Genomic DNA, 57,671 nt, shown 5'->3' on the forward strand with positions numbered 1-57,671 from the left:
AACCACTCCCCTATAAAAAATAGTGACCAATTTTGGTCACTATCAAAGTATAAATAAATAGTCGTTAATTAACGAATTTTGTTTAAGGAAAGAGTTTTTGGAGATAGGCTTGTTTTAATTGTTGTTGGTGTTCAATTTTGGACTGCTGAAGTGCATCAATATTATTCATGCATTTGAAGAAAATGCTAATTTCTTTCTGTTCCTCTAAATTTGCAGGTAAATTCACTTTGAACTGTCCTAAAGATTTCTGACTAACACCTTTGGCGGTCCCGCCACTTGCTAAAGATGATAATTCATTAACTGTTTTTGGAGAACGTAATAACAAAGCTAAGAAATCGTCGGTAATTTTATCTGGTCTGACTCTAAAAGCTATTGTTCGCTGACTCAAAATATATTTATCATTATCAGGCACTTGAGCAACGTTTCCCATAGGTGCTTCTGTAGTAAATAATACTTGTCCCTTATACAGATCTTTTCCATCCATCCACTTATTATATAATTCTTTATTTCCATAATGTGCATCCGATGAGAAATCTATATAACCATTTTTTACGTTAAGTGCGGATAAAGCAAGGTATCCAGATTTACTCCAATCCATACCGAGCTTTTTGGGAGTCCGTCCTCGAAAATCTACTATATCTTTAATAGTATCATAAAATTTATGTTGTTCCCAATCACCATTAAACTCTCCAAATCTTAATCGAGGACTATACTGATTTTTAGCAGGAAACATTTGTTGTAAATATCCCCGTTTCAACTTCTTAAGAAGTTCGAGCCTACGCTGCTGAAGTGTTATAGTTTGATCTAGTTTAAATAATAATTCTTTAATAAAAAATTGTTCAGACAAACTTGGTAGTGATATTGGTAGAATTTTTATTAATTCTGCATTATAACTTTGTTGTTTTGTTCCCTGGGTATATCGAATACCATATTTTTCGCCAACTTTTCTATACCATTGAAATAGGAATTCAGAATCTAGTAGATTTTTATTCGGATATAAAGCCATACATGATTGATTTAAGGTAGTATCAATTGCCAAAATTGCACAATTTCCTCGAGTTCCGGCTGCTTCAAGTCCTGTAATTGATATTACAAAAGTTCCTTTTGGAACAACCCTCAAGAGTGCATCTTTCATACCTTTTTCTGTAATTTTTTCAATTGTTTTTGAAACAATACTACGATTTAGCTCACCACTTGTAAGCCAGTTAATATGACCTCCCCAATTTTCTGGATTTAAACGTGATGGAGTTTGACCATTATACATTTTTTCAATAACTTCACCAAGGTTTCGTTGTTCCCAATCGATAAAGGTAGTTAATCAAAATTATGGATGTTCTTTAGACAGATATTTATTACCGTTATTTGAACAAATGATTTCTTGTTCACAGCGATAGCAATTTTTAAAGTAAATATACTATTTCTTTGTGATTCAGCGTAGAATATAACTAGATAAAACTATGTTTTAAATAGGAGTGTTATTGCAATGACAGTTACCACTAATTATAAGAACTTAAAGCTATGCAAACACGGTTTACCAACTTGGGATGCAATGCTGCCAGTTGCATTATATATCGCTAGTAAACAGTCATCTGGGATTAGCCGAAAAGAATTTTCAGCTGCAATTGTAAATAGTTTGCAATTGCCGGATAATTTACGTCAGTTGAAGTCAGAAAAATATCCTGACGTCAATATTATTGATAGCCGAACAACATTTCCTATTTCAGAATTAACAATTGGTGGTTTAATGGAACGGCCAAAAAGGGGATTTTATTTAATTACACCGCTAGGTAAACAATTACTTGAGCAATATGGAGACGGTTTAACTTCTGAAATCATCCACAAACTACCCCAGTTTATTCAACATCAAGACGAATTAAAGCAAAAAGGAAATCTTGAAAAAACTGAAGCTAATCAGTCGGTAGATAACTTAGATTTGATTGAACCACTACAGACTGTAAATTCTATTGTAAAGAAATATAATGATTCAGTCAGCATCGAGTTGCTTGAACGGATTCGGAAAGGTTCGCCTTATTTTTTTGAGAAACTAGTCGTTGAGTTGCTTAGTAATATGGGTTATAAAGGAATAAACGGGCAAGCTTTTGTGACACAAAAGAGTAATGATAGTGGCATTGATGGTATTATTAACCAAGACGCATTAGGAACCAGTACAGTTTATATTCAAGCTAAAAGGTATCAAGTAGGAAACAACGTTGGTCGAAACGAGATGCAAGCATTCTTCGGGGCTTTGAGTGGTTATGGCTCAGATCGCGGTGTTTTTATAACGACGTCTGACTTTTCGAATGGTGCAATTGAATATGCAAGGAACCAACATATTGTATTAATTAATGGCTTGCAGTTGAGTGACCTGATGCTGCAATACCAAGTCGGTGTTAATATTAAGAAACAGTATACAACGTTTGATATTGATGAAGACTTTTTTATTGAAGATGATTGATTAACGAGATGGAACTAATTCTCAATGGTAAACGATTTCGACTATTTATTGATTACACCACATCAACTTACGATGTGGTGTTTTTTATTTGCTTTTCTATTTCTTTTCCACGCTTTTCTTGTTATAATCGATATCGGTTGCTTGTGTTATAATACAGCAAGCCAAATTGTATAACAGAGGAGAGTACAGATGGGGATTGGTGATATTTTAACGAAGACGTTTACGAACATGAATATTGTGAGTTCGATTACGTCGACGGTCTTTATTATTTTATTAGGCTTTTATTGCCGTAAACGCGGAATTTTTACCGATAAGTTTGGGAAAATTCTTTCGAAAGTCGTTTTAACGGTTGCTCTACCAGCTTTAGCATTCAACTCGTTCATGCAAGATATTAATGGGGAGACTTTAAAAGAGGGCATTAATGTCTTAATTTGGGGCTTCTTAATCTATATTATTTTAATTTTAATTTCAAAACCGTTATACTTACGTTTTAAAGGGGATCAACAAGATACATTACGCGTGTTGACGATCTTTGGTTCAACCACGTTCTTCGGGATTCCAATTGTTGGGGCCGTTTTTGGGGCTAAAGGCGTGATGTATAGTTCCATTTTCAACATTGGGTACCGGGTCTTCTTGTACTCATATGGTTACATTAAGATGAGTGGTTTGAAGATGGCATCGAAGAACTTGAAGAACATGTTTTTAAATCCAATCGTGATTGCCACTTTTGCTGGGTTAATCATCTGGTTGGTCCAAGGCGCATTACCACAAGTGGCCGTTGCTGGGCATTCAGTGGCCTTTTTACGGATTGACCAAACGGCACCATGGTTGTTTAAACCGATGACTTATTTAGCCGGTTTATGTTCACCATTGGCTTGGTTAGCCATTGGGACCACCCTTGGCGAAATCAGTTTCAAAGAAGCGGCTTCAGACAAGACATCATGGCTTTACAGTATTAACAAAGTCATTTTAGTCCCCGCTTTAAATATCGTGTTATTAGCGATCTTAACCATGACTCACATTTTACCAGTTAGCTATATTAGCTTGGCAACCATCGTCATTATGATGGCAACGCCAACGGCAACGGTCGCGGCGGCTTATGCGATTAGTTTCGATAAAGATGCGGTCTTGGCATCGAACGCGTCACTATTATCAACGGTCTTGGCGGTAATCATGACACCAATCTGGTTAGTGATTTTAGAAGTCATTAATCAAATCGGGATTTTCTAGGAAGAGGGAAATGAAATGTTTAAAATTGCTTGTTACGGGGTCCGTCCTAATGAAGTAGCGACGTTCAACAAATATAATCATTACAATTACGACTTAACGTTAATTGAAGACTTACTGACGCACGACAATATCGCAACGGCTAAAGGCCATGACGCAGTCTTATTACGTGCTAACTGTGTCGCTGATGCTCAAAACTTAGCGCAATTGAATGACTACGGCATTCGTTATGTGTTTACCCGAACAGTCGGCTACGGGCATATCGATTTGGCTGCAGCAGGTAAGTACAATATGGAAGTGGCTCGCGTACCAGCTTACTCACCAAACGCAATTGCTGAATTGGCCTTGACGTTAGGGATGTCATTGTTGCGTCACACAACATACACGACGAACCGGACTGCCCACCACGATTTTCGGGTGAGTCCTGTCATGTTCAGTAAAGAAGTTCGCAATTGTACCGTGGGGATTATTGGAACTGGTAAAATCGGGTATACCGAAGCGAAGTTATACAAAGGTTTAGGCGCCAAAGTGGTGGGGTATGATGTATATCCATCAGAACGGGCTAAAGAAGTGCTTGATTTTGTTAGCTTGGATGAATTATTAGCTCAAAGCGACATCGTCAGCCTACACATTCCATATTTTGCTGGTCAAAATGATCAATTCATCAATGCCGATTTTATCGCGAAGATGAAAAATGACGCCATTTTAGTCAATACAGCGCGGGGCCCATTGCAAGATAATCGTGCGATCATCGATGCTTTGAAAGCGAACCAACTTGGGGCATTTGCCGCAGATGTACTCCCAGCTGAAGGTGAAATCTTCTTCAAGCAATTCCCAGCAGATCAGCCGGTCCCAGATGCGACAACCCAAGAATTGATTGATTTATACCCGCGTGTCTTATTAACACCGCATGTTGGTTCGAATACCGACGAAGCCCTCAAGAACATGGTCGAAATTAGTTTTGAAAACTTCCATGAAATTTTGACGACGGGTAAGACGCAAAATAGGGTTGCCACCACTGAAAATTAAAGTGGTCATTTGTATTTTCATGAAAATTATGTTATATTGTTATCAGTAATTAGATACTTCAGAGCGAGTGAGCAGAAATGCTCACTCTTTTTATTGGAGCACGTCTAATCTGAAATATAAAATGAATTGGAGGGAATCATTTGAGTACCGTTGTGGAAACAGTTCACGATCTGATTGTGCCGATTCTTGATGAACACCATTTTGAATTAGTGGACATTGAATTTGTTAAAGAAGGTAGCAGTTGGTATCTGCGGGTCTTCATTGACAAACCAAATGGCATTGACCTTGAAGATTGCGCCTTAGTAAACGATGCGTTAAGTGAGAAACTGGATTCAATCGACCCGGATCCAATTCCGCAGGCTTATTTCTTAGATGTTTCATCGCCAGGTGCCGAGCGACCTTTAAAGAAGGAAGCCGATTTCCAAAAAGCAGTTGGCAAATACATTCATATCTCGTTATACCAAGCTGTTGATGGTGAAAAAATTTATCAAGGAACACTAAAAGCCGTTGATGATGACACTTTAACTTTAGTGATTAAAATTAAAACGCGTCAAAAAGAAGTAACGTTTAATCGTAAGGAAATTGCCAAAGCTCGCTTAGCAATTGAATTTTAGTAAAGGTAGGCTAGTTACATGAGCAAGGAAATGTTAGGTGCACTTGATGCGCTAGAACAAGAAAAAGGCGTTAAAAAAGAAATTGTCATTGAAGCCCTCGAGGCAGCACTTGTGTCGGCTTATAAACGTAATTACGGTCAAGCGCAAAACGTGGAAGTTGAATTCGATCAAAAAAAAGGCAATATCCACGTCTATGCGGTCAAAGAAGTCACTGATGAAGTGTTTGATTCACGGCTTGAAGTGAGCTACCAAGATGCTTTGGCAATTAACAAGGCATATGAAGTCGGTGATAAGATTCGCTTTGAAGTGACACCTAAAGACTTTGGTCGGATTGCAGCCCAAACGGCCAAACAAGTAATTATGCAACGGGTTCGTGAAGCTGAAAGAAGTATCATCTATAATGAATACAGCCAATACGAAAACGAAATTATGCAAGGGGTCGTTGAACGCCGCGACAATAAGTTTATTTATGTCAATTTAGGTAAGATTGAGGCTGTTTTAAGTAAGCAAGACCAAATTCCAAACGAGGAATACCAAGCACATGATCGGATTAAGGTCTATGTTTCTAAAGTGGAAAACACGACTAAGGGCCCGCAAGTCTTTGTCAGTCGGACCCACCCTGATTTAGTGAAGCGTTTATTCGAACAAGAAGTGCCAGAAATTTATGATGGGACAGTTGAAATTGTCTCCATTGCGCGTGAAGCTGGTGACCGGACGAAGATGGCTGTTCGTTCAATGGATCCGAATGTTGATCCAGTTGGTACCTGTGTCGGGCCTAAGGGACAACGGGTTCAACTCGTCGTTAATGAATTAAATGGCGAAAACATGGACATTGTGAAATGGGAAGAAGATCCTTCAGATTACATTGCCAATGCCTTGAACCCTGCCGAAGTCATCGCTGTTCAATTCAACGGTGATAACGAACATACATGTACCGTTATCGTCCCTGATTATCAATTGTCACTGGCAATCGGTAAGAAGGGGCAAAATGCCCGGTTAGCTGCGAAGTTAACGGGCTACAAGATTGATATCAAACCTGAATCGGAAGTTGAATTCGTTGATGAAGACGAACCTGAAGATGATGGCGCAGTCGTTGAAGGTTTTGAAGAAGAAACAACAGAGCCTGTTGAAGGCTTCGAAGACCAGGCAACGGATTCTGCTGTTGATTCTGAAGAACAACCACAAGAATAAGTGAGGTGTTCATGATGAAACAAAGAAAAGTACCAATGAGAAAAGACGTTATTTCGCAAGAAATGAAGCCTAAAAAAGAAATGGTGCGGATTGTTAAGACTGCCGAAGGTGAAATCAGTATTGATCCCACTGGCAAGAAGTCAGGCCGTGGCGCTTATGTTTCACTAGAACCGGACGCAATCAAGACTGCCCAAAGCAAGAAAATTTTAGAAAAGACGTTTGGAATTGACGTTGCAGAAGAATTTTATACAGAATTATTCGAATATGTTGATCATCAAAAGGCTCGTCTAGAATTATTTGGAGAACGAAAATGAGTGAACAACCAGACCGTTTATTACAACTCTTAGGAATTTGCATGAGAGCACGGCAACTGGTCAGTGGTGAAGAACAAGTCCTAAAAGCCATTCAGCAACAAAAAGCGAAATTGGTTTTTATCGGCTCAGACATTAGTCACCTGACACAGAAGAAATTGACTGACAAGAGTCATTTCTACGAAATCCCGGAAACAAAAGCGTACACCGCGGCCCAGCTAACCCAAGCAATTGGATTACATAGAGCCACAATCGCGGTTGTTGATGCCGGGTTTGCCAAAAAGATGATAACGCTACTGGGATAATAAAGGAGCGTGAAGATATGGGTAAAAAACGTATCTATGAATTAGCAAAAGAAATTAATGTTGCCAGCAAGGATCTTTTAGAAACGGCTGTTAAAAAAGGTTACGATCTAAAGAACCACATGGCAACAATCGATGACAATCAAGAAAAAGCTTTACGAGCTGCTTTCCATAAGGAAACCAAACCAGCTACTGCCACAACGGACAGCAAGCCAGCTGCCAAATCTGCTGCACCAAAGGCCAGTGGAAAAACAGATAATGGCAAGATTAAAATCAACAAAGCCGCTATCCGCCGTCGCCCTGAAGCAAGCAGCAAACCAGCACCGCGTTCAAACAATCAACGCCCACAAGGCAACCGGAATGCGCAAGCAGCAAATGGCCAAAACCGGAATAATGCCAATGGTCGGCCTAACAACAATGCCCGGCCTAATAACGGTCGCTCTAATAATGCGGCTAACCGGACTAACGGTAATTCCCGGCCAGCTGGGTCAAATCAACCATTGAGCTTGCAAGAACAAATCTCACAAGCTAATGCTCGGCGCCAAAGAACGCAAGAACGTATTCAACAACAACGGGAACAACGCGAAGCAGACGAAAAGAAACGGCGTCAAGAAAGTAACCGGCCGCGTTCAGCTGCTAAACCAACCGGTAATAGTAGTAACCGGCCAGCCGGCAACAAGCCAGCCAGTGCTCGTCCAACAACGACGCACAACCGGCCTACTAACAGTAACAATGGCCGGCCAGCTAATAACACAAATAACCGGCCCAATAATAATACAAACCAAAGCCGGCCCGTTTCAGCTCAAGAAATACAACAAAAAATGCAAGCTAATACGGTTAGTGCTGCTAAACCAGCATCAAATAACACAGCAAGCAAGCCAAAGAACTTTGGTCCAGATAAGAAACGTGGCGGTGGGTATAATAGCTACGGTAATAATCAACAACGTTTTAATAAGAAACGTAAGAAGACCCGTAAGCAACAATTAGCTGAACAAAATGCTGCTAAGAAAGAAATGCCACAACGTAAAGAACGGCCATTACCAGAAGTATTGGTTTACTCAGAAGGTATGAACGTGGCTGATATCGCTAAGAAGATTCATCGTGAACCAGCTGAAATCATCAAGAAGCTATTCATGTTAGGGATTATGGTTAATATGAACCAATCACTTGATAAAGATACAATCGAATTATTAGCGACGGATTACGGGATTGAAGCAGAACAAAAAGTGGAAGTCGATATTGCTGACATTGACTCAGTATTCGAAACAGAAGCTAAGAGTGATGCCAACCTTGTTAGCCGGCCACCAGTTGTCACAATCATGGGGCATGTCGATCATGGTAAGACAACTTTATTAGATAATTTACGTAACAGTCACGTGACTGACGGTGAAGCCGGTGGGATTACCCAACATATCGGTGCTTACCAAACGAAGTTAAATGATCGCTTAATCACGTTCTTGGATACACCAGGACATGCGGCCTTCAGTAACATGCGTGCGCGTGGGGCTGATATCACTGATATCATTATCTTAGTCGTTGCTGCTGATGACGGTGTAATGCCACAAACAATCGAAGCAATCAACCATGCGAAGGCTGCTAAAGCTCCAATCATCGTTGCGGTGAATAAGATTGATAAACCAGGTGCAAATCCGGATCACGTTATGGAACAATTGATGGGTTACGGCCTTGTTCCTGAAGACTGGGGTGGCGATACCATCTTTGTTAAGATCTCAGCTAAGACTGGTGAAAACATTGATGAATTGCTTGAAATGGTTCTTCTTGAAGCCGATGTGCTTGAATTGAAGGCTAACCCAGATCAAAAAGCAGTTGGGACAGTTATTGAAGCTCGTCTTGATAAGGGGAAAGGGCCTGTTGCCTCACTCTTAATTCAACAAGGGACATTGAAAATTGGTGATCCAATTGTTGTTGGGAATACCTTTGGGCGTGTCCGGGTCATGACCAATGATCGTGGCCGCCGTGTTAAAGAAGTCTTCCCATCAGAACCAGTTGAAATTACTGGGTTAAATGATGTGCCACAAGCAGCTGATCGTTTCGTTGTCTTTGAAGATGAAAAGACAGCGCGTGCTGCTGGTGAAGAACGTGCTAAACGGGCCCTCTTGAAGGAACGTAGCCGTTCAAATCCGGTCACATTAGATAACTTGTTCGAAACAATGAAACAAGGTGAACTAAAAGAAGTTGACGTTATTATTAAAGCCGATGTTCAAGGCTCAACAGAAGCCTTGGCTGGGAGCTTACGGAAGATTGAAGTCGAAGGCGTCCGCGTGAATATTATTCATGAAGCCGTTGGTGCGATTAACGAAAGTGATGTCACATTAGCTGCTGCAAGTAACGCCATTATCATCGGGTTCAATGTTCGGCCAACGCCACAAGCTAAGATCCAGGCTGAGGCTGAACAAGTCGATATTCGTTTACACCGAATTATCTACAACGCAATCGAAGAAATCGAAGCTGCGATGAAGGGTATGTTAGAACCAGTTTACGAAGAAAAAGTAACGGGTCAATTAACAGTTCGCGAAACATACCATGTTTCGAAAATCGGGACCATTGCCGGTTGTATCGTTGACACTGGTGTTATCAAACGTGATAGCGGCGTCCGCTTAATTCGTGACGGAATCGTGATTTATGAAGGTAAACTTTCAAGCTTGAAACGTTTCAAAGATGACGTTAAAGAAGTCAAAACCGGCTTTGAATGTGGTGTGACAATCGAAGATTACAATGATATTAAGATTGATGATCAAATTGAAGCCTACGTGATGGAAGAAGTACCTGTTAAATAATTAATTTACAGGAGGACAAGCAATGAAACATCGTGTTGGTCGGGTTGAACAAGAAATTCAACGAGAAATAAATGATATTTTATTAAAAAGAGTGCGTGATCCCCGCGTTGAAGGGGTCACAATCACTGATATTAGTCTCAGTGGTGACTTACAACATGTTAAAGTTTATTACAGCATTTTATCTGGCTTAGCAAGTGATGCTGAAAAGACTCAAGCTGGGTTAGATAAAGCTAAAGGATTGGTTCGCAGCGAACTTGGTCAACGGATTAAGTTGTACAAGATTCCAGAAATCACCTTTGAACAAGACGGTTCAGTGCGGTATGGTGAACATATCGATGAATTATTACGTAAGTTACACGAAGATGAAGCACAGCGCTAAGCTGTTAAAAAAGGATTGAGCGAAAGCTTGATCCTTTTTTGGTGGGCAAATGGATTTTTGAAAGCTAGCTTCTGTCCGTTGCACCATGGCGCAAATAATCAAAGCTCCGCCGTTTTCAAGCATACTCTATGCTATAATAGTAAAGTTAATAGTTAGAAGGAGATTATTTATGGACGGCATTGTACCTTTATATAAAGAACGTGGCATGACGAGTAACGATTGTGTCTTTAAAGTGCGTCGTATTTTACACATGAAGAAAGTCGGCCATTCTGGCACGTTGGATCCGAACGTTGATGGTGTACTACCAATCTGTATTGGCCAGGCAACCAAAGTCGTTGATCAATTGGTGCATTCTGGTAAAGTCTATACGGGTGAAATCACCCTGGGCTTATCAACAACTACTGAAGACTTAGACGGTGAAATAGTTGAAGAGGCACGTTTAACAGAGCCTTTTTCAACTGAGAAAATCAAAGCAACGCTTGCGAGTTTTCTTGGTGATTCGATTCAGATTCCACCAATGTTTTCGGCCGTGAAAGTTAACGGTCGGCGTTTATACGACTATGCGCGTGCTGGCGATCCAGTCGAACGGCCGCAACGGTCAATCACGATTACGCAGTTTGATCTGGATGGTGAACCACAATTTGACGCTGAATCCGGACGGCAAACATTTCGATTTATTGTCGGTTGCTCAAAGGGGACTTATATCCGGACCTTAGCCGTTGATTTCGGTCGTAAACTTGGTTTACCCGCAGTGATGTCCGATTTAACGCGTCTTAAGAGTGGCGGGATTCAAATCGGGAGTTGTATTTCTTTGGAACAATTGGCGCAAAAGGCTGAAGCAGGTGAACTGGCAGACGTTTTATTGCCAATTGACCATGTATTTGAAGCGTATAAGAAGGTTGCTTTAGATGATGATCAATGGGCCAAGCTTTTAAACGGGGTATTTTTGACACTACCAGAACAAACCGATGAAATTGTTGCGTTGACCTATCAAGGGCACATTAAGGCGCTCTATCAAGTTGAAAAACCAGCACAACATCTTTATCGCCCTTATAAAATGTATTTACAAAATCAAGGAACTCATTAAAAAAACTAGGTGAAAAATATGCGGGTCATTGAATTAATTCATCCATATTCCAAAGAACAAGTGCCAGTAGACCAAGTGGTTTTAGCACTTGGCTTTTTTGATGGCGTGCACCGTGGCCATCAAGCTGTGATTCAAAAGGCAAAACAAATTGCGGTTCAAAAAAGCTTACCATTAGCTGTGATGACGTTTGACATTCATCCGGCCATTGTTTACCGCAATGCTGATCGCCAAACGTTCCGTTATTTATCAACGATTGAACGCAAACAAGAATTGATGGCGGATTTAGGGGTAGATGTTTTGTACATCGTGCACTTTAATGAAGCATTTGCTAAATTAGCGCCACAAGCATTTGTCGACCAATATTTAGTCGCTTTACATGCGGAGACAGTAGTAGCTGGTTTTGATTATACGTACGGTAAGCAAGCGATTGCCAATATGACGACATTGGCAGACTATGCCAAAGGACGGTTTGATATTGTGACCGTTGCCGAACATGATTACCATGGTGCCAAAATTGGCTCAACATTAGTGCGGGCGGATTTAGATGCTGGCAAGATTGCGAAAGTAAACGAATTGCTCGGTTATATTTACCAAACAACAGGTGAAGTGGTCCATGGAGAAGCGCGCGGGCGGCAATTAGGCTTTCCCACCGCCAATATTGAAACCAAACGACCAGAACGATTGCCGGGGATTGGAATTTATGCGGTGCGCTTATTTGTGCGCGGTCAATGGTATTTAGGCATGGCATCAATCGGCCGCAATGTCACGTTCCATAGCAATAATCCAGTAACAGTGGAGATTAACTTATTAGACTTCAATGCTGATATTTATGGTGAACAGGTTAAAGTTGATTGGTATCATTATTTACGTGGCGAAGTGAAGTTTGACTCCGCAGAAGCTTTGATTAACCAATTGCACCAAGACGAAGCTGATACCCGAACTTATTTTGAGAAATTAGAGGCACAATATTAATGGCAGGCGCTTATATTCACATTCCATTTTGCGAGCATATTTGTTATTATTGCGATTTCAACAAGGTTTTCATTGAAGGCCAACCGGTCGATGAATATGTTGATAAGTTGATTTTCGAATTCCAATTAGTAATGGCAGAATACCCAGACGAAAAAATTGATACAATCTATGTCGGTGGCGGGACGCCCACGACTTTATCACCCGCACAACTGCAACGTCTTATTGACGGGATTCATCAATACTTACCGTATGAAGGCGGCGAGTTTACGTTTGAAGCTAACCCGAATGATCTGCAAGATACTGAGAAATTGCAAGTTTTAAAAGACAACGGTGTTAATCGTTTAAGTATCGGCGTGCAGTCGTTTAACGATCAGATTCTAAAACAAATTGGGCGCATTCACCGGAGCGCAGACGTTTATCGGGCCATTGCTAACGCCCGTAAGGTCGGCTTTGAAAATATGAGTATCGATTTGATTTTTCGTTTACCTCAACAAAGTGAAGCGGATTTCATGGATAGTTTGAACAAGGCAATCGAACTTGATTTGCCACACTATTCGACGTATTCGTTGATTCTCGAACGGAAAACAATTTTTTACAACTTGATGCGTCAAGGTAAGTTGCACCTACCATCGCAAGATGTTGAAGCACATATGTATCAGGCGGCAATTGATAGTTTCCACAAGGCTGGCTTAGAGCAGTACGAAATTAGTAATTTTGCTAAACCGGGCTTTCAATCTGCCCATAATTTAACTTACTGGCACAATGAAAAATATTTTGGCTTTGGGGCCGGTGCATATGGTTACTTAGGGAAGGACCGCTACCATAACTTTGGCCCAATTCAACAATATCTAGAACCTTTAAGAGCGAACAAGGTGCCAGTGATTGAACGGCATGTTCTACCATTGACCGAACAGATGGAAGAAGAACTCTTCCTCGGGTTACGGACGATGCAAGGGGTATCCATCAGTCATTTCCAAGACAAATTCAATTATCCATTACAAAATGTTTATGGCGAAACAGTTGCGACGCAAATTGCCAAAGGCTATCTCCAACAAGACGGTGACTGGCTAAGATTAACCGAAACGGGAAAGTTCTTAGGTAATGAAGTCTTCCAAGAATTTTTACTAGATAGCTATTAAGTGGGTCCAAGCCAAGAATCTGCCAATCACGAAACTACCAATAGCGCGTTACTTTTAATTCAGAAGCAACGCGCTATTATTTTGCCCTTTGGTCTGGGAGAGTTCTCCGTCTAAAGACCGATTTTCAGTAATTTCGTAAAAAAGACGGTGCGTTTCTTGACTTTATTTGACGTTCTTGCTATATTAATACTTGTAATTAGCACTCATGATATTCAAGTGCTAAAAAGAGGTGATGACATGCTGACCGAAAGACAATTAATGATTTTGAAAGAAATTATTCGTCTTTTTACAGAGAGTGGTCAGCCAGTGGGTTCTAAGAAGTTAATGGCAGAACTACCGGTACACGTTAGCTCTGCAACAATTCGTAATGACATGGCTGATTTAGAAAGTGTCGGTTTAATTGAGAAGACGCATTCGTCATCTGGACGGGTACCGTCGACGCAAGGCTATCGATACTATCTAGACCATCTCATGCAGCCAGCAACCCTCAATCCTGTTGATGTGGCAACCGTCCAAAAATCATTTGGACAACACTATCATAAGATTGATGAAATCGTCTCACAATCGGCCAATATCTTATCGAACCTAACAAACTATACCGCAATTACGTTAGGACCAGAAGTGGCTGAGATTCGGTTAACTGGTTTTCGTCTAGTACCATTGAGTAATCACCAAGTGATGGCGATTATCGTGACGAGTGCAGGGACGGTTGATAATCAGGTATTTACCATTCCACAAACGATTTCGGGTGATGAACTCGAAAAAGCGATTCGAATCATTAATGATCACCTAGTTGGCTTACCGTTAACTGTGGTTAGTCAGAAGTTAAAAACGGATGTACCGGCGTTATTAGCCCAGTACATGGCTTCGCCGACCGGCTTTTTGGACATCTTTGATGATGTTTTGAAGAAGGCGAGTCAAGAGCGCTTATTTGTTGGTGGTCAGATGAATTTGTTGAATTTTTCAGAGTTCTCTGATGTTACGCAACTTAAGTCGTTGTATGACATGATTAATCGTTCAGAGGATTTAGCTAAGTTGCTAGATCTATCCCCTGGAGGCGCCGATAGCCAAGTTCAGGTTCGCCTGGGCACCGAGATGGCCAACGATCTGTTGAAAGATTATAGTCTGATGACTGTTAATTATGACGTTGGCGAACATGGCCAGGGGGTCATTGCACTACTGGGCCCCACTAGCATGCCCTATTCGCGGATGATTGGGTTACTCGATTTATTCCGTGAGGAGTTAGCGAAGAAATTAATTGATTATTATGCGAATTTCGATGATAATCAATCTTAAAAGGAGCGTGTTTGTTTGACCAAGCAAGAAAAGGCTGAAAAACAAGAAAAGCCAGTAGCAGAATTGCCAGAAACAGAAACAACTAAAGAAGAAACACCATTTGAACCTGAATTAGAAGCAGATGAAGTGACAGCAAGTGAAGATGGTGCACCGGAAGAAGAGGCAGCAAAGCCTGATTTAGCGGCTCAACTTGCTGAACTTCAAAAGAAATATGATGATTTAGAGGATAGTTTCTTACGTTCACAAGCTGAAATTAAAAACATTCAAACCCGCCATCAAAAAGAACAAGCTAGCTTACTAAAATATGATGGTCAATCACTTGCCAAAGATGTCTTACCTGTTTTGGATAATCTTGAACGGGCCTTGGCAACTGAAGCAACTGATGAAAGTGCTGAGAGCCTTAAAAAGGGTGTTCAAATGACCTATGATCATATGAAGCATGCTTTAGAAGATCATGGCGTTAAAGAAATTGAAGCACAAGGCAAAACCTTTGATCCGACCATTCATCAGGCCGTCCAAACGGTCGCTGTTGATGGTGATCAAAAAGCGGATACTGTTGTACAAGTCTTCCAAAAAGGCTACTACTTGAAGGACCGCGTTCTAAGACCAGCAATGGTCGTCGTTGCACAATAATTAAACTAAAAATCTAAAAAAGAGGGTATTTTTTATGAGTAAAGTAATTGGGATTGATTTAGGGACAACCAACTCAGCTGTTGCCGTATTAGAAGGCGGACAACCAAAAATTATCACAAATCCAGAAGGCGCACGGACAACACCATCTGTTGTGTCATTTAAAAACGGTGAAATCCAAGTTGGGGAAGTGGCAAAACGCCAAGCAATCACTAACCCTGATACAATCGCATCAATCAAACGACACATCGGCGAAACAGGCTACAAAGTAACTGTTGGTGACAAATCATACACACCACAAGAAGTTTCAGCAATGATCTTACAATACATCAAGAAATTCGCTGAAGATTACCTTGGTGAAGAAGTTACAGAAGCTGTTATTACAGTACCTGCTTACTTCAATGACTCACAACGTCAAGCAACTAAAGATGCCGGTAAGATTGCCGGTTTAGATGTTAAACGGATTATCAACGAACCAACAGCTTCTGCATTGGCTTACGGTTTGGATAAGACAGAAACAGATGAAAAAGTCTTAGTTTACGACCTTGGTGGTGGGACTTTTGACGTTTCTGTTCTTGAATTAGGCGATGGTGTTTTCCAAGTATTGTCAACAAACGGTGATACCCATTTAGGTGGGGATGACTTTGATGAAGCCATCATGAACTGGTTAGTTGAAAACTTCACAGCCGATAACGGTATCGACTTGTCAAAAGACAAGATGGCTATGCAACGGTTAAAAGATGCTGCTGAAAAAGCTAAGAAAGATTTATCTGGTGTAACAAGTACCCAAATTAGCTTGCCATTTATCTCAGCCGGCGAAAATGGTCCTTTACATTTGGAAATGACTTTATCACGTGCTGAATTTGATAAGTTAACATCAGACTTAGTTGACCGGACAAAAGCACCTGTTATGAACGCTTTGAAAGACGCTGGTTTGGAACCAAGCGATATCAATAAAGTTATCTTAAACGGTGGTTCAACTCGAATTCCTGCTGTTCAAGAAGCCGTTAAGAACTGGACTGGCAAAGACCCTGATCACTCAATCAACCCTGACGAAGCGGTTGCACTTGGTGCTGCTGTTCAAGGTGGCGTTATCTCAGGTGACGTTAAAGACGTTGTTTTACTTGATGTTACACCATTATCATTAGGGATTGAAACAATGGGTGGGGTCTTCACGAAGTTAATCGATCGTAATACAACGATTCCAACAAGCAAGGCACAAACCTTCTCAACAGCTGCTGACAACCAACCTGCCGTAGACATCCATGTCTTACAAGGTGAACGTCCAATGGCTGCTGATAACAAGACTTTAGGACGCTTCCAATTAACAGATATTCCTGCTGCACCTCGTGGTGTGCCACAAATCGAAGTTAAATTCGATATTGATAAGAACGGGATTGTAAATGTTTCTGCTAAAGACCTTGGTACCAACAAGGAACAAAAAATCACAATCAAGAGTAACTCTGGTTTATCAGACGAAGAAATTGATCGGATGATGAAGGAAGCTCAAGAAAACGAAGAAGCCGATAAGAAACGTAAAGAAGAAGTTGATTTGAAGAACGATGTTGATCAATTAATCTTCCAAACGGATAAGACTTTGAAAGAGCTTGAAGGTAAAGTTTCTGACGAAGAATTACAAAAGGCTAAAGATGCTAAAGAAGAATTAGTGAAAGCACAACAAGAAAATAACCTTGAAGATATGAAGACAAAACGCGATGCGTTGAGTGAAATCGTTCAAGAATTAACAGTTAAGTTATATCAACAAGCTCAAGAAGCACAACAAGCTGCAAGCGGTGCTGAAGGTAATGCAACTGACGGTAAGTCTGACGATAGTACTGTTGACGGCGACTTCGAAGAAGTTAAAGACGACAAATAATCACGCGTTTAAAAAAAGCCAAAACCTAGTATGGTCTAGGGCCTTGGCTTTTTTTAATCAGTCAATTATGATATCCTTGATAAGGTAGTTTTAACGCGTAAGTATATGAATGGAGGCCCACAATGGCTGATAAAAGAGATTACTATGACGTCTTAGGGATAAGTAAAGACGCCTCAGATGATGAGATTAAAAAGGCCTATCGTAAACTTTCAAAGAAGTACCATCCAGATATTAATAAAGCGCCAGAAGCAGAAGCGAAGTTCAAGGAAGTTACAGAAGCGTATGAAGCGTTAAGTGACCCACAAAAACGGGCGGCTTACGATCAATACGGTCATGCTGGCATGAACGGTGGTTTCGGCGGCGGTGCAGGTCAAGGCTTTAGTGGTGGCTTTGGTGGCGCTGAAGGCTTTGGCGGTTTCGAAGATATCTTTAGTTCATTCTTCGGTGGCGGTGGTGCGCGGCAACAACCAAATGCCCCGCGTCAAGGTTCAGATTTACAATATCGGATGGATTTGAAGTTCGATGAAGCCATTTTCGGGAAAGAAACTAAAATTTCCTATAACCGTGAATCAGAGTGTCACACATGTCATGGCTCTGGTGCTAAACCAGGGACAAGTGCTCAAACGTGTCACAAGTGTCATGGTACAGGTCAAGTTCAAGTTGAACGCCAAACAGCATTTGGTCGCATGATGGCGCAAGAAGTCTGTGATGTCTGTGGCGGGACTGGTAAAGAAATCAAAGACAAGTGTGAAACGTGTCACGGAACCGGTCACGAAGATGAACGCCATACGGTTAAAGTTAAAGTGCCTGCTGGTGTTGAAGATGGCCAACAAATGCGGCTTCAAGGGCAAGGTGAAGCTGGGACAAACGGGGGCCCATATGGTGATTTATTCATCATTTTCCGCGTGGCACCAAGTGCTGAATTCAAACGTGATGGGGCTCAGATTTATTCAGAAGTTCCGATTAGCTTCGTCCAAGCTGCGCTCGGGGATGAGATTGAAGTTAACACAGTGCACGGTCCTGTTAAATTAAAAGTGCCCGCGGGAACTCAAACCAATACGGTCTTCCGGCTACGCGGTAAGGGTGCGCCTAAGCTCCACGGCACAGGTAACGGGGATCAAAACGTTACAGTCAACATCGTAACGCCAAAGAACCTCAATAGTAAGCAACGCGATGCCCTCAAAGCATTTGCAGTAGCAAGTGGTGATTCAGTCAACCCACAAGACAACAACTTATTCGACAAAATTCTGAATAAGAAACATAAAAAATAAAAGCACGTTAAAGGGCCGCTGATAAAAAATCAGCGGCCCTTTTTTTGATACATATTATTGTTGGCGGCTATGATGGTAGCCGTAACTGAAGTAGATTACGAGTCCGATTACCAACCAGATTAAAAAGACAAGCCAAGTGGTTAGTTGTAATTGGGTCATCAGTAACAGACAAAGGCCACATGAAAGTAATGGAATCCATGGGAACAGCGGCACTTTAAAGCCTTGTGGTAATTCATTATAAAAGGATAACTTGCGGAGAAAGATGACACCAAGAGAAACCGTCGCAAAGGCGAATAGCGTCCCAATGTTGACTAATTCAGCAATCTTATCCAGTGGGACTACCATGGCGACGATGCTTGTGATGATGGCAAAAAGCCACGTATTGGCAACTGGCACATGTGTTTTTGAACTGACTTTAGCCAAAATGGGTGGTAATAGGCCATCGCGACTAATGGCAAAGATCAGTCGTGTTCCGCCGTAGGTCATCACGAGTAAGACCGTTGTCATACCGGCTACTGCACCTAGGGCGACAATGCCAGCCACCCAATTTTGATGCATTAATTGAAGGGCGAAAGCAACGGGATCACCAACGTTTAGTTTTGTGTAGTGCACAACGCCTACTAAGACAGTCGCAACTGCGGCATATAACAATGACGCGATTAATAGTGACGCGATAATCCCAATTGGCATATCGCGTTGCGGATTGACAACTTCTTCTGAAGCGGTTGAAACAGCATCAAAACCGATGTAAGCGTAAAAGGCTAGTGCCGCTCCAGAAAGAATCCCGCCAGCACCAAATGGTAAGAATGGTTTGAAGTTGGCTGGTTTGACGTAGAAAATGGCAACACCAAGAAAAATGACAATAACGGCGACTTTCACCCCAACCATCATCGTATTGATCCGCGTTGATTCGCGTAAGCCGTTTGACAGTAAAAATCCGATAACTAACGTAATTAGCCCGGCGATTAAATTAATTCCCCCAGGGTGCCCAGGCGTCCACGCAGCTGATAAGAAGGTCGGCAAGTGTAAGCCAAAGCCAGCTATTAGATTCTGAAAGTAGGCTGACCAACTGACGGCAACCGAGGCGACTGCGAAGAGATATTCAGAAATTAGTGCCCACCCTAAAATCCACGCGATTAATTCACCAAAGACGGTGTAGACATATGTATAGGCACTACCGGCTAAGGGAATTGTAGAAGCAAATTCTGAATAACAAAGGGCAGCCATTGCACAGACAACAGCGGCAAGAAGATAAGAAAGCATCGCACCGGGGCCAGCGTACTTAGCGGCGATAATCCCGGGAGTGATAAAAATACCAGCACCGACGACTGCTCCAACCCCCATGGCGGTTAGGCCAAAGGCGGTTAAATGGCGTTCTAATGGACTGCTTTTAAATTGGTTCACGTCGATTTGTTTTTTAGCAAAGAGTGAATGGTGTGTCATTAGTAGCTCCTTTTTAAGTGATATGCCTTTCATTTTAAGCGGTCGACTTACAAGCGTCAAGCTAAACAAAGCGCCATGACAGAGATTAAGCCGTCATGGCGCGTGTTAGTCCAGTGATTAAATTAATCCCCAATGGCGCAAACCTTCAATAATTCCACCTTCAGTATTCTTAGAAGTAATGTATTTAGCCTTGGCTTTAGCTTCTGGAATCCCGTTACCCATAACAGTTGGATAATCTACAAAATCGAGCATTGGTAAGTCATTGGCACCATCGCCAAAGGCATAAGTCGGAATCCCCGTTAAGTTTTGGGAGCGAATTAATTCCTTAATACCACTTTGTTTTGAACAATCTTTTTCAACAGTATCAATTGAGTTCGGTGTATTACGGTAAAATGTTAAATCCGCACTTTGTGTTTCTGTATAAGCTTTGTCATTGTCGTTTGTCAGAATCAACATCATGTAGACGGGGTGATTCAGGTAATATTCTGGATCCACTTCGGGAACTGGGGCGTTGACAAACTTGTAGGCGGCTTTGGCTGGTTGTGTCACAGCAGTCAGCCGAATTGCTTTTTCATTATAAAAAGCGATCGCTTCACCAGCGGCTTTAGCAATTGACACCGTTTGTTCAATGACTGAGGTGGGAATCGTCCCTTGATAAACGGGTTGACCTTCATATTGAATGTAGCTCCCATTTAAACAAATGAATGAATCAATCCCAGTTTTGGCCAGTACGTCTTGAATTTCAAGTGGTGAACGACCGGTCGCAATGATTGGTAGGTAGTTGTTAGCACGCAATTGGCGAAGGGCAATCGCAACGGCTGCATCCACTTTTGAATGTTCATTGTAAAGTGTCCCGTCAAGATCGAAAAATACTAGTCCTTTATAAGTCAAAATAGGGCCTCCTAAATAATGATATCTGCTTAACATGCTATCATGCTTAGCGGTGCCATGCAAACGGTAACGCTATCTTGTTTGACTTTCATCACTTCTTCACATATTATTCATCCGTAATTGGTTTATCTACTGTATAATATAAGCATAACAATGTCAAAAGAGAAGGAATTCTAATGAAAATTTTAATGGTAGAAGATAACAAATCCGTATCAGAAATGATGAGTATGTTTTTCCAAAAAGAAGCTTGGGATGCCCATTTCGCTTACGATGGTAATGAAGCCGTGACAGTTTTTAGCAGCGATCCAGAGAGTTGGGACATTATCACACTAGATTTAAATTTGCCGGGTTTAGATGGAATGCAAGTTGCCCAGAAAATTCGTGAGTTGTCCAAGACGGTGCCGATTATTATGTTGACGGCCCGGGATTCTGAAAGTGACCAGGTCCTTGGGCTAGAACTTGGCGCTGATGACTATGTGACAAAACCCTTTAGTCCAATCACACTGATTGCGCGGATTAAAGCCTTACATCGCCGTGCTGAATTAATTGATGAACAAGTCGAAGCGGCTGAAGAAAACTTACAACAAGCGGTCGAAAACTCAGATTTTGATGTTCAAACAACGCACTTTAAGTTGAGTTCTAAAACGCGTGAAGCTTATTTATTGGATAAGCCGATTTTGGATTTAACACCGAAAGAATTCGATTTATTGAAGACGTTAGCGAAGAATCCACGGCAAGTTTTCTCACGCGAACAGTTATTAGAACTTGTGTGGGATTACCAATATTTTGGCGATGAACGAACGGTTGATGCACATATCAAGAAGTTACGGCAAAAGATTGAAAAAGTAGGGCCACAAGTGATTCAGACCGTTTGGGGTGTCGGTTACAAATTTGATGATTCAGATGCGGTGCGCAAATGAAACTGATTTATCAGTGGATGTTGGCATTTTTCGGGGTCATTATGACAACGATTATTATTGTGGGGATTGCGTTTACGCAGTATTCGACAAGGACCGCTTATGAAAGTACCTGGGATCAACTGGAAGGGTATGCGGATGTGATTGAACGTGAAGCTTTCAAACAAGGGGCTCAAGCGGCATTGTCGACCCAATTTATTATTGATAGCCAACAAATCCTATCGCAACAACATGTTGGGTTTAATTTTTTTAACGCGGAAAACGAAATGGTGTATCCTACCCCGGATCCTAAAATTTCGGTTAAGAAGCAATATTGGAAGCACTTAAAAAATGGTCAGATTCAACGGCTGAGCTTGAGTCGTGATTCGCATCAAGTCAATAACAATAAGCAAGAACAGTTAGTGGTTTTCAAGCCGGTCTTTTACAATAATAAACTGATCTATGTAATTGGGGTGGCAGCCCCCCTCCAAACCGTTAAATCAGGCTTAACAACGATGCGCAAAAATCTGTTAATTGCCTTTTTATTATCGACAATTGGCGGGATTTTGTTAAGTTATGTATTAGCACGGTATCAAATCTATCGGATTAATCGCTTGCGCAATGCGACCCACTTAGTTGCTGAAGGCGACTTTAATGTGCAGATTAAAAATCACGGTAAGGATGAATTGGATGATTTGGCAACCGACTTTAATGAGATGGTGCATTCGTTGAATGAGTCTGAAGAGGAAATCAAGCGCCAAGAGGACCGGCGGCGGCAATTCATGGCTGATGCTGCTCACGAAATGCGGACGCCACTAACGACCGTTAAGGGCCTGTTAGAAGGGTTGCAATATGATGCGATTCCAGAAGAAATGCGTGCCAAGAGTATCACACTGATGCAAAATGAAACCAACCGGCTCATTCGCTTAGTGAACGAGAACTTGGATTATGAAAAGATTCGCACTAACCAAATTAAATTGAACCCTCAAACTTTCAATGCGGTTGAAGCCATCCAGAATATTCAAGAACAACTCGAGAAAAAGGCAACTGAAGCAGGCGATACACTCGTCTTGGATGCACAAGAGAATGTCCCAATCTATGCTGACTATGACCGGTTTGTCCAAGTGATGTTTAACATCATGCAAAATGCCATTCAATTTACAGAAAATGGGCAAATTACGGTCACGGTGGAAGCTGGTTTTCACGAAACAATTCTGACTATTAGTGATACTGGTATCGGCATGACAGCCGAACAAGTCAAGAATATTTGGGAGCGGTATTACAAAGCAGATCCATCGCGTAAGAATACTAAATATGGTGAATCTGGTTTAGGGTTGGCAATTGTCCACCAACTCGTTCAGTTACACCATGGGACGATTGATGTCCAAAGTGTACCGGAACAAGGAACAACCTTTACCTTAACTTTCCCGGATGAAACGATTGTAAATAGTGAAAGCTAAAACAACTTAAAAAAGCGTCGCGACAATTCAATGCTTGTCGGGACGCTTTTTTAGGTTAAATATGCAATTGATTTTTAGCCGGTTGGGTCTCACTAATGACTTTACCAGCGTGGATTGAGAGGGTGACGGTAGCGTGCTTATTCAATGCGTCGTAGAAGTTGTCACTGTCCATAAGAATTAGATGAGCGGGTTTGCCCACTTCGATACCGTATTGGTCGAGGACGTGCATAGCACGCGCGCCATTATAAGTGATAAAGCGATAGGCATTCATAATTTCAGTATGCCCCATGATTTGGGTGGCTAGTAAGCCGCTATACAACACATCGAGCATGTTACCATTGCCCATTGGATACCAAGGATCTTGAATGTCATCCTCACCAAAAGCAACGTTTAGCCCATTTGCGGTGAGTTCTTTCACACGGGTTAACCCGCGGCGTTTCGGGTAAGTGTCAAAGCGGCCGCCGAGGAATAGGTTGACGAGGGGATTGGCGATGAAATTCAGATCAGCCATCTTTAACAGTCGCATTAATTTAGACATATAAGCATCGTTGTAACAGCCCATGGCAGTTGTATGCGAAGCCGTTACTTTGGCTTGCATGCCGGTCTCAAGGGCGAGGGTGGCGACGGTTTCTAGACTGCGTGCATTTGGATCATCAATTTCATCCGTATGTGCGTCAAATAATAAATCATATTCTTGTGCTAGTTGAAAAGCGAATTTTAACGATGCAACGGCATACTCACGATTAAATTCGAAATGTGGAATAGCACCGATGGCATCAACGCCTAATTGGGCTGCCTGGGTCATTAAGGCTTGCCCGTTAGGAAAAGAGAGAATCCCTTCTTGTGGAAAGGCTACTAGTTGCAAGGTCATCCAATCCTTGACCGCTTCACGGACTTCAAGCAACGCCTTAAGTGCGACCAAGTTTGGATCAGTGACATCGACGTGGGAGCGAACGAACTGAATGCCATGTCGGGCTTGTAATTTTAACGCTTGAATAGCGCGCCGTTTGACGTCGTCATGCGTTAGGTCCTTTTTGCGTTCGCTCCAAATTCGGATGCCGTCAAACAAAGTGCCGGACTCATTCCATTCGGGCTGCCCAGCGGTCAGGGTTGAATCAAGATGGACGTGAGGGTCAACAAATGGGGGTAAGGCTAATTGTTCATGCCCGTCGATGACATGCTCATTAGGTTGCGGTCCCAGTTGCGTCTCAATTGCTGTAATGATTCCGTTCTCAATTCTAATTGACTGCAGTGACGCTTGATTCTCAATATGGACGTTTTGAATGAGCATTTGATTCAACCTCGCTTTTTTTAGTAGTGAGTATAACAATCTTGAGTTGACTTTGGCAAGTAAGTTTAATACAATGCTTATAAATATAAATCCTTTTAAGGGCAGTCCAGTGAGGCTGACAAAGGAGCGGTTAACAAGTACATTAGTGGGCCTGCTCTGTTTAGGAGTAGGTCTTTTTTTAATGCCGTTAATCAAGTGGGGGGTAGCAAAATGACAAAGCAACAAACAATTCATGCAGTATCCAAAGAGGCACGGACCATGGGCAGTTGGGACCTGTTTGCAACTTGGATCGGCGCGAATGCCAATAACGGTACGTGGTTTATCGGTGGCATTATTGCGGCAACTGGCTTACTTCAAGGTTCAACCTTGTTGCTGGTGGTTGGCTGTTTATCGTATATTTTGCTCGCACTGGCCTCATACATGGGGTATCAAACCGGTGTGGGGGCCATGGGGTTAACGCGGGCTTCATTTGGCGTGAAGGGCTCCGTCTTGCCCTCAATCATCAACGTGATACAATTCATCGGTTGGGCGGCGGTTAATACGTATATTGCCGCAACTTCAGTCAGCTTTATCATCAAGGAAATTATGGGCTGGTCGGGCAACGATGCCGCCACTAACCGGATGAGTTTGATCGTGGGGATTCTAATAATGTCTGTCTTGCATCTAATCAGCATCTCGCTTGGGGAAAAATCCGTCCGCTGGATTGAACGAATTGGCATCATCTTGGTGATTGTTTTAGTTACTTGGGAATCAATCATCGTCTTCAAGATGGTCCCATTCAAAGAATTAGTTGCTTGGCGACCAGCTAGTAATTTACGCCTTGAATTTGGGAAGGCGATCGATATTCTAGCTGCGTTTAATCTCGCATGGGTGACAGCTGCTGCCGACTTTAGTCGGTTCTCAAAACATAAACAAGCAGCGACGGGTTACGCCTTCTTCGGTGCGAACATTGGCTTGTTCTGGTTTGCCTTTATTGGCTTGACGGCGACAATTGCCACAGCGATTACGTTAAATCATTTCGATCCTAATAATGCCGATCCAAGTACAATTGCGGCTAAGTTAGGCTTGGGCATGCTAGCTTTATTAGTGATTGTGATTACCAGTACGACAGCCAATGCGGTCAATTTAATGGCTGCCGGGTCGGCTTTAACGAATATTTTTCCGAAATTTAAACTAACACCGGCATTGTGGGTTGTGACTTTATTAGCGACGGTGCTGACGTTTATTCCGGTCTATGTTGCCTCATTTTTAACGACTTTTGAAACCTTCCTCGATAGTATCGGGATGTTCTTAGGGCCCGAAATTGCAATCTTCTTGGTGGATTATTTTATTATTAGCCGGCGGCAATACAATGTTGACGCGCTCAATGAAGTCGCTGGGCAATACTGGTATAGCAAAGGCTATCATCTGACCGCTCTGATAGCGTGGGTCATTGGCGTGGTTAGTTACTTAATCTTAAATCAATTTGCCATTATTCATGCTTATACCGGGGCAACGTTTATTGCGATGGGCCTAACAGCATTGGTTTATTGGTTAATGGCTCAAAAAGAAACGCTAATTGAAGGAAATTAAAAAAACGTCTTACTTAAGGCGTTTTTTTAATTTTTACCACAGAGTTCATATAATTTTCATACTTTAGTTTTACACTATCTTTATTAGGAGGTGGGGCATGTTCTTTATTAAATCAATTCCAGCTAATATTCGGTACTATTCACGCCAATCTTTGTTAATCTATCTTGCGGATTGCCTCTTTTTAGGCGTCATGTTAATTGCGCTGAGTTTGATCAGTTTAGAACGCCATGACCTCAACCAGTTAAAAAAGCAGTTAGCCAACTTTAACACAGCTCAGAAAGGGACTAATTCACTGACATATCTGGTTCAGAGCAAACAAGCCTTACTAGGACGGTATCAACTCATCGCAGTGGTGCTACTTGTCATCATTGCGCTAGTGATTGGTATTGTGACTTGGCAAGCGTTTAAAAAGATGCGTCAGGATGTCGATACTTTTACCAGTGCGAATTGGCCGCGGCATAAAATTGTTAATTATTATACGTTGACGGCGCTTTGCTTACTCATCATGGCCAGTGTGACGATCATCTTAAGTTGGGTATTATTTAATTCATATTATTGGCGCGGTTTAGAACTAATTAATCAACAGTGGTTACAAAAGCCGTTACGCCCACTACAAGGTCGGCGAGCGTTTCAACCATTATTTAAAAATCATCTGACGGACTTTAGTAGTCATTCGTTGTTGAACCCGGTTTTGCACGAACGGACTAAACAAAATTTAACCAATCAAGTATTAGCCCAATTATGGGGACCATTCATCAGTTTAATGGCCCCCGTCTACTTGATTGGTTGGTGCCAAGTCATTCGCTTTAGGAAAATGAGAAAGGCGTGATTGAAATGCTAAACAAACAACCTTTAGTGCTTGGACAGGTTTATTTTAGTCAACCGGAAATGATTCAGCAGAGTCTTGAATCACCTGAATTACCATACGTGATTGATTATGAGGCGCCTAAGATCCTGCCATTTATGTCCGGTTGGGATAATTTGTTGCTCCCCCAAAAACGGATTGCCCCAACGTTAAAGCGGGTAATTGAAGCGCATTTAAAACGCAGTCGCCGTTTATTGGGGACTGAATTATCGCCAGTCGATCAGTTCTGGATTCAATTGATTCGTGGATTAGCAACCCATCAGCAACTCGTAGTGGTTAAACAGTTCTTAGATAAACTGCCACCAACAGACGCACGTCAATTATTAAACGATGTTCGACAGACAGCAGCACAGTTTCAGATTATCGTAATCATGACGACGACTCAAGAATCCGTCTTTAACAGCTTTCAATCGCAGGTTATTAGCTAAAGCGCGTATGTAAAAAACGCCCGGACAATATATGTTGTCCGGGCGTTTTTGTGATTATTGTTCCGTATCACTGGTTGCTGTTGAATCAGAATCTTTTTTTAAGGCCTTTGATTTAGGCACTTCGGTGAGACTCGATTGATCATCCGCTAATTCTGGGGCGTCGGTCTTAAAGAGTCCGACGGTTGATTGATCACCATTGCGCGAGAATAAACTAGTTGAATTGGCACCTAGTTTATTTTGAATATCAACGAGTTGTTGATAGCCAGTTAGATAGTTGTAATCGGCAGGGTTCACCGGTTTGAAGCCTTGTGGCGTATAAAAACGTAACAGATTCTTTTCGTTAACCGAATCCGACAAACTCAGTTCTCGGTTCACTTGTTTCTGCCAAGCAGCGACTTGTTTTTGCAACTTAGCTGTTGGTTCAGTCACTTCCGAACCATCCTGATTATTGTAGATGGTGCCATCAAGCACTGTGTAATCGGGGGTGACGAAGTTATGGTTCCGGAAAGCAACGACTTGATCGTGTTGGGGGGATAATAAATCGGTTCCGAATTGGACATAGCTTTTATTATTAATCCCTAATAAATGAAGCAGCGTTGGTAAGGCATCGATTTCGCCACCATATTGTTTTTGGATACCGCCTTTTAGCCCATTCATGTGAATCATGTAGGGAACCCGTTGCAGTTGTGCGTTGTCGTAGTCGGTCCAAGTTTCTGGGTCGCGGCCTAGCACACTCACCAAGGCTTTGTTATCAGAATTGGAAAGGCCGTAGTGATCACCGTAGAGGACAATCATCGAATTATCATAGAGCCCAGAAGCCTTAAGATAATTGAAGAACTCTTCTACGGATTGATCGAGATAATGGGCGGTCGCAAAGTAGTTATTCACTGCCGTATTATCAGTTGTCGCGCGGGGGAAATCCCCATCTTTTTCGGGTAATGGGAATGGAAAATGGTTGGTGACGGTAATGAATTTCGTGTAGAACGGTTGTTGAAGTTGCTCGAGATACTTAATCGATTCACCGAATAACAATTTATCCTTCAAACCATACTGTAAGACGTTATCTGGATCGGTGTCAAAATAGGAAGAATCAAAGAAGTAGTTGTAACCGAAGTTCTTGTAGACGTTATTTCGATTCCAAAAGGTTCCGACATTCCCATGGAAAACGGCACTTGTATAGTCCCCATTTTGCTTGAGAATGGATGGGGCCGCTTGAAAGGTATTATCCGAACCGAGGGTTGTAAAGACTGAACCTTGTGGTAACCCGTAGACCCCCGTTTCCATCATGTTTTCGGCGTCACTAGTCTTACCTTGGCCAACCTGATGGAAGAAGTTTTCAAAGCTTAACGTATTTTGATCATGGTAAAGACTATTTAAAAATGGTGTCACTTCGCGTCCTTCGAATTTAAAGTCAATTAGAAATTGTTGGAAACTCTCTAAATGAATGACAATCACATTTTTGCCTTTCGCAACACCGGCATATTCAGCACTAGGAGCAGCGTAATGCTCTTTCGTAAAGTCGAGGACGGGGTCTAAGTCGTAACTCTCAGCTTGGGCGCGCACTTGATTATTCTGAGTTGTTTTGAAGGCATCGTAGACCGTGAAAGTGTCGATGCCGAGGTATTTAACAATGTAATTTCGATCAAATGTTCGCGAAAGAATTTGCGGCCGGCTAATTTCACTTAAGCCAAGATTAATACCAAACAATAAGACGGCCAACGAGGTGATACTAAAGGCCCACCGGCGATTAAATGCGTGGCGATCAATTTTGATCACTTTGGTTAAAAGCAACAATGCCAAAATAATAATATCAATCCAGTAAAGAGCATCATGCCAGTTCATAAGGGCCAGCGAACTTTTGCTGAGCCCGGCCGAAACTTTTGAATATCCTAAGATGGTGTTGATGGTCATGTAATCGGTGAATTGTCGATAATAGATGACATTAAAATATAAAAGAGCGGTGTTGGCGGCGTAGATAACCAAGCCTAACCAATAACTAAGCCGCGGTTGGCGAACGTAAAGAATGATACCGAATAAAAGGAGCGTCGTCGCAATCGGATTAAAGATTAAAATAGCAATTTGCAAGAAGCCACTAGCTGCGAGGTTAAAGTCGGTGAAGTACCCGAATAACGTTTTTAGCCAAAATAAAAAGACTAACAAACTCATGAAGCCTAATCTCGTGGATAGGAATGCTTTAATTTTTGTGAGTTTCAAGTAATGTGACATCCTTTCAAAAAACAGAACTAAAAGAGCGCTAATGCCTTATTTTAACCCGAGGGCGGCATTAGCGCAAACAGCAGCTCAAAGTTTAAATAGAAACTTAACGTTTGGCGGTCTGCATGATGGTCTCGTATTTGGGATTCAGTTGGTCTGGCGCCAAAACATGCTGGTAAACAGCTTGTAATTCATAACCGATTTCCGTAATGCTTTTAGATTGCGCCGTTTGGTAGCCTTCAGCTGTTAAGTCGGGAACTGTATCAGTGACCATCGCTTGGATAAGTTGACTGAATTCTGCGTTAGTATGGCCCATGTAGCAATTTTGGCGATCGGTGAGCCAGCCTTGGTAAACCGGAATATCACGCACTAAGACTTTTTGATGACTCGCAAGGGCCTCCAAGACAACAATGCCTTCAGTTTCTTCGTAGGACGGAAAGAAAAATAAATCGGCATTGGCATAGGCCCCTTCGATAATATCGCCTTTAATATAACCGGGGAAGATGACATTGTCGGGGTGATCTTGTTTGACAATCCGCCGAATATTGGCCGGAATACTGTACATTGGCACATCCCCAAACCAGATGAAGGTATATTCGGGAAGGCCTTTGGCGATTTCGACAAAATCGAGCAGTCCTTTGCGCTTAAAAAAGAGGCCGACGCAGATAATCACTTTTTGGTCGGCTTTTAAATGGAAATAGTTGCGAAAAGCGGCTTCTTTAGCTGGTGTTGCTTGATACTTAGCTAAATCAATGCCGTTTGAAATGGGGGCGATGGGGGTGGTTAGGCCATAGCTTTCCAATAATGATTTTGAATAGCGGGTGGGCGTAATCAAGTGATCGGCTTGTTGATAAAGGCTAACAAGGTAACGTTTAACCAAAGGGGCTAGTTGATTAGAACCAATAAAAGAGTTGCGAAAATCTTCTTCGGTTGAATGGGCATGATAAATGACGGGTTTTCCCATTTTGCGAGCTTTTTTGATGACACGATGGCTTTTAAGTCCGTATGTATTGATATGTAAGATATCGTAGTCGTGGTCATTGGGATTAAGGGTATAGTCGATGCCCATTGCAGTTAACGCGCGTTTTTGATGATCCAACGCCCGACCAATCCCAGATTTAGCGAGTAGTTTTTCACTTTCGAAGTATAATAAAACTTTCATAAAAGGCTCCTGTTTCAATTTATAGTGATTTCTATTATAGCATAGCACAGTAGGCGTATATCGGGCTAAAATTGAGCCGTCGTTGGCGAATAGTTTAAGATTCACTTTAGTCGCATCATGAAACATTATTTATTGCAAAGAAACAGCTATAATGGACTTAATTCCAGATTGCATAATGAACAGCTAGGTGAAATTAGTCGGATAAGTGAGGTTGGTTTTTTGGTATTTCTTGGGCACGTTTATGAACAATGGATTCTTCCTTGGGGAGAACAGTATAATCATTTACCACTCATTAAATTGACGGTGGAGAGTTTAGATAAGACAATTTTATATTGTTTCGTTTTTATTGTGTGCCGATTGGGGTACTTATTAATAAAACGACGTAAAATACAGTTTTTCCCAGAACTAAAACGGTTGTTATTTGTGTTTTATATTGCCTTATTAGTCTCGTTAACGGTTTTACGGCATATTTATTACCCATGGCAGATCCAACTTCACTTCCAACGCCCATTAAGCCAAATTAATCTGACGCCCTTTGTTGAGACATTTAAGTTACGGCAAGCACCCGCCCAGCTTGACTATTGGTATAACTTCTATGGCAATATTGCATGGTTCATCCCGTTTGGGTTATTGCACCGGTCGTTGACACAGCGCAAAGGGGCTTGGTTGCTTACAATTATTGAAGGGGCCTTATTGTCCTTGTGCATTGAATCCGCTCAGTTTATTTTAGGGACGGGGATGGCTGACATTGATGATTTCATGTTTAATACATTCGGGACGGTGATTGGCGTCCTTTTATACCAAGTACTACAATATGCAAAGCGCAAACATAAAAAAATTCAACGGTAAGCAAACGCTTATCGTTTTTTTACTAAAAAAATACTTTTTTACGTAAAATTTACGTAAGCGCAAACATCCTTGTGACAGTTGCTTACATAATGATAGCAAAGAAGGATAATGATCGAATGACGCCGTTTTCCTACTAGCCAGCAGTTATAAAACTATGTATAATTGTTTCTTGTACTTTAGAGAAGAAGAGGAATTTACAAATGGCTATTTTAATTGCATTAATCCCAGCACTAGCATGGGGAAGTATCGGGTTAGTTAGTGGCAAACTTGGCGGGAATGCCTATCAACAAACCTTAGGAATGACATTTGGGGCGCTGGTTTTTGGAATCGGTACCTTTTTAGTATTACAGCCCGCTTTAAACTTACGGATTATGGTAATCGGTATCATTTCCGGTTTATTCTGGAGCATTGGTCAAGGACAACAATTCCAATCAATGCAAGCCATCGGTGTTTCTAAGACGGTCCCATTATCAACCGGGATGCAGTTGATTGTAAACACTTTAGCCGGCGCTTTGTTATTCCACGAATGGCAGACAGCGCACGATTACATCTTTGGGATTACCGCATTAGTGATCTTAATTGCTGGTGCCACGTTGACTTCAATGAAGGATCCTAAGAGCGGTAATGCTGCTAAAGAAGATACACAATTTGGACGTGGTTTTCGAGCATTGATCTTATCAACAATCGGTTATGGTGGGTACACAATCATCGTTAACTGGTCACACATTGGCGCAACCTCAATTGTTTTACCACAAGCAATTGGGATGTTCGTCGGTGCCGCAATCTTTGCCGGTGTTGGCATTGGAACAGCAGTTTTCAATAAGAAAACAACGCTTAACATCAGCACTGGTTTATTATGGGGCCTTGGGAACTTATTTATGTTGATTTCAATGAATAATATTGGTTTAGCAATTAGCTATTCACTATCACAATGTGGCATTATTATTTCAACAATCGGGAGTATTTATCTATTAGGTGAACAAAAGACTAAAAAAGAAATGGTATACGTCACACTAGGTTGTTTATTAGTCATTGTTGGTGGGGTAACCCTCGGTATGATGAAGTAAACACCTTCTAATCAGTCACTTAGACAAATTGTCTGAGTGGCTTATTTTGTTTAGAGTGTGTATATTTTATAGAAAAGGCAAAAGAAGTGAATAAGATGAAGAGAACGGATAAAACAGCTGTTAGTTACTATTTATTGAGTATGCTAGTGCCAATGCTATTAATGGTGGGCTTATATGCCATCCTCCAAATTGTGCCGTTTGGACGGCATAATTTATTGATCAGTGATCTCGGTACGCAGTACATGCCCTTTTTAGCAGAGTTTAAGCGGCAAATGGCGCAGATGAATTTCAGTACGTATTCCTTTTCGCTTTCGCTAGGTGGTGATATCTTACCATTAGCGGCTTATTATTTAATCAGTCCTTTTAATTTACTGCTCTTATTTTGGTCGAATAGCCAGTTGCCAGTGGTGGTTGGATACGTCATTATTTTGAAGATTGGGGCAATGGGATTAACAATGGCCCATTTTTTAAAGACGCGCCAGTCTGGCTATCATTTTTCTGCGTTAATTTTTGCGACAGCTTATAGTTTAAGCGGCTTTGTGGCAATGAACTTTTATAACTTAATGTGGTTAGATGCTTTGATTTTCCTCCCACTAGTTATCTTAGGATTAGAACGGCTCTTTTTAAAACGGCGTCCCGGTTTATATATCTGGATGTTGGTTGCTACTATCTTTACCAACTATTACTTGGGTTATATGTCGTGTTTATTTGCCGTTTTATATGCAATTAGTTTGTTAATTAAATGGAAACAACCACAGCAAACTTGGTGGCAACTAGTGGTTCAATGGCGGCAAGCCATCGGGCAATTTTGTTGGGCGTCTTTGATTGCAGGGGGAACAACAGCGATTGTGTTGTTGCCATCGTTACTTGGGATGTTGAAAACTGGGAAAAAAACCATCGCAGTAACCAGTTTTTACCCAACACCGCAGTTTGGCTGGGAAGTCATGAGTCAATTTCAGGTCGGTGGTAGCCACTATACCCAACGTTTGATTCATGAACCAACTTTATTTATTAGTACATTAGCGCTACTATTTGCAGTCTATTATTTCTGCTTACCAACTATTGGACGGCAGGCAAAGTGGTCAAACGGGTTTTTAATTGTCAGTTTAGCGTTAAGTTTTTGGGTAACAACCTTTAATACGATGTGGCATATGTTCCAACAGCCAGAAGGTTTTCCCTATCGGAATACCTATCTAATGGCATTTGTTTTGATCAAGATTGCCTATGAAGCCAGTATTGAACCCGTTGGTAAACGGCAAACGAAACGACTGGTTATCTTAATCGTCGGCGGATTGCTTAGCATTGGCCAGTTAGCGCTCTATTATGGACCGCATGTGCATGGTGTGCAGAAACAATCGCTTGGGTTGCTAATTGGTTTAATGGTTTTGGCCAGCGTTATTTTTGTAGGGTGGCAAAAAGGGGCCCGTTGGCAACCCTGGGTGATTGGGCTGGGGGCCATATTGACGTTTAGTGAACTGGTAATTAATGGGTGGCTAGTGACCACTAAGTTACCGATGGGGGACCAAGTTGCTTATGCGCAACAATATCGGCGGCAATCGGCAGTTTTTAAACAGTTGGAACGCCAAACCCCTGATTTTTATCGGGTTAATAATCAAGCGATTCTCTTAAAAAAGGCGTTTAAGGAGCCGTATTATGGGTATAATGATGCGTTGACTTTTGGTCAGTATACGTTGAATAATTATTCTTCGACACTTGATGAGCGGATGCGGACGATGTTGGTTAAGCTCGGTTTTTATAGTAAGAATGCCCGGCGGATTAATGGGATTGGACATACTGTGCTGACTGACCTGCTGTTTGCCAATCAATATGATTTAATTGCTAAGCAAGGGCAAGTTGTTACACAACCACATAAAACGTTAGGATTAGGGTTTGCGGTTAATGAGCAGCTTGCACGGATTGCTTTGAAGGCCCATGAACCGTTTGAAAATCAAGAGCGGATTATGCAGGCGATGACAGGCCAAACGACCCCCTTTTATCAATATGACCAGCTAGATTTACAGGCCCAAAAGCGACGGCAAATTACGTTTACAACGCAAGTCAAGACAACGGGGTATGCGTATTTATACTTGCCACAGCAAAATTTATCAAAGTTAAAAGTGCAAATTAACGGGCGAACGCATAAAGCACCCATTGAATTGAACGGGACAACAATTATTAGTTTGGGCCGCTATCAAAAGGGTCAACAACTGACACTGACAATTGCCAGTCATCAACCTAAAGCCTTTCGCAAAATTCAAGTGGCCAGTTTAGATCAAGCCCATTTTGATCAAGCTTTTGACCAATTGGCCCAACAACGCTTAAAGGTTGACCGGAAACAATTGGCTGCAGATAATGGTCGGATTTCTGGGGTCGTGACAACAAAGACCACTAATCAATTACTTTACTTAAGTGTGCCGTATGATAGTGGTTGGCATGCGCAAGTCAATCACCAGCCAGTGCGCACACGGCGAGTGATGGACAATATGCTGGCTGTGCCCCTTGCAAAAGGGACAAACCAAATCCGTTTGGTCTATCGGGCACCAGGGTTAATCATCGGTGCAATTATTTCAGCGTTTAGTTTGCTGACTTGGGCGGTTATTTTGATTAAGCAACGACGTCATTAAAAAACAGGTTAGCGATGAATATTTTCATCGCTAACCTGTTTTTTTATGGGTTATTTGGTGTGCCGTTGAATGGCTAAACTAAGGCCAATGAAAGTCAAGCTGAGAGAGTAACCAGGAGCACTTAAAAGAAGTATCGCAAGGCTGACGCCAAACGCGCCTGCTCTGCTCGTTAGTAAGGTGAACGTAAAGCTTTTCAGGGGATTCTAGATAAATAATGTTGATGGGCCACGGCATCAGGGCCTTTTTGGCTTACGTTAACTTATAAGATGCAATGGTTTATTGATAAAATAAACCACAATTTGCAATAGTTAGCGGCAATAAAGGCTAATTATTGGCATTTTATCAATATTTAGTATATATTTATGCTAATGATAAGTGTTTAGATATTATATTGAAGGAGGAACGATCATGAGTGTCAAAGCGGATCAATTATCGGCTCAGGAATATATCGTACAGTGGAATCAATTTTTAGAACGGTTTATTGTGTTTGAAACAGTATTTAGTGAGTACACCCAGACGAGCAAGAATATTATTAAGGGGCGTTGTCTGGTAGACGAAAATTTGGGATCATTAAATGAATATTTTCAACGTAACTTACGGGTTTTTAAACGGTTTATTGATCAAGTCACATTGTTAAACCCCCCAAAAGAATTACGAGAAATCAACCGGCAGTTGCAATTGATAATGACCGATTATGTCGCATCCGCTGAAGCGATGGTCACCGCCTTCAATGAAGGTGATGAGTTAGATTTATATCAGAAACTCACAACGAGTCGCCAACAGCAAAAGCGGTATCGGCTTCGGATTAGTGAACTTTTAAATCAAATTGCGGTTGTTAAACCACAAGCAGTTAAATAAAAAAACGGCACCCAATTGGCAACTAGCAGCCGTTGGGGGTCGTTTTTAGATTAGATAATTTTACGCCGAGCATGCTCAATAAATTTAAATTTATCGGCACGGTGGATCGATTCGGTGAATTGAAGAAGGGTATTGTCCTGCAGATGGGTGATTCCCTTCACACTGACAACGGAGCTATTAGGCGGTAAGTTGAGTATTTGACATTGTTCTTCAGTAGCAGGAACGACTGTGAACTCCTTACTGCCATAACCAATTTCGAGCTTAAGGGTTTCTTCAAAGTAACGGTAGAGTGAATCTTGGGCAACGCCTTTTGAAATATGGGGGACAACGTTAGTTAAGACGTAATCGTTATCAATTACCAGTGGTTCACCATTAACGACGCGTAGCCGTTGAATGTAAGTGGCCGGCAGCTCCTCATCGCGCTCAAGATGGAAAAGGGTTTGCGACACAGTCGTCTGTGTTAATTGCAAGACTTGAGTATCAGTATGCATATCAAAGAGACTATCTAGTTCACGATAACTGGTCAAGCCAGAAATCGGAAAAGCGTACTTGTCTAGACCGAGGACCAAAGAGCCTTTACCTTTAATTTTATGGATAAAGCCGTTTTCAAGTAAACTGCCCAGTGCTTTACGAACCGTTTCCCGCGAGGCACCGTAGAGTTCGGCAAGTTCATTCTCGCTGGGTAAGAAAGTGCCGCTTTGATAGAGTTGATGGGTAATCTTACGGACGAGATCTCGATAAATCATTTCATATTTTTTAGCCATTTGACAGTCTCCAATTTGTTTTCTCATGCTTATCATAACGGGGATTTAGCGAAGTTGCAAGACTGGATTAAACGATAATTAGAAAGCGGTTTAAAAAAGCGTTGACAACTTGTACGTACATGATATATGATAACGATGTACTTAGAAAGCGCTTTTATTCATATTACTTTTAATTCAAGAGAAATCGGGAGGAATGATTATGACTCAAAAAGATTATTCACAACTCGCTCAGGCAATTGTGGCCGGTGTCGGGGGAAAAGAAAATATTGATAGTTTAATTCACTGTATTACACGGCTTCGTTTTTATTTAAAGGATGAATCAAAAGCGAAGACCGAAGAAATTAAAGCATTAGATGGCGTCATCAATGTCCAAAAAGCATCAGGACAATATCAAGTGGTAATTGGCAACCAAGTCACCGCTGTTTACGACGCTGTCATTGCTGAAATCGGCACCGAATTTGCTGATGAAGATGAAACCGCCCAAGTCGTGGCGGCAACAACCCACCAACAACATTTAACGCCATGGGGACGTGTTAAAGAAGCCTTTAATCAATTAATCGGAGTGATTACCGGTGCGATGAGTCCGATTGTCGGGATCTTAGCAGCCGGTGGGATTTTAAAAGGGGTCTTAGCGATGTTAACAATGCCGCAATTGGGCGCCTTGTTAAGTGCTAAGAGTGAAGCGTACATTGTATTGAGCGCGATGGGCGATTCTGTTTTCTACTTCTTACCTATGTTAGTTGGCTTTACGGCTGCTAAGAAATTAAAAGGAGATCCAGTCTTAACTGCCGTCATTGGCGGTGTGTTGGTCCATCCTTCACTAGTCGCTTTAAACGGAAAATCATTGCTTGAAATTGGTTCATTAAATTTCCCAATGGTCAACTATACGTACTCCATTTTCCCAATGATTTTAGCAGCTTGGTTGGTCGCTAAATTAACCAAATGGGTTAAGAGCTGGTTACCAGGTTACTTGCAAATTATCTTTACACCACTGATTGTGATTGCCGTGGTTTCTGCCATTACGCTATATATCACCGGTCCGGCCATTATTTGGTTATCAAATGGCTTAGCGTTTGGGATTCAATTCTTGTTATTAAAGAGTGGTTGGTTATCTGGTTTATTAATTGGTGGCCTTTATCAAGTGCTCGTTATCTTCGGGTTGCACTGGGGCATCTTACCAATTATCGCCAACGATGTTGCAGCAACGGGCCACAGCTATTTAAATGCCATTTTAAGTACAACAATGGTTGCCCAAGGGGCAGCTGTATTAGCAGTTGCGATTAAAACCCGCAAGACAGCTTTAAAAGAATTATCGTTTGCCGGTGCTATCTCGGCATTCTGTGGGGTTACAGAACCTGCCATTTACGGGGTTAACTTGAAGTTCCGGCGGGTCTTCATTGCCGGCTTATTCGGTTCAGCAGCTGGTGGGTTTGTCAGTGGACTATTCCATGGCAATATGTTTGGTTTTGCGGGTTCGTGGATTGGTTTTGCGTCATTCCTAGATCCAAAACACCCAGCAGATTTATCAAACTTATGGATTTTCATCGCATCATCAGCAGTTGCAACGATTGTCCCATTTATCGTAACACTCGTTTGGGGTTACAACGATCAAATGACAGCCGGTGAAGCAATGGCGAAACCACAAAAACCAGGTACGGCAAAATAAATGACGAAAATAGGAGAGAAATAGGATGGAATGGTGGCAAAAAGCAACAGTTTATCAAATTTATCCGCGGAGTTTTCAAGATTCCAATGGCGACGGAATTGGGGATATTAACGGAATTATTCAACGGTTAGATTATTTACAAAATCTTGGCATCGAATTGATTTGGTTGACGCCAATGTACGTTTCTCCGGGGCGGGATAACGGCTATGATATCGCAGACTATTACCACATTGATCCCATTTTTGGTGATTTAACTGATTTTGAACGGCTTTTAAACGAAGCCCACAAACGAGGCATTAAAATCATGATGGATATGGTGGTCAACCACACTTCTAATCAGCACCACTGGTTCCAAGAGAGTCTCAAAGGTAAGGATAATCCATACCATGATTTTTATTTGTGGCGTGATCCAGTGGACGGGCAGGCGCCCAATAATTGGCTGTCTAAGTTTAGCGGTAGCGCTTGGGAATATGTCCCCGCTCTTGATCAATATTATCTCCATTTATACGAAAAAAGCATGCCCGATCTGAACTGGCGCAACGAGCACTTGCGCGCTGAAATTTTTAAAATGATGCAATTCTGGGCGGATCTCGGAATTGATGGTTTACGCTTAGATGTGATTAACAATATCTCAAAAGATAAACACTTTCCCAATGATACGTTTCAAACCCCGAGTGACGATGGGCGCAATTTTTATACGAATGGCCCCCATGTACATGAATACATTCATGAAATGTACGAAAAAGTCTTCGGTCCGAACCAATTTGTCACGGTCGGCGAACTTTCCTCAACCCCAATTGATGAAGCAATCCGTTATACCAATCCTGCCCGCGAAGAGTTATCGATGGCCTTTACCTTCCATCATGTGAAGGTCGATTACACTGGCGGCAAAAAATGGACGTTAGGTGCGTATCGCTTATCAGATTTAAAACGGATTCTTAGTGATTGGCAAACCGGGATGGCCGCAGGTGGCGGATGGAATGCATTGTTCTGGTCCAATCACGATCAACCGCGCGCAATTTCACGCTTCTTAGATGACGGTCAATACCGCGATCAATCTGCTAAGCTATTAGCTTTAGTCGAATTTGGCTTGCAAGGTACCCCGTATATTTATCAGGGCGAGGAAATTGCGATGAAAAACGCAAACTTCACTGCCATTGACCAATATCAAGATGCGGAATCAATCAATGCTTACCACCAAATGTTGAGCGATGGGATTGATGAAGCGTTAGCGATCAAGATTTTACAGCAGAAATCACGGGAAAATTGTCGGATTCCAATGCAATGGGATCAAACTGCCCATCATGGTTTCACCACTGGGACACCGTGGTTAATGCCAGTTGTGCATGACAATTACTCAGTCGCCACTAACATTCACGAACCCAATAGTGCCTTTGCCTTCTATCAGAAATTAGTGCAAATGCGAAAGACAATGCCAATCCTGATTGAAGGGGACTACCAATTATTTGAACCAGAGGACGAAGCAGTTTACACTTATCAACGACACCTCGATACTGAGACAATTCAGGTGATGGCTAACTTTACTGGTCAAACACAAGTCCGTACCGTGCCAAACGTCAAGGAAGTACTTATGGATAATTATGAACAACCGCAGTTTGATGGTCAGCAAATCACCTTACGACCTTATGAAGCTATCATGATGCGGGTGTAAGAAAAGAGGAAGCGCGATGTTTAATTTTTTAAAAAAAGGACCAGTTGGTCAAGTAACGGCCCCTGTTGCCGGCAGCTACTTACCTATTGAACAAGTCACTGATGACGTATTTGCAAGTAAGGCAGTGGGTGATGGCTTTGCTATCACCCCGGATGAACGACAAACAACAATTGTTGCACCAGTTGATGGTGTTATTAGTTCGATTTTTCCCACCAAACATGCCATCATGATGACAACGAAGCAAAATGTTGAAATTTTGCTTCATATGGGAATCGATACGGTTGAATTAAAGGGAGGTCCCTTTGCGATGCAAGTCGCAGTTGGTACCCGGGTTAAAGCTGGTGAAGCGTTGGTTGCTATCGACTGGCAACAACTAGCAGACGCCCAAAAAGCGACGACCATCATGGTTGTCAGCAGCAACGCCATTTTTACATCAGCAGAGCCACTACCGACAACGGTCACGACGGATACCGTTATTGGGCAGTTTGACTTAGCGCCAGAATAGGTGATTTAATATGCAACCAATTATTATTGAATCTGATGATTTCGGCATGACCGTCCCGATTTCACGGGCAATCATCACCGGTTTAAAAACTGGCGTGATTTCGGCCACTAATGCGCAAGTCACATCGCCTCATTTTGAGAGAAGTGTGGCCTGCGCACGGCAAACCGGTATTACGGCAATGGGTTTGCACCTAGTCCTTGATAAAGACCGTCCAATTAGTGTACCGGCAATGATCCCCAGCTTGGTAACCCAAGCTGGGGTTTGTCATACTTATCAAACCTTACAAACTCATCCAGAACAACTGGTGATTGCTGATGTTAAACGTGAGTTTCAAGCGCAGATTGACCGCTTTTTAGCAAGTGGCTTACAACTGACGCATTTGACATCACACCATTTTGTGGCGACGTTAACGCCTGAAATCTATATGATTTTTTTAGAGCTAGCACAAAAATATCAAGTGCCGGTTCGCAATGAAACGGCCCATCTAATGCCAACAGAACAAGTAAAATACCGGACTTTAATGATGAATTATGCGGTTTTAACGACGGGAACGTTGGTGACGGCACAACACACACCCTATTTAACGCCACAAGAAATTGAGCGCCAATTGACGCCAGAAAACGTGCTAGGCACACCTGTCATCTTGAGCCATATCGGTTATTTATCGGCAGAATTGCGCAAGAAGAGTCATTTGACCACAAATCGCTTGTTGGAATTCAATACCCTTAAAAGATTAAAGCAAACTCACTATTGGCAGCAATATAACTGGCACCTGACGAATTACACGAAATTAGGAGCGAAGTAGCAAATGACACAATATCAACATTTAACGGTTCTTGGTGATAGCATTACGGATCAGCGTAATCATTACGCACACAAATGGTACTATCAATGGCTAGCAGAGTGGCTGGCAATTCCAACAATCACCAACCTAGGGATTTCAGGATCGACGATTGCGCAACCGTATGAGCCGATGGTTGAACGGTGGCAAGCAATTCCAGCGACTACTGACTTGTTATTGATTTACGCTGGCGTAAACGATTTTGGGCGTAATGTGCCGCTCGGTCAGCTGACCGATCAGACCACCACCACCTTCTATGGTGCGCTACAACAGTTACTTGGCTCGATTACGCAACGTTATCCACAAACGATGGTCTATTTTATATCGCATGTTGCGATTGGGACAGCCTTTTTCCCCGCTGTCAATCAAGAAGGTTATCAGCAACAGGATTATGAAGCGGCTATTGCGCAAGTGACGGCCTTATTTGGTGTCCAGCATATCAGTTTGTTTCACGAATCAACATTGTCATTTGCTGATACCCAACAAGCGGTTGCGTTAAGTCTAGATAGCTTACACCCCAATGATGCCGGCCATAAAAAAATTGCTCAATTGCTACGGACTAAGATTAGATAATTAAAAAAGGCGCTGAGACCGAATTAACTTCGATTTCAGCGCTTTTTTGTGATTTGGATCAGCATGCGCGATCAACTATCTGTTACCGGTTAATCGCGCTTGATGCTGCATTTTTGCTAAAATAGTTGACCAATCCCGTAGTGAATAGCCATTGTAATTAAACCAATTAGGATGTTACGAATAATGGCGACTTTGGCTTTACCGTCACCCAGTTTAGCGCTAATAAACGCAGTAATGGAAACAGCGATTGTTACCGCAATGATGGTGCCGGTCATCTTGTAGGCTTCCGGGAGCAGAATCATTGTCACGAGGGGAAAGACACCGCCAAAAGCGGCTGAAAAGAGGGATGCAAATGCTGCGGCCCATGGATTCATATAATGGCCAAGCTCTAGGTCGTATTTCACATTAACAATTGTTGCTAAGGGTTTTTTGTGCATCAAGTCTTTAGCGATTGCGAGTGCTGTTTCAGACGTGACCCCCTTAGCTTCGTAAAAAGCTTGGACTTCTTTAATTTGATCGTCTTTAGCTGTTTTTAAGCGTTCCTGCTCAATGGCAACGGCGGCCTTTTCGGTGTCACTCTGCGAGCTCACTGAGGCGTATTCACCCGCTGCCATTGAAAAAGCGCAGGCTAGTAAATCAGCAAGTCCAGCGATAAAAATGGTGAAATTATTAGTTGTTGCGGCGGCAACACTAAAGAGCACACCGACAACGGTTAGAATCCCGTCATTAGAACCTAAAACGCCGGCTCGAAGGGTATTCATCTTTTCTTCCATCGTTTGATGCGGTTTTTCAGTTGTTTTAAGTGGGGTTTTAAGAGTAGCCATGAAAAGTTCCTTTCTAATCTAAGTGATTATTGTTTGAATAATGTACCAATGGCGTAAGTGACGACCATGGTTAATAAGCCAGAAATCACGTTGCGCAGCATTGCTTTTGAACGATTAGCTTTGCCAAGGGCGGCGGCACTGTAGCCGGTTAACGCAAGGGCAATCATCACGGCAATAATCGTGGCTTGAACCCGAATAGATTGGGGTAACAAAGTGATTGCTGCCAATGGCAAAATAGAACCGATTGGAAAGGAGATGAATGACGCAATTGCGGCTGCGTAGGGACTTGTAAAAGCGGTCGGGACAAACCCGTATTTCTCACGCACGACCGTTGTCAACGGATCGGCGGTCATCATTTCGTGTGTAGCTCGAGTGGCAAGTTCAGGATCAATCCCAGTATTGACGTATTTTTGCCGGACAAAAGCCATCTGTGACTCATAATTGCTGTTTAAGTTCAATTTTGTATTAACGATTGCCATTTCTTGGGCATCTTTTTGCGTGCTGACAGAGACGTATTCGCCCATTGCCATTGAGATCGTTCCAGCAATCATTCCGGCAATTCCCGAAATAAAGATGGCGAAACTATTACTTGTAGCACCGGCAACACCGATAACGATTCCGGCGACGGATAAAATACCATCGTTGGCACCCATGACGCTAGCCCGCATCACGTTAATTTTTTGGGCGAGGGATAATTTTTTTTTCAAAGGGGAAGCCTCCAATACTTTTTATTACTTTAGAATGATTATAATTAATAACAACTTTCATTTTAGTCAATTTAATTTGAAAGTCAAGTAATAGCTTGAGCCAAAAAGAAATGAAAAAAGCTTGCCTTCGAGTATACTTTAAGGGGTATGCTAGAGACATTAAGAACGGCATGATTTTAGTATTGGGGCAACCGGATAATTTGTCCAGTGAGGTTTTGATTAACGATTAAGCCGTTTATTAAAAAAGCTTGCCTTATAGTATACTCTAGGGTATAAGATAATGGAGAAGGAGGGATGTCGATGGCACAAGAGCAGTATAAGATTGGCGAGTTTGCTAAATTAGTTGGCTTGTCGACTTACACGTTACGTTATTATGAAGATCAAGGATTGATTATGCCGCAACGTGATGCAGCTGGCGTTCGTTTTTATACAATAGAAGACGTTAAGTGGGTCGGATTTATTCTTCATCTTAAAGGAACTGGGATGCGGATTACGGAATTAAAGCGCTATGTTCAATTACGGGCCCAAGGAGACGCGACGATCGAAGCGCGGAAAGCCTTATTAGAAAAAACCAAGGCTCAAGCTGAGGCAGAATTGGCTGAGTTGCAAGCAAATCTCCAAGTTCTGACACACAAAATCGATTGGTATGATGGTAAGTTAAATCAGACAATCGATTCATCTGAGAGTTTTGAAATGTATTTAGAACGATTTGAATCATAAAAAAGTGAGGTTATTAAAATGGTTAAGAATGAACAATTAAAAGAAAAACAATTATTTACAGTTGGCAAACCCAATGATGCTTATCAAGATGTCTTTGTCGGGCAAAGTTATTTATCAATGTTAGTGAATGAACCAGATATTAATGTCAATGTTGGCAACGTGACGTTTGAACCTGGCTGTCGGAATAATTGGCACATCCATCATGATGGCTTTCAAATTCTGTTAGTGACTGGTGGTGAAGGTTGGTATCAAGAAGAAGGCAAGCCAGCACAACATTTAGTACCAGGGGATGTGGTTGTAACTAAAGACGGTATTAAACATTGGCATGGGGCCACAAAGGACAGTTGGTTTAGCCACGTGGCAATTACGGCCGGGACACCAGAATGGTTAGAAGCCGTTTCAGATACGATTTATGATGCACTTTAATTAAGGGAGGATTTTAAAATGGCAAAGAAACAAACAGCAGGTCGTGATTTATTAGGTGATTTTGCGCCTAAATTCGCTGAGTTAAATGATGATGTCTTATTCGGGCAAGTTTGGTCGCGCGAGTCAGAACTACCAGCTCATCAACGGAGTTTGATCACAATCAGCGCCCTGATTTCAGGTGGCAATTTCGAGCAATTACCAGCACACCTAAAGATCGGTCGGGAAAACGGCATTACCGAAGCTGAAATTAGCGAAGTCATTACCCATTTAGCGTTTTACGTCGGCTGGCCTAAGGCATGGTCAGCGATGAATGACGCTAAAGCCGTTTATCGTGATTAATACTTATTTGGGCCAGTTAATTTAATTAACTGGCCCTTTTTTGGCGATGATATCGGTGGCCAATTTTATAAGGTGGTCTAGGTCAGCGTTTGCAAGCGCAAGCGAGGGGCCTTTTTTGATTTCACTGGAATTACCTACCACAAATTTAATTAAATACAAGAGTTTAAATTGAAATTCGGATAATGTACTATATATAGTGTTGTTTTATTAGAAAATGCATCAATATATAGAACATACTGATGACATATTGATGGAATAACTAAATTCATATAAAGAGGGTTTCAATTCAATGCAAGACAATCGGGCAATTTCCAGTGTGTTTAATCCTAAGTGGTATATCCAACAAATGAAAGGGTGGACAACCTCAAGTTATGCTTTGTTGATGTTTGGGTTAGGTTTCATCTTGGCTGCGACTATTTCAGGTGGGCCAATAACCGGTCTTTCGATTTTAACGATGCTTGCTGGGATGTTAGGCTTCACTTGTACCATTAGTATCACGAATACGAAACCTTTAAACGGTGTCTTTGGTATCATCTCTGCATTAATCTACATTATTGTGGCTTATAATGCTAAAAATTATAATGACATGTTATTACAAACCATCTACATTATTATGTTAGACATCCCAGTCTTATTAATGCCGGATTGGGCACAAAACGTCGATAAAAAAGTTCGCGGCTTAGCAAGTCGTGGTAAAGGACGCCGTAACTGGGCGCTTACGATATTGTTTTTTGTCCTATCAGTAGGGTTATTGTACCTTTGGGAAAGTCATATGACGGATAGTCCACGACCACTCATTGATAGTATTGCTGCTTCAGTTGGGTTTACCGGGGCCCTTTTAACCACATTACGGTTTAAAGAAAGCTACTACTTCTGGTTCTTACAAGGTATTCTATCGATTACATTGTGGGGGATTACAGCCATGCAAGGTGGTTCGAACTGGGTCTTATTCTTTACCTACATTTTATATATATCAAATGATTTAGTATCCTTTTTTGATAAGAACGTGGTTTGGTTCCATTCTAAAAAAGATTAAAAAAAAACAGCGTTCCAACACATGATGTGTTGGGACGCTGTTTTATTATGAATGGGTTAGCTTATAGTTCAACACCGTATTCTTCAAATAATTCGGGTAATGTTTTAAGTGATTGACCATCGTATTCTGCGAAGAAGTCAGCAACCCGATATTCTTTACCAGCAGGACGAGAAGCGTTATAGCTAGCACTAATTGATTCTGTTAATTTACCATCCTTGATGGTTAATTCCAATTCTTCAACTGGGATACTGCGTTTATCAGTAATCTTAGCATCAATTAAGAATGGTCGGCCGGCTTGTGTCACTTCAAGGGCTTTATCAAAGGCGGCTGGTAATTCTTTAGAAGAACGAACGGTGATTGATTCAACCCCCATCGCTTGGGCAATCAGCGCAAAGTCTTGATCTTCGATGAAGATACCTGAGTAATCCATTGGGATATCATCTTGTTCACTCTTGATAAAGTTTAATGCAGCATTTGAGGTGATGATGTTGATAATTGGTAATTGATATTTCTTTTCAGTGATTAAATCTTGCATCACCATTGAAAAGGCCCCGTCACCAGAGATATTGAAGACTTGCCGATCGGGATAACTTAATTGACCAGCCAGAGCACCAGGAACGCCGGAACCCATTGAAGCAAAGAGGGCAGAAATGACCCATTTATTCTTAGGGGTTAAGTTCAAGTGACGGAAACTGTTGATGATGTTATCACCAACATCAATTGAAAAGACAGCATCTTCTTCAGCAATCCGGTTGATTTCCTTGTAAATTGGTTCGAATTCAAGCGGATCAGAGTCGCGATTAGTTAAAATATCAAGGTATGCTTGCCAGTTCGCCATGTCAGCGACAGCAGCTTTGAAGAATGGTGTTGGGGCCACCGCTTCACTTCTGGCGATAACTTTTTCAACAAATGCCGTTGCATCCGACCAGATTCCGAAGTCTAAGAAATGGTGACGACCAAATTGCGCCTCATCGTTATCGATTTGGATAAACTTGAAGTCGTGTGTCCGATAAATTAGGTTAGCAAATGGGAAGTCAGCACCGATTGCGATCACAAGATCACTAACCGCCATGATTTCATCAGCCGCTTTCGAAGCTGCCCGGTTAGCCATCCCTAAGTTACCTTCATAACTATCAGGTACTAGCCCTTTTGCAAGCCCAGTCATAACGATTGGAATTTGTAGTTTCTTTGATAATTCAACGAGCTTATCGCCACCATCTTTAATACCACGACCAACGTGGATAACAGGCCGTTTAGCATCTTTGACCATTGCCAAAAACTTGTCGACTTCTTCATCAGTTGCAACGGGACCAGCCACTTGTTTCCGATCTGAAGGTGAGCTTGAACTGTATGGTGTATCCGGAATTTCAACGTAGCCGAAGTCATTAGGGATAACAACAACCGCTACACCGTTGTGTTTGTAAGCTTCACGAATTGCTTTATCAACAACATATGGCAAGCTTTCTGGTGTCATGACGAGGCGGTTATAGACAGCAACGTCGGCGAACATTGGATTTTCAGCGAATTCTTGGAAGTAGTTGTAATTCATGTTCTTGCTTGGCACTTGACCAATCAAGGCTAAAACTGGGGCGTGGTCTTCTTTAGCATCATATAAACCGGTTAACAGGTTAGTTGCACCAGGGCCAGCTGAGCCAAAAGCAACCCCGATTTTACCAGTTAATTTAGCATCAGCAGCTGCGGCAAGGGCCCCAACTTGTTCGTGACGGATTTGAATATATTTTAAGCGATCCTTTTCAATATTAAGAGCATTCATTGTTGAGTTAAATGAACCACCAGGGTAACCAAAGATATGATCAACGCCCCAAGATTCGATTACTCTAAGCATAGCAACACTAGCTGGAATAGTTTTTTGAGTAGTAACTGTCATTATACAGATCTCCCTTAAATCAATAATTAGGTTGCACACAACCTTATAAGACTAATTTAGCACACTCAGAAAACGATTACAAGGGTTAACCGTAAGCCAATCACACCCTTAATGAATTAACAACTATTAAATTGGTGCGCTTGATTAGTTTAAATAGGCCAGTAAAGTATCAAGGCTTAATGCTTGTTTTGCATTAGTGTCCAAATCCGCAATCAAGCTACCAGCTTTTAAAACTAAAAGGCGGTCTCCATAGTGCAATGCATCCTTTAAATCGTGGGTAATCATTAAGCAGGTTAGATGATGGTCACGGATGGTTTGGTTAGTAAAGGTCATTAGTGCTTGACTGGAAATCGCATCTAAGGCTGACGTATGTTCATCTAATAGTAGTAATTCAGGTTTTTGAACTGTGGCCATTAAGAAGTTCAATGTCTGTCGTTGACCACCCGATAAGGTACTGACCGGGCGATTGAGTTGTTGATCCAAGTGATTTGGGAGTGTTTTGGCGAGTGCTTTGATTTGTGGGAGTTGCTGCTTGAGACGCCGGGGAAATAAGCGGCGGCGTTGACCACGGCGCATCGCCAACAAAATATTTTCGGCAACGGTCATATCAGCTGCGGTGCCCAACTTAGGATCTTGATAGACACGACTAATGAGCCGTGTGCGTTGTTGGGTGGATTGCTTCGTAATATCGTGGTCGTTGAATAGTAGTTGTCCACTTGTAGGGGTTAAATCACCCGCGATGGTATTAAAAAAAGTCGATTTACCCGCACCGTTTGCGCCAAGGAGGACGACAAATTCACCAGGATTAATCGTGAGATTTAAATCATTTAAGAGTGGTTTGGGTTCATTATTATCAATAATTTCAAAATTGAGGTGGTTTAAAGTCATACGCGGGGTCATTTGGTAGTCAGTCCTTTCTTTTGTTGCGGTGTAACGATGAAGATGGCCAAAATGATGGCCGAGAAGAGTTTGAAATCGTTGGCGTTAAAGCCGAGTTGTAAGACGAGCAGTAAGATGAGGCGATAGACGACGCTTCCGAGGATAATGCTGATTAATTTTGCGACGAAATGCTTACCGATAAGAAGCCGTTCACCAATGATGATCGCGGATAACCCAATGACCATCACACCGATGCCCATGTTGACATCAGCAAAGCCGTTATATTGTGCAACGAGCCCACCTGCAAGGGCAATCAAGCCGTTTGATAAGATAATCCCAATCGTTTGTGTCCGTTTCACGGCAATTCCTTGGGCAAGTGCCATCGTAGGATTGTCACCGGCTGCAATTAAAGATTGCCCGAATTCGGTGTAGAGTAATCCGGCTAGTAATAACAGGGCAACGAGGATAATGGCTAAGTTAATGACCAAAAGCCGTTGGTCGAGTGTTAATAGGGGCAACAGTGGCAGTTGATAGAGATTATGCTGATCACCAATGGCCATATTGGCTTGGCCTAGAATTCGCAAGTTGATGGAGTACAAACCGGTCAGCGTTAAAATGCCTGCCAATAAACTTTGGACGTGGCAGTAATTGGCTAAGATACCAGTAATGAGTCCAGCTAAACAGCCACCGATGAATGCGACTAACAGAGAATAGCCAATGCTGTGTTGTTGCAACATTAAAGCGCTGAGAGCGGCCCCTAATGGAAAGCTTCCTTCGACAGTCATGTCAGGGAATTTTAGGATGCGGAAAGTGATGAAAACCCCTAAGCTTAGTAGGCTCCATAGTAATCCTTGGTCAATGGTTGAAATAATGAGGTTCATTTGAGGACAGCTCCTTTTTGTTTAGCGGTTTGCATTAAACTTTTGGGCATTGTAATGTGGAGGGCTTTGGCTTTTTTGAGGTTTAAGACTAAGTGTCCTTTGCGCAAATAGCGAATAGGGGTGGTTGCAGGGGTTGAATGGCCACTTAAAACAGCAGCGGCCATCTGACCGGTTTCAACGCCTAAGTCGTATTGGCTCAGACCGACCGTTGCCAGCCCGCCATCTTTAACCATTGTTTCAGCGGATGGAAAGACTGGCGTTTTGGTTTTGTCGGTCACATGGACGAGGGTGCCCATTGCACTAGCAATCGTATTATCGGTGGGGACGTAAATTGCATCGACTTTTGGGGCTAAATTCTGGCTGACTTGTTCCAGATCGTTGACTGAACTAAGACTGGCTTCAATTACCGTCAGCCCTTTTTGTTCAGCAAGTTGTTTGAATAAGTGCATTTGACTGGTGGCAGAGTTATCACTACTTGAATAGAGAATGCCGACGGTTTTCAGTTGGGGCATGATGGTTTGCATTAATGCTAATTGTTTTTGAATCGGTGCTTGATCGGAGACCCCGGTGATGTTGGCGCCAGGATGGACATTGTTTTTAACGAGATTAGCGCTCGCGGGATCCGTTACAGCACCTAAAATGATTGGTAATTGTTTAGTGGCATTGGCGAGGCTCTGTGCGGCAGGCGTGGCAATACCGATTGTTACTTTGGCTTTTTCAGTGACAAATTGATTGCTCATCAAACGTAAATTGCTTTGATCGTTTTGTGCATTTTGAAAATCAATTTTGATGTTACGGTTGTTATGATAGCCTTTGCTTGCTAGACCAGCGACAATCCCGCGGTGAATTTCATCGAGGGCGGGGTGGGATAAAGGCTGTAAAATCCCGACAATCGGTAATTTAGGCTGATTGGCTGCTTTGATTTTTTTGATACCAAGTCCGGTGAGTAAACTTCCAAAAATCAAAATGAGGGGTAAAAAACGTTTGAATTTAGACATGGCGAAAGCTCCTTTAATTTTTATCAAACAAAAAGGCCCCTACATGACTGTCATGTAGGGGACAGAAAAAGCCTACATGGATTTCCTCGAGTAAAATCCATGTAGGCTTAAAAGCAATCGATTACTGATAAATGGCCGCATGGATACAATCAAAAGATTGCATCCATAACGGCATACAATCTCACTTAGCGGCTTCGCCAACGAATATTCAATTGTTCTAAGTGTGGATTAGTCATTTTCAGTAACCTCCGTTTTATTTGATGATACGAAGTATAGCGGGATGGATGAAACAAGTCAAGGACTTTGAGTAAAATGCTTTCGAAAATAAAGGTGGTCTAGGCTGAAAAAGCGGTTAATCTGGCTTGCTTTTTAACGCTAAAAAAGCTAAAGTTATAAACGTATACTTGTGTTTAAAAACAGGAGGAATAAGACTAATATGGCACATATTTCATTTGACGCATCCCGGTTGGACAAATTTGTTCAACCAAACGAACTTGCAGAAATGCAAGCAATGGTAAATGCTGCAGACGCACAATTACGTGAAGGCACTGGTGCAGGCAACGATTTTCGTGGTTTCTTAGATTTACCAGTGAACTACGATAAGGACGAATTTACCCGCATTAAGAAAGCTGCTGCGAAAATTAAGAGCGATTCAGAAATCTTCATCGCAATTGGTATCGGTGGTTCATACCTTGGTGCCAAAGCTGCAATTGATTTCTTGAACAACACGTTCTACAACATGTTACCAGCAGAACAACGTGACTTCCCACAAGTATTATTCGCCGGGAACTCAATCAGTTCAAGTTATTTAAACGACTTAATTAACTTGATCGGCGATCGCGATTTCTCAATCAACGTTATCTCAAAATCAGGAACAACAACTGAACCTTCAATTGCTTTCCGTGTTTTGAAAGACAAGTTGATCAAGAAATATGGTAAAGAAGAAGCTAAGCACCGGATCTACGCAACAACAGACCGTGCTAAAGGTGCTTTGAAGACAGAAGCAGATGCAGAAGGCTACGAAGAGTTCGTTGTGCCTGATGACATTGGTGGCCGTTTTTCAGTACTAACAGCTGTTGGTTTATTACCAATTGCCGTCGCTGGTGGCGATATCGACCAATTGATGAAAGGGGCAGCTGATGCCCGTACTGAATACACAGATACAGATGTTATGAAAAACGATGCATACAAGTATGCTGCTTTACGTAACATCTTATATCGTAAAGGTTATACAACTGAATTATTAGAAAACTACGAACCAACATTGCAATACTTCTCAGAATGGTGGAAGCAATTGATGGGCGAATCTGAAGGTAAAGACCAAAAAGGAATCTATCCTTCAAGTGCTAACTTCTCAACTGACTTGCATTCATTAGGTCAATATATCCAAGAAGGTCGCCGTAACTTGATGGAAACAGTTGTCAACGTTGTGAACCCTAATAGTGATATTGACATTCCAACGGACGAAAAGAACTTGGATGGTTTAGGTTACTTAGAAGGCCGTACAATGGACTTTGTTAACAAGAAAGCATACCAAGGGGTTGTCTTAGCACATACTGATGGTGGCGTCCCTGTTATGTCAGTTAACATCCCAGATCAAACAGCCTACACATTAGGCTACATGATCTACTTCTTCGAAATGGCCGTCGCAATCTCAGGTTACTTGAATGGCATTAACCCATTCAACCAACCAGGTGTTGAAGCTTATAAGAAGAACATGTTTGCATTACTTGGCAAACCTGGCTTTGAAGAACTTGGCAAAGAATTAAACGAACGCCTATAATTCAATGTTTGAAAAGATAATAATTGATTTCAATTAAAGCATTTAAGCTATTGATTTTGTGAAATGCGCCATGCTCTGGCAGTCATTTCGTGAAAGAAGTGGGTTAAATGCTTTTTTTATAAATTTATTTAGGTTATCGTTAAAAAGTGAATTTGCTTATTTTTAGTAAGTGTAGTATGATGAACCAATCACAGATGTTAAAAGTAAAAGTGGAGATGATAGCAATGTTAGTCATTCAATATGTTAACGGTCAAACAAATGCCGAAAAAGTTTATCAAAAAGCGGCAGAGTTTGTCGCTAATCAGCAATTGGAAGTGCCTGATTTTGAAGATTATGTCGTAATTAAGCAAGTGACGTTGGATGGACAACCATTGACGTTAGCAGATGCAACCATGCGTGGCTTATACGATTATTTAAATCAATAAAGTTAAGCTAAAAAAACGTCGCTCAAGTAAGCGGCGTTTTTTTTAGCTTTAATGCCCATAAAAAGAATGATTTCAGAATTTGCTGGACTTAAAAAATACGATGAGCCTTAAATTTATGCTGTAGGATTAACCTTTAGGTGACGATCAGTTGCATGAAAATAGGGTTAGCGTGCGTTTTAACCCTGCGCTAAGCACACAGAGCAACTTGCGTTTAGATAAAAAAACCGCCCAACGGCAATCTTTTTAATTAACGGGTAGTAATCACAATGAGATTTGAGCTGTGATAAGTTTCGCTAGGGCTATTTTCAAGAATAAAAGCCGGTGTGTTCTTAACAAAGTGTGAGATTTTTGCGACGAGATCTGCAGCAGCACAGTCTTTGATGGTCAACTTATGGCTTGAACCATTTGGAGCATCAAAGGCAGATAATGTATCATTTTGTTGGAGCGCAATTTTTGAGCCATCGTTAAAGAATAACTTAACCATAATTTAAAACCACCTTTCGTAAGTAAATCATATAATATTGATAAGAAAATCACAAGAATAACCAACGGTGTAACGCCCTTAATATTATCAAGTGCAATTACTTTGCTGGAAATTATTCGTTAAAAGTAACTACTTTTTAAGCCTTAAAAAGACCACCTAGCTAGGTGGTCTTGGAAGGTTATTCAAACGTCATTTCGTTAACGGACGCTGCTAAGGCTTCGACAACTTCGTTTTGTTCAATGAACGTTAACCAAGTTTGATAGGCATTAGCGTGCTCACCGCGAATATTGAACGCCAGTTTAACTTGAATGTTGGCAATAAATTCAGCGACCGTTTTATCAACGGCCCGATCGACCTTATTCTCGTTCCAACGTTTGGCAGGTTGGCGTTTTTGATTCTTTTCATTTTGGTAGGCTAGACCTTTGTCTCGAAAAGTATCGATGATGTGGGAATGTTCTTCAAGGTAGGCCTGTAGTTCGGCGTTGTTCATTGTTGTGCTCCTTTAAATTTTAATAGTTAGCAAGTAGAGAGCTTGTGCAACGGGATCTAATAAGTCATTGCACGATGCCCCTGTGGTGCCGCTATTTTCCAGAATTTATCAAATGCAATTTTTTTCCGCTTACCGGTATAAGGATCGTTAAATGTAAACGAATTTTGATCATAGCCAATTAATAAGACGGAATGTGCCGGTTGGTTATGATAGTTAATCCAAGCGACAATTGGCTTTTTTTGCTTTAAGGTCATTTTGAGCGTACTAATTGGTTCGTCCGACAAATCGGTAAAACTGCCGAGATATTGATAGAAGAATCCAGTCCAAGCAGGCGGATACATGGTATAGCCACTATCATCGTATGGATTTCCCCAAAAGCCGACTTCCATATCGCCATCACTGACGTAAGGAATCTGCTCGGCCACTTCTGTTTTGCTCATATTAACGCCGCGGTAATCTAAAAGCATGGCGACAGCCGTAATTTCACAACCAGTTGGTAATTCAGGGAATTGTGAAATGGGCGTGATATCAAGCAGCGTTTTTTTAGGGCTTTTTTGCTTAACAATTTTGGGGAATAGTGTGTTATGAAAGAACCCAATTCTAGCAGCACTTTTGGTCGGTCCGGTGGAAAGCCATAAAAAAAGGGCGGCAATCAGTATTAAACCGACTGCCGCAAACTTGTAAAGGTGTTTTGGCATTTAAAAATCCTCATTCTAAATTTAGTCGACGCAATCAGTTGTTAAAATAGTATCCCATTTAAATAGTAGTAACAGCTGGCCGATGGGATGGTCATTTCTTTTTCGAGTTACGCACGGCTGTTTTTGCCAATTAGCGTAGCTTGGATTTCAGTTTCAGATGCTACTTTGAGTGCTTATTGGAAAAAACGCATTAATCGATGATTAAATGTTGCCCACCAAGTAGTTGGGTGTAAAAGTGTTTCAACGATTGCTTGGCGGTGCTGTAAGAACCAACGCTTAATATTTTGATCAGAAAATTTAGTGATATCAAATGGCATTTTAGATCACTCCTAAACTACCTTCATTGTATACTAGAAATGATAAACAGCCAAAATAAAATGCTAAATTTAACCAATCTTTAAACTGGATTAAGGCTTAACTAATAGGACATTGGTGCTAGAATGAACACTGATGAATTGCGCAACTGAACCAATTAAGAGGCGTTCAAATGCGCCCTTGCCACTGACGCCAAGGACTGTTAAATCAATATGCGCTTCTTCTGGGATAGTAAAAGCTAATTCACGGCGTGGTGCGCCCACTTTGAGGATGGCTCGTACATTATAAACACCGTGCTCTTTAGCGAATTGCACTTTTTGATCAAGATACGATTGGACGAAGTGTTTTTCAGATGCTGTTGTTTCAGTAGGATAAGTCATGCGTGCATTTGTATAAAGGGTATCTGGAATAATTTGAGCCACAACCAATTCAGCATTATTGCGTTTGGCAATTTCAAGCGCCTCACTAAAAGCATGTTCTGCTAAATCAGAACCATCTAAACCAACTAGAATATGGTGATAAGTCAACATCAAAAAGACCTCCTTTGTTTACCTTCAATATAGCATTCTTAATGAAGAAACGCTGTCAATAAGCATTATTAAATCTAACAGGGGATAGCTGGTTGAGTGGCTATAACAATTTGGCGCCACTAATTTGTGCCGACCATATCGTTTACTTTGTTTGAATGGCATCCTATAATAAGAATGTGAATAATTTCTCCCGAAATTTTTAACCACTATATAAAAAAGAGCCGTCGAATCGTAGATTCGGCGGCTTTCTTTTTTATAAATGATTCATTGAAAGTTGTGTTACTTGTTGTTTATTGTTAGTGGTAGTCATAACAGTATAGCGGACCTCGCGCTCAGTCAGTTGCATTGGCGAACCAGGTTTCTTAAGAGAGCGGTTAACCAATTCGGTAATCTTGGCAGGCTTGGTGCCGACACTTGTCGAAAAGGCGAAGACATAGTTTTTAAACGTTAGATTTTTACGGACATTGAGGCCTTTAATTGAAATCCCTAATACTTTACTATCACTGACGTTCATGGCAATCACATTTTTACTATCTACTTGATCAGTACGAATGCCATCAAGTGGATTTGCTTCAAAAACCCCAAGGCCTTTTTGTTGGGCAATCGGGTTATAAAGCTGAATAAAGTTTGGCCATTGTACGATTTCTTTTGCGACAGGCCCTTCAACGTAAGTTGGATGACGCATTTCTTCATTGTCAGCCAGTGTAATCCGGTACTGCTTAGCTTTATAAGGGACTTCGAATGTAAAAGCATCGTCGGTCGTTTTAGTGGTATGAATGGTATCACCAATTTGCCAATAAACTTTTTTATGGTTAGTTTTACCAGTGATTTGCGCATTGAAGCCACTGTTTGTTTCGTGGAGCTTAGCTTTAACCGAATTCCCACAAGCGGTTAAAATAAAAGTTAGACCCAAAAGCATGCATAATAATTTAACGTGACGCATTTCCCACACTCCTAATCGATAATAGGGTTAACTATGAACCGAAAAATAAAAGACTTTTTCAGTCTTCCACTTCATTGTAACCCATTTCATTATTTTTTCAATAGCACCATCGCCACTATTTAATGCTATTATAAGAAAATTTCAACTTCTGAATTGCACGGATGTGCCGTTGGTTAGCTTTGTAAACATCATCGGTATACTCTTGGAAAGTGCCATTTGGACGAGTGGCAACAGAGATGAACGCTCCCGTTTTGGCTAAAACGTCTTTGGCATAAACAAGTTCTTGGCGATTGTTATCAGTTGCATAGTCTTTCATTTTTTGATAGTCGCCTTGAGCGCTGATGTAGTAATCATCAGCATTATCCAGTTTACCTTGTGCTAGTAGGCGCCGCCCTTCAGCTGCAACAGCACTATCATGATCGTTATAATCAACATTTGCGACATTGACCGTCCCAGTTTCCGTTAACTCGCCCCAAACTTTATTATATTTTTGAGCGATAAATTCAGTGGCAACCGTCGCTTTTTTTATATGTTTGATGAATTGGCGTTCAGCTTTATCGAAATTTTTATCCTTCTTTTCAATTTTCGCTAGCGCTTCACGGTGTTCTTTCTGGGCCATATAGAAATTATAGCCGACAGGGGACGCCGCGATAATCAAACCAATCAAGCAAATAATTAGAGGGGCTTTAAGCCGTTTTTTAAAAATCAAGAAAAACAAGAGCAGGATAATGCCAAATGCAAAGACGGCAAGACCGGCATAAAGAACGATGGCGAGTATTAAGTTCATATAGGAACCTCCAAAACAGTAATCGGATAATCAGGGTTAATAAGGTTAATCAATGAATATTATCCCATTTTATGAGATATTAGCAAGTTAAAATTATAGAAAGACCTGTAAAAAATATGAATCTTCTCATGAAAGGGATTTAAACAGAAAAGTCAATTGTTTTTCCTCGGATTTTCCCGTATTATATTAAGATACGTAAAAATATAAATTATTTATAGGAGGAATAGTAGTGGATGCTTCTTTAACAACCCGTTTGGCTGCCGAATTTATTGGAACTGCAATTATGATTATTTTTGGTAA

The 57,671-nt window shown here is 41.6% G+C and carries 57 protein-coding genes (1 of these 57 cut by a window edge); 37 read left to right on the forward strand and 20 right to left on the reverse strand.

Annotation, left to right across the window (positions count from 1 at the left end):
- Window positions 1-82: 82 nt before the first annotated feature.
- Entirely contained in the window at window positions 83-1,306 is a 1,224-nt protein-coding gene (locus J7Q78_RS00480; RefSeq protein WP_268911927.1) for a restriction endonuclease subunit S, read from the reverse strand.
- Window positions 1,307-1,483: 177 nt separating this feature from the next.
- On the opposite strand from J7Q78_RS00480, the gene J7Q78_RS00485 reads away from it, so the two are divergent.
- The 16 genes from J7Q78_RS00485 to dnaJ all read left to right on the forward strand — a co-directional run bounded on the left by J7Q78_RS00485 (window position 1,484) and on the right by dnaJ (window position 18,577).
- Window positions 1,484-2,455 carry a restriction endonuclease gene (locus J7Q78_RS00485; RefSeq protein ID WP_208422585.1) on the forward strand — a complete coding sequence of 324 codons (972 nt, stop codon included), beginning with the start codon at window positions 1,484-1,486 and terminating at the stop codon, window positions 2,453-2,455.
- 189 nt (window positions 2,456-2,644) lie between these two features.
- A complete protein-coding gene (locus tag J7Q78_RS00490) occupies window positions 2,645-3,685 on the forward strand; it encodes an AEC family transporter (protein WP_154241702.1) in 1,041 nt (346 codons plus the stop codon).
- Between the two features lie 15 nt (window positions 3,686-3,700).
- Window positions 3,701-4,711 (forward strand): 2-hydroxyacid dehydrogenase, encoded by a 1,011-nt coding sequence (locus J7Q78_RS00495; protein WP_208422584.1) that lies wholly within the window; start codon window positions 3,701-3,703, stop codon window positions 4,709-4,711.
- Window positions 4,712-4,851: 140 nt separating this feature from the next.
- On the forward strand, window positions 4,852-5,325 hold the full coding sequence (rimP, locus tag J7Q78_RS00500) for a ribosome maturation factor RimP (protein ID WP_154241704.1): 474 nt from the start codon (window positions 4,852-4,854) through the stop codon (window positions 5,323-5,325).
- An 18-nt stretch (window positions 5,326-5,343) separates the two neighbouring features.
- Window positions 5,344-6,516 carry a transcription termination factor NusA gene (nusA, locus tag J7Q78_RS00505; RefSeq protein ID WP_154241705.1) on the forward strand — a complete coding sequence of 391 codons (1,173 nt, stop codon included), beginning with the start codon at window positions 5,344-5,346 and terminating at the stop codon, window positions 6,514-6,516.
- A gap of 14 nt (window positions 6,517-6,530) precedes the next feature.
- Window positions 6,531-6,830, forward strand: coding sequence for an RNase P modulator RnpM (gene rnpM, locus J7Q78_RS00510; protein WP_173011598.1), 300 nt, complete (start codon window positions 6,531-6,533; stop codon window positions 6,828-6,830).
- Complete coding sequence (locus J7Q78_RS00515; RefSeq protein ID WP_154241707.1) at window positions 6,827-7,132, forward strand: L7Ae/L30e/S12e/Gadd45 family ribosomal protein; 306 nt, start codon at window positions 6,827-6,829, stop codon at window positions 7,130-7,132. Before rnpM ends, J7Q78_RS00515 begins: the two co-directional genes overlap by 4 nt.
- A gap of 17 nt (window positions 7,133-7,149) precedes the next feature.
- Window positions 7,150-9,927 (forward strand): translation initiation factor IF-2, encoded by a 2,778-nt coding sequence (gene infB, locus J7Q78_RS00520; protein WP_208422583.1) that lies wholly within the window; start codon window positions 7,150-7,152, stop codon window positions 9,925-9,927.
- Between the two features lie 22 nt (window positions 9,928-9,949).
- Window positions 9,950-10,306 carry a 30S ribosome-binding factor RbfA gene (gene rbfA, locus J7Q78_RS00525; RefSeq protein ID WP_208422582.1) on the forward strand — a complete coding sequence of 119 codons (357 nt, stop codon included), beginning with the start codon at window positions 9,950-9,952 and terminating at the stop codon, window positions 10,304-10,306.
- Window positions 10,307-10,475: 169 nt separating this feature from the next.
- A complete protein-coding gene (gene truB, locus J7Q78_RS00530; protein WP_208422581.1) occupies window positions 10,476-11,393 on the forward strand; it encodes a tRNA pseudouridine(55) synthase TruB in 918 nt (305 codons plus the stop codon).
- An 18-nt stretch (window positions 11,394-11,411) separates the two neighbouring features.
- Entirely contained in the window at window positions 11,412-12,365 is a 954-nt protein-coding gene (ribF, locus tag J7Q78_RS00535; RefSeq protein ID WP_154241711.1) for a riboflavin biosynthesis protein RibF, read from the forward strand.
- Complete coding sequence (hemW, locus tag J7Q78_RS00540) at window positions 12,365-13,504, forward strand: radical SAM family heme chaperone HemW (protein ID WP_154241712.1); 1,140 nt, start codon at window positions 12,365-12,367, stop codon at window positions 13,502-13,504. Before ribF ends, hemW begins: the two co-directional genes overlap by 1 nt.
- Before the next feature lie 237 nt (window positions 13,505-13,741).
- Window positions 13,742-14,800, forward strand: coding sequence for a heat-inducible transcriptional repressor HrcA (gene hrcA / locus J7Q78_RS00545; protein ID WP_154241713.1), 1,059 nt, complete (start codon window positions 13,742-13,744; stop codon window positions 14,798-14,800).
- A gap of 15 nt (window positions 14,801-14,815) precedes the next feature.
- Window positions 14,816-15,433, forward strand: coding sequence for a nucleotide exchange factor GrpE (grpE, locus tag J7Q78_RS00550; RefSeq protein ID WP_154241714.1), 618 nt, complete (start codon window positions 14,816-14,818; stop codon window positions 15,431-15,433).
- Window positions 15,434-15,467: 34 nt separating this feature from the next.
- Window positions 15,468-17,306 (forward strand): molecular chaperone DnaK, encoded by a 1,839-nt coding sequence (gene dnaK, locus J7Q78_RS00555; protein WP_208422580.1) that lies wholly within the window; start codon window positions 15,468-15,470, stop codon window positions 17,304-17,306.
- A gap of 122 nt (window positions 17,307-17,428) precedes the next feature.
- A complete protein-coding gene (gene dnaJ, locus J7Q78_RS00560) occupies window positions 17,429-18,577 on the forward strand; it encodes a molecular chaperone DnaJ (protein WP_154241716.1) in 1,149 nt (382 codons plus the stop codon).
- Window positions 18,578-18,631: 54 nt separating this feature from the next.
- On the opposite strand, the gene J7Q78_RS00565 is transcribed toward dnaJ, so the two are convergent.
- Together J7Q78_RS00565 and J7Q78_RS00570 are read right to left on the reverse strand one after the other, a co-directional pair.
- On the reverse strand, window positions 18,632-20,020 hold the full coding sequence (locus J7Q78_RS00565; RefSeq protein WP_208422579.1) for an APC family permease: 1,389 nt from the start codon (window positions 20,018-20,020) through the stop codon (window positions 18,632-18,634).
- Between the two features lie 117 nt (window positions 20,021-20,137).
- A complete protein-coding gene (locus J7Q78_RS00570) occupies window positions 20,138-20,911 on the reverse strand; it encodes a Cof-type HAD-IIB family hydrolase (protein WP_208422578.1) in 774 nt (257 codons plus the stop codon).
- Window positions 20,912-21,087: 176 nt separating this feature from the next.
- Between J7Q78_RS00570 and J7Q78_RS00575 the strand changes: the two genes are divergently transcribed.
- Window positions 21,088-21,831: a response regulator transcription factor gene (locus J7Q78_RS00575; protein ID WP_208422577.1), complete on the forward strand. Its 744-nt coding sequence runs from the start codon at window positions 21,088-21,090 to the stop codon at window positions 21,829-21,831.
- Complete coding sequence (locus tag J7Q78_RS00580; protein WP_208422576.1) at window positions 21,828-23,267, forward strand: sensor histidine kinase; 1,440 nt, start codon at window positions 21,828-21,830, stop codon at window positions 23,265-23,267. Before J7Q78_RS00575 ends, J7Q78_RS00580 begins: the two co-directional genes overlap by 4 nt.
- 55 nt (window positions 23,268-23,322) lie before the next feature.
- Here J7Q78_RS00580 and codA read toward each other — a convergent pair whose 3' ends face one another.
- Window positions 23,323-24,558, reverse strand: coding sequence for a cytosine deaminase (gene codA / locus J7Q78_RS00585; protein ID WP_208422575.1), 1,236 nt, complete (start codon window positions 24,556-24,558; stop codon window positions 23,323-23,325).
- Between the two features lie 210 nt (window positions 24,559-24,768).
- Here codA and J7Q78_RS00590 point away from each other — a divergent pair, with 210 nt between their 5' ends.
- The 3 genes from J7Q78_RS00590 (at window position 24,769) to J7Q78_RS00600 (ending at window position 27,423) form a co-directional block, all read left to right on the forward strand.
- Window positions 24,769-26,130, forward strand: a complete 1,362-nt coding sequence (locus J7Q78_RS00590; RefSeq protein WP_208422574.1) for a cytosine permease — start codon at window positions 24,769-24,771, stop codon at window positions 26,128-26,130.
- 97 nt (window positions 26,131-26,227) lie between these two features.
- The gene (locus tag J7Q78_RS00595) at window positions 26,228-26,959 is read left to right on the forward strand and encodes a hypothetical protein (RefSeq protein ID WP_208422573.1); all 732 of its coding nucleotides are present in this window, start codon (window positions 26,228-26,230) and stop codon (window positions 26,957-26,959) included.
- 5 nt (window positions 26,960-26,964) lie between these two features.
- Entirely contained in the window at window positions 26,965-27,423 is a 459-nt protein-coding gene (locus J7Q78_RS00600) for a hypothetical protein (protein ID WP_235688020.1), read from the forward strand.
- Window positions 27,424-27,477: 54 nt separating this feature from the next.
- Here the strand turns inward: J7Q78_RS00600 and J7Q78_RS00605 are convergent, their stop codons facing one another.
- Window positions 27,478-29,649, reverse strand: a complete 2,172-nt coding sequence (locus tag J7Q78_RS00605) for an LTA synthase family protein (protein ID WP_407929545.1) — start codon at window positions 29,647-29,649, stop codon at window positions 27,478-27,480.
- A gap of 94 nt (window positions 29,650-29,743) precedes the next feature.
- Complete coding sequence (locus J7Q78_RS00610; protein WP_208422570.1) at window positions 29,744-30,799, reverse strand: glycosyltransferase; 1,056 nt, start codon at window positions 30,797-30,799, stop codon at window positions 29,744-29,746.
- A gap of 219 nt (window positions 30,800-31,018) precedes the next feature.
- Here J7Q78_RS00610 and J7Q78_RS00615 point away from each other — a divergent pair, with 219 nt between their 5' ends.
- From J7Q78_RS00615 to J7Q78_RS00630, 4 genes are all read left to right on the forward strand, one after another.
- The gene (locus J7Q78_RS00615; RefSeq protein WP_208422569.1) at window positions 31,019-31,648 is read left to right on the forward strand and encodes a VanZ family protein; all 630 of its coding nucleotides are present in this window, start codon (window positions 31,019-31,021) and stop codon (window positions 31,646-31,648) included.
- A gap of 200 nt (window positions 31,649-31,848) precedes the next feature.
- The gene (locus J7Q78_RS00620) at window positions 31,849-32,715 is read left to right on the forward strand and encodes a GRP family sugar transporter (RefSeq protein WP_208422568.1); all 867 of its coding nucleotides are present in this window, start codon (window positions 31,849-31,851) and stop codon (window positions 32,713-32,715) included.
- A gap of 95 nt (window positions 32,716-32,810) precedes the next feature.
- Window positions 32,811-35,339 (forward strand): YfhO family protein, encoded by a 2,529-nt coding sequence (locus J7Q78_RS00625; protein ID WP_208422567.1) that lies wholly within the window; start codon window positions 32,811-32,813, stop codon window positions 35,337-35,339.
- Between the two features lie 408 nt (window positions 35,340-35,747).
- A complete protein-coding gene (locus J7Q78_RS00630) occupies window positions 35,748-36,197 on the forward strand; it encodes a hypothetical protein (protein ID WP_154241729.1) in 450 nt (149 codons plus the stop codon).
- 50 nt (window positions 36,198-36,247) lie between these two features.
- On the opposite strand, the gene treR is transcribed toward J7Q78_RS00630, so the two are convergent.
- Window positions 36,248-36,961, reverse strand: a complete 714-nt coding sequence (gene treR, locus J7Q78_RS00635; protein ID WP_208422566.1) for a trehalose operon repressor — start codon at window positions 36,959-36,961, stop codon at window positions 36,248-36,250.
- A 199-nt stretch (window positions 36,962-37,160) separates the two neighbouring features.
- Here treR and J7Q78_RS00640 point away from each other — a divergent pair, with 199 nt between their 5' ends.
- From J7Q78_RS00640 to J7Q78_RS00660, 5 genes are read left to right on the forward strand one after another with little or no spacing between them, the layout of a single operon-like run.
- Window positions 37,161-38,627 (forward strand): PTS transporter subunit EIIC, encoded by a 1,467-nt coding sequence (locus tag J7Q78_RS00640; protein ID WP_208422565.1) that lies wholly within the window; start codon window positions 37,161-37,163, stop codon window positions 38,625-38,627.
- A 25-nt stretch (window positions 38,628-38,652) separates the two neighbouring features.
- Window positions 38,653-40,299, forward strand: coding sequence for an alpha,alpha-phosphotrehalase (locus J7Q78_RS00645; protein WP_208422564.1), 1,647 nt, complete (start codon window positions 38,653-38,655; stop codon window positions 40,297-40,299).
- A 16-nt stretch (window positions 40,300-40,315) separates the two neighbouring features.
- Window positions 40,316-40,804 carry a PTS sugar transporter subunit IIA gene (locus J7Q78_RS00650; protein ID WP_208422563.1) on the forward strand — a complete coding sequence of 163 codons (489 nt, stop codon included), beginning with the start codon at window positions 40,316-40,318 and terminating at the stop codon, window positions 40,802-40,804.
- 10 nt (window positions 40,805-40,814) lie between these two features.
- On the forward strand, window positions 40,815-41,609 hold the full coding sequence (locus J7Q78_RS00655) for a carbohydrate deacetylase (protein WP_154241734.1): 795 nt from the start codon (window positions 40,815-40,817) through the stop codon (window positions 41,607-41,609).
- A gap of 3 nt (window positions 41,610-41,612) precedes the next feature.
- Window positions 41,613-42,218, forward strand: a complete 606-nt coding sequence (locus J7Q78_RS00660) for an SGNH/GDSL hydrolase family protein (RefSeq protein ID WP_208422562.1) — start codon at window positions 41,613-41,615, stop codon at window positions 42,216-42,218.
- A gap of 116 nt (window positions 42,219-42,334) precedes the next feature.
- Here the strand turns inward: J7Q78_RS00660 and J7Q78_RS00665 are convergent, their stop codons facing one another.
- The gene (locus J7Q78_RS00665) at window positions 42,335-43,042 is read right to left on the reverse strand and encodes a VIT1/CCC1 transporter family protein (protein WP_154241735.1); all 708 of its coding nucleotides are present in this window, start codon (window positions 43,040-43,042) and stop codon (window positions 42,335-42,337) included.
- 26 nt (window positions 43,043-43,068) lie between these two features.
- On the reverse strand, window positions 43,069-43,749 hold the full coding sequence (locus J7Q78_RS00670; protein ID WP_154241736.1) for a VIT1/CCC1 transporter family protein: 681 nt from the start codon (window positions 43,747-43,749) through the stop codon (window positions 43,069-43,071).
- A 300-nt stretch (window positions 43,750-44,049) separates the two neighbouring features.
- Between J7Q78_RS00670 and J7Q78_RS00675 the strand changes: the two genes are divergently transcribed.
- From J7Q78_RS00675 to pnuC, 4 genes are all read left to right on the forward strand, one after another.
- A complete protein-coding gene (locus J7Q78_RS00675; protein WP_154241737.1) occupies window positions 44,050-44,469 on the forward strand; it encodes a MerR family transcriptional regulator in 420 nt (139 codons plus the stop codon).
- A gap of 18 nt (window positions 44,470-44,487) precedes the next feature.
- A complete protein-coding gene (locus J7Q78_RS00680; RefSeq protein ID WP_208422561.1) occupies window positions 44,488-44,895 on the forward strand; it encodes a cupin domain-containing protein in 408 nt (135 codons plus the stop codon).
- Between the two features lie 18 nt (window positions 44,896-44,913).
- A complete protein-coding gene (locus tag J7Q78_RS00685) occupies window positions 44,914-45,234 on the forward strand; it encodes a carboxymuconolactone decarboxylase family protein (RefSeq protein WP_208422560.1) in 321 nt (106 codons plus the stop codon).
- Between the two features lie 289 nt (window positions 45,235-45,523).
- Complete coding sequence (pnuC, locus tag J7Q78_RS00690) at window positions 45,524-46,270, forward strand: nicotinamide riboside transporter PnuC (protein WP_154241740.1); 747 nt, start codon at window positions 45,524-45,526, stop codon at window positions 46,268-46,270.
- A gap of 61 nt (window positions 46,271-46,331) precedes the next feature.
- Here the strand turns inward: pnuC and spxB are convergent, their stop codons facing one another.
- The 4 genes from spxB to trpX all read right to left on the reverse strand — a co-directional run bounded on the left by spxB (window position 46,332) and on the right by trpX (window position 50,916).
- Entirely contained in the window at window positions 46,332-48,158 is a 1,827-nt protein-coding gene (gene spxB / locus J7Q78_RS00695; RefSeq protein WP_154241741.1) for a pyruvate oxidase, read from the reverse strand.
- Window positions 48,159-48,302: 144 nt separating this feature from the next.
- The gene (locus J7Q78_RS00700; RefSeq protein WP_235688021.1) at window positions 48,303-49,058 is read right to left on the reverse strand and encodes an ABC transporter ATP-binding protein; all 756 of its coding nucleotides are present in this window, start codon (window positions 49,056-49,058) and stop codon (window positions 48,303-48,305) included.
- Window positions 49,055-49,918 carry an ABC transporter permease gene (locus J7Q78_RS00705; protein ID WP_154241742.1) on the reverse strand — a complete coding sequence of 288 codons (864 nt, stop codon included), beginning with the start codon at window positions 49,916-49,918 and terminating at the stop codon, window positions 49,055-49,057. The genes J7Q78_RS00700 and J7Q78_RS00705 overlap by 4 nt, the downstream gene beginning before the upstream one ends.
- Complete coding sequence (gene trpX / locus J7Q78_RS00710; RefSeq protein WP_208422559.1) at window positions 49,915-50,916, reverse strand: tryptophan ABC transporter substrate-binding protein; 1,002 nt, start codon at window positions 50,914-50,916, stop codon at window positions 49,915-49,917. Before trpX ends, J7Q78_RS00705 begins: the two co-directional genes overlap by 4 nt.
- Before the next feature lie 436 nt (window positions 50,917-51,352).
- On the opposite strand from trpX, the gene J7Q78_RS00715 reads away from it, so the two are divergent.
- Window positions 51,353-52,699 (forward strand): glucose-6-phosphate isomerase, encoded by a 1,347-nt coding sequence (locus J7Q78_RS00715; RefSeq protein WP_208422558.1) that lies wholly within the window; start codon window positions 51,353-51,355, stop codon window positions 52,697-52,699.
- A 224-nt stretch (window positions 52,700-52,923) separates the two neighbouring features.
- Window positions 52,924-53,124 carry a hypothetical protein gene (locus tag J7Q78_RS00720; protein WP_154241801.1) on the forward strand — a complete coding sequence of 67 codons (201 nt, stop codon included), beginning with the start codon at window positions 52,924-52,926 and terminating at the stop codon, window positions 53,122-53,124.
- Between the two features lie 247 nt (window positions 53,125-53,371).
- Here the strand turns inward: J7Q78_RS00720 and J7Q78_RS00725 are convergent, their stop codons facing one another.
- From J7Q78_RS00725 to J7Q78_RS00755, 7 genes are all read right to left on the reverse strand, one after another.
- Complete coding sequence (locus J7Q78_RS00725; RefSeq protein ID WP_208422557.1) at window positions 53,372-53,608, reverse strand: hypothetical protein; 237 nt, start codon at window positions 53,606-53,608, stop codon at window positions 53,372-53,374.
- A 178-nt stretch (window positions 53,609-53,786) separates the two neighbouring features.
- Entirely contained in the window at window positions 53,787-54,098 is a 312-nt protein-coding gene (locus J7Q78_RS00730) for a hypothetical protein (RefSeq protein ID WP_208422556.1), read from the reverse strand.
- Between the two features lie 56 nt (window positions 54,099-54,154).
- Window positions 54,155-54,796, reverse strand: a complete 642-nt coding sequence (locus J7Q78_RS00735) for a C39 family peptidase (protein ID WP_208422555.1) — start codon at window positions 54,794-54,796, stop codon at window positions 54,155-54,157.
- A 173-nt stretch (window positions 54,797-54,969) separates the two neighbouring features.
- Entirely contained in the window at window positions 54,970-55,113 is a 144-nt protein-coding gene (locus tag J7Q78_RS00740; protein ID WP_208422554.1) for a hypothetical protein, read from the reverse strand.
- Between the two features lie 90 nt (window positions 55,114-55,203).
- Entirely contained in the window at window positions 55,204-55,641 is a 438-nt protein-coding gene (locus tag J7Q78_RS00745) for a universal stress protein (protein ID WP_235688022.1), read from the reverse strand.
- 253 nt (window positions 55,642-55,894) lie between these two features.
- On the reverse strand, window positions 55,895-56,584 hold the full coding sequence (locus J7Q78_RS00750) for a hypothetical protein (RefSeq protein WP_208422553.1): 690 nt from the start codon (window positions 56,582-56,584) through the stop codon (window positions 55,895-55,897).
- Between the two features lie 115 nt (window positions 56,585-56,699).
- Window positions 56,700-57,371 carry a hypothetical protein gene (locus J7Q78_RS00755; RefSeq protein ID WP_208422552.1) on the reverse strand — a complete coding sequence of 224 codons (672 nt, stop codon included), beginning with the start codon at window positions 57,369-57,371 and terminating at the stop codon, window positions 56,700-56,702.
- Between the two features lie 229 nt (window positions 57,372-57,600).
- On the opposite strand from J7Q78_RS00755, the gene J7Q78_RS00760 reads away from it, so the two are divergent.
- A protein-coding gene (locus J7Q78_RS00760; protein WP_208422551.1) for an MIP/aquaporin family protein crosses the window boundary here: on the forward strand, window positions 57,601-57,671 show its 5' end (the start). 649 nt of this gene lie beyond the right edge of the window; only the first 71 of its 720 coding nucleotides appear in the window; its start codon is at window positions 57,601-57,603; its stop codon lies beyond the right edge, outside the window.

The organism is Latilactobacillus fragifolii (assembly GCF_905332535.1).
Lineage (GTDB): Bacteria > Bacillota > Bacilli > Lactobacillales > Lactobacillaceae > Latilactobacillus > Latilactobacillus fragifolii.

What these genes read in the sequence shown, in the direction of transcription:
- J7Q78_RS00485 (WP_208422585.1), top strand. Translation starts at nt 1,484, where the DNA reads ATGACAGTTACCACTAATTATAAGAACTTAAAGCTATGCAAACACGGT.
- J7Q78_RS00490 (WP_154241702.1), top strand. Translation starts at nt 2,645, where the DNA reads ATGGGGATTGGTGATATTTTAACGAAGACGTTTACGAACATGAATATT.
- J7Q78_RS00495 (WP_208422584.1), top strand. Translation starts at nt 3,701, where the DNA reads ATGTTTAAAATTGCTTGTTACGGGGTCCGTCCTAATGAAGTAGCGACG.
- nusA (WP_154241705.1), top strand. Translation starts at nt 5,344, where the DNA reads ATGAGCAAGGAAATGTTAGGTGCACTTGATGCGCTAGAACAAGAAAAA.
- rnpM (WP_173011598.1), top strand. Translation starts at nt 6,531, where the DNA reads ATGAAACAAAGAAAAGTACCAATGAGAAAAGACGTTATTTCGCAAGAA.
- J7Q78_RS00515 (WP_154241707.1), top strand. Translation starts at nt 6,827, where the DNA reads ATGAGTGAACAACCAGACCGTTTATTACAACTCTTAGGAATTTGCATG.
- infB (WP_208422583.1), top strand. Translation starts at nt 7,150, where the DNA reads ATGGGTAAAAAACGTATCTATGAATTAGCAAAAGAAATTAATGTTGCC.
- rbfA (WP_208422582.1), top strand. Translation starts at nt 9,950, where the DNA reads ATGAAACATCGTGTTGGTCGGGTTGAACAAGAAATTCAACGAGAAATA.
- truB (WP_208422581.1), top strand. Translation starts at nt 10,476, where the DNA reads ATGGACGGCATTGTACCTTTATATAAAGAACGTGGCATGACGAGTAAC.
- ribF (WP_154241711.1), top strand. Translation starts at nt 11,412, where the DNA reads ATGCGGGTCATTGAATTAATTCATCCATATTCCAAAGAACAAGTGCCA.
- hemW (WP_154241712.1), top strand. Translation starts at nt 12,365, where the DNA reads ATGGCAGGCGCTTATATTCACATTCCATTTTGCGAGCATATTTGTTAT.
- hrcA (WP_154241713.1), top strand. Translation starts at nt 13,742, where the DNA reads ATGCTGACCGAAAGACAATTAATGATTTTGAAAGAAATTATTCGTCTT.
- dnaK (WP_208422580.1), top strand. Translation starts at nt 15,468, where the DNA reads ATGAGTAAAGTAATTGGGATTGATTTAGGGACAACCAACTCAGCTGTT.
- dnaJ (WP_154241716.1), top strand. Translation starts at nt 17,429, where the DNA reads ATGGCTGATAAAAGAGATTACTATGACGTCTTAGGGATAAGTAAAGAC.
- J7Q78_RS00565 (WP_208422579.1), bottom strand. Translation starts at nt 20,020, where the DNA reads ATGACACACCATTCACTCTTTGCTAAAAAACAAATCGACGTGAACCAA.
- J7Q78_RS00575 (WP_208422577.1), top strand. Translation starts at nt 21,088, where the DNA reads ATGAAAATTTTAATGGTAGAAGATAACAAATCCGTATCAGAAATGATG.
- J7Q78_RS00580 (WP_208422576.1), top strand. Translation starts at nt 21,828, where the DNA reads ATGAAACTGATTTATCAGTGGATGTTGGCATTTTTCGGGGTCATTATG.
- codA (WP_208422575.1), bottom strand. Translation starts at nt 24,558, where the DNA reads ATGCTCATTCAAAACGTCCATATTGAGAATCAAGCGTCACTGCAGTCA.
- J7Q78_RS00590 (WP_208422574.1), top strand. Translation starts at nt 24,769, where the DNA reads ATGACAAAGCAACAAACAATTCATGCAGTATCCAAAGAGGCACGGACC.
- J7Q78_RS00595 (WP_208422573.1), top strand. Translation starts at nt 26,228, where the DNA reads ATGTTCTTTATTAAATCAATTCCAGCTAATATTCGGTACTATTCACGC.
- J7Q78_RS00600 (WP_235688020.1), top strand. Translation starts at nt 26,965, where the DNA reads ATGCTAAACAAACAACCTTTAGTGCTTGGACAGGTTTATTTTAGTCAA.
- J7Q78_RS00605 (WP_407929545.1), bottom strand. Translation starts at nt 29,649, where the DNA reads ATGTCACATTACTTGAAACTCACAAAAATTAAAGCATTCCTATCCACG.
- J7Q78_RS00610 (WP_208422570.1), bottom strand. Translation starts at nt 30,799, where the DNA reads ATGAAAGTTTTATTATACTTCGAAAGTGAAAAACTACTCGCTAAATCT.
- J7Q78_RS00620 (WP_208422568.1), top strand. Translation starts at nt 31,849, where the DNA reads ATGGCTATTTTAATTGCATTAATCCCAGCACTAGCATGGGGAAGTATC.
- J7Q78_RS00625 (WP_208422567.1), top strand. Translation starts at nt 32,811, where the DNA reads ATGAAGAGAACGGATAAAACAGCTGTTAGTTACTATTTATTGAGTATG.
- J7Q78_RS00630 (WP_154241729.1), top strand. Translation starts at nt 35,748, where the DNA reads ATGAGTGTCAAAGCGGATCAATTATCGGCTCAGGAATATATCGTACAG.
- treR (WP_208422566.1), bottom strand. Translation starts at nt 36,961, where the DNA reads ATGGCTAAAAAATATGAAATGATTTATCGAGATCTCGTCCGTAAGATT.
- J7Q78_RS00640 (WP_208422565.1), top strand. Translation starts at nt 37,161, where the DNA reads ATGACTCAAAAAGATTATTCACAACTCGCTCAGGCAATTGTGGCCGGT.
- J7Q78_RS00645 (WP_208422564.1), top strand. Translation starts at nt 38,653, where the DNA reads ATGGAATGGTGGCAAAAAGCAACAGTTTATCAAATTTATCCGCGGAGT.
- J7Q78_RS00650 (WP_208422563.1), top strand. Translation starts at nt 40,316, where the DNA reads ATGTTTAATTTTTTAAAAAAAGGACCAGTTGGTCAAGTAACGGCCCCT.
- J7Q78_RS00655 (WP_154241734.1), top strand. Translation starts at nt 40,815, where the DNA reads ATGCAACCAATTATTATTGAATCTGATGATTTCGGCATGACCGTCCCG.
- J7Q78_RS00660 (WP_208422562.1), top strand. Translation starts at nt 41,613, where the DNA reads ATGACACAATATCAACATTTAACGGTTCTTGGTGATAGCATTACGGAT.
- J7Q78_RS00665 (WP_154241735.1), bottom strand. Translation starts at nt 43,042, where the DNA reads ATGGCTACTCTTAAAACCCCACTTAAAACAACTGAAAAACCGCATCAA.
- J7Q78_RS00675 (WP_154241737.1), top strand. Translation starts at nt 44,050, where the DNA reads ATGGCACAAGAGCAGTATAAGATTGGCGAGTTTGCTAAATTAGTTGGC.
- J7Q78_RS00680 (WP_208422561.1), top strand. Translation starts at nt 44,488, where the DNA reads ATGGTTAAGAATGAACAATTAAAAGAAAAACAATTATTTACAGTTGGC.
- J7Q78_RS00685 (WP_208422560.1), top strand. Translation starts at nt 44,914, where the DNA reads ATGGCAAAGAAACAAACAGCAGGTCGTGATTTATTAGGTGATTTTGCG.
- pnuC (WP_154241740.1), top strand. Translation starts at nt 45,524, where the DNA reads ATGCAAGACAATCGGGCAATTTCCAGTGTGTTTAATCCTAAGTGGTAT.
- spxB (WP_154241741.1), bottom strand. Translation starts at nt 48,158, where the DNA reads ATGACAGTTACTACTCAAAAAACTATTCCAGCTAGTGTTGCTATGCTT.
- J7Q78_RS00700 (WP_235688021.1), bottom strand. Translation starts at nt 49,058, where the DNA reads ATGACCCCGCGTATGACTTTAAACCACCTCAATTTTGAAATTATTGAT.
- J7Q78_RS00705 (WP_154241742.1), bottom strand. Translation starts at nt 49,918, where the DNA reads ATGAACCTCATTATTTCAACCATTGACCAAGGATTACTATGGAGCCTA.
- trpX (WP_208422559.1), bottom strand. Translation starts at nt 50,916, where the DNA reads ATGTCTAAATTCAAACGTTTTTTACCCCTCATTTTGATTTTTGGAAGT.
- J7Q78_RS00715 (WP_208422558.1), top strand. Translation starts at nt 51,353, where the DNA reads ATGGCACATATTTCATTTGACGCATCCCGGTTGGACAAATTTGTTCAA.
- J7Q78_RS00720 (WP_154241801.1), top strand. Translation starts at nt 52,924, where the DNA reads ATGTTAGTCATTCAATATGTTAACGGTCAAACAAATGCCGAAAAAGTT.
- J7Q78_RS00725 (WP_208422557.1), bottom strand. Translation starts at nt 53,608, where the DNA reads ATGGTTAAGTTATTCTTTAACGATGGCTCAAAAATTGCGCTCCAACAA.
- J7Q78_RS00730 (WP_208422556.1), bottom strand. Translation starts at nt 54,098, where the DNA reads ATGAACAACGCCGAACTACAGGCCTACCTTGAAGAACATTCCCACATC.
- J7Q78_RS00735 (WP_208422555.1), bottom strand. Translation starts at nt 54,796, where the DNA reads ATGCCAAAACACCTTTACAAGTTTGCGGCAGTCGGTTTAATACTGATT.
- J7Q78_RS00740 (WP_208422554.1), bottom strand. Translation starts at nt 55,113, where the DNA reads ATGCCATTTGATATCACTAAATTTTCTGATCAAAATATTAAGCGTTGG.
- J7Q78_RS00745 (WP_235688022.1), bottom strand. Translation starts at nt 55,641, where the DNA reads ATGTTGACTTATCACCATATTCTAGTTGGTTTAGATGGTTCTGATTTA.
- J7Q78_RS00750 (WP_208422553.1), bottom strand. Translation starts at nt 56,584, where the DNA reads ATGCGTCACGTTAAATTATTATGCATGCTTTTGGGTCTAACTTTTATT.
- J7Q78_RS00755 (WP_208422552.1), bottom strand. Translation starts at nt 57,371, where the DNA reads ATGAACTTAATACTCGCCATCGTTCTTTATGCCGGTCTTGCCGTCTTT.